The organism is Rhizobium sp. BK316 (assembly GCF_014193695.1).
Taxonomy (GTDB): Bacteria; Pseudomonadota; Alphaproteobacteria; order Rhizobiales; family Rhizobiaceae; genus Rhizobium.
Window position 1 is genome coordinate 391,935 of the sequence record NZ_JACHZR010000004.1, and the last position, 55,730, is coordinate 447,664.

57 protein-coding genes, 1 tRNA gene, 2 pseudogenes and 1 riboswitch (2 of these 61 cut by a window edge) are annotated in these 55,730 nt (G+C 60.4%); of the genes and pseudogenes, 28 read left to right on the forward strand and 32 right to left on the reverse strand.

The genetic code is table 11. The features are described 5' to 3' along the window. Together FHT87_RS20750 and FHT87_RS20755 are read left to right on the forward strand one after the other, a co-directional pair. On the forward strand, nucleotides 1-320 hold the 3' portion of the coding sequence (locus tag FHT87_RS20750) for a flavin reductase (protein WP_183734963.1). It extends 175 nt beyond the left edge of the window; the window shows 320 of its 495 coding nt (coding positions 176-495); its start codon lies off the left edge, out of view; its stop codon occupies nucleotides 318-320. Between the two features lie 10 nt (nucleotides 321-330). Continuing rightward, nucleotides 331-648, forward strand: a complete 318-nt coding sequence (locus FHT87_RS20755) for a TfoX/Sxy family protein (protein WP_132651605.1) — start codon at nucleotides 331-333, stop codon at nucleotides 646-648. Between the two features lie 2 nt (nucleotides 649-650). On the opposite strand, the gene FHT87_RS20760 is transcribed toward FHT87_RS20755, so the two are convergent. From FHT87_RS20760 to FHT87_RS20780, 5 genes are all read right to left on the reverse strand, one after another. Then, a complete protein-coding gene (locus FHT87_RS20760; protein WP_183734964.1) occupies nucleotides 651-1,073 on the reverse strand; it encodes an NUDIX domain-containing protein in 423 nt (140 codons plus the stop codon). Nucleotides 1,074-1,081: 8 nt separating this feature from the next. Next, nucleotides 1,082-2,572: a DEAD/DEAH box helicase gene (locus FHT87_RS20765; protein WP_183734965.1), complete on the reverse strand. Its 1,491-nt coding sequence runs from the start codon at nucleotides 2,570-2,572 to the stop codon at nucleotides 1,082-1,084. A gap of 155 nt (nucleotides 2,573-2,727) precedes the next feature. After that, the gene (locus tag FHT87_RS20770) at nucleotides 2,728-4,050 is read right to left on the reverse strand and encodes a M23 family metallopeptidase (RefSeq protein ID WP_183734966.1); all 1,323 of its coding nucleotides are present in this window, start codon (nucleotides 4,048-4,050) and stop codon (nucleotides 2,728-2,730) included. A 106-nt stretch (nucleotides 4,051-4,156) separates the two neighbouring features. After that, nucleotides 4,157-4,972, reverse strand: coding sequence for a ferritin-like domain-containing protein (locus FHT87_RS20775; protein WP_183734967.1), 816 nt, complete (start codon nucleotides 4,970-4,972; stop codon nucleotides 4,157-4,159). After that, nucleotides 4,972-5,445, reverse strand: a complete 474-nt coding sequence (locus tag FHT87_RS20780) for a peroxiredoxin (RefSeq protein ID WP_183734968.1) — start codon at nucleotides 5,443-5,445, stop codon at nucleotides 4,972-4,974. The genes FHT87_RS20775 and FHT87_RS20780 overlap by 1 nt, the downstream gene beginning before the upstream one ends. Before the next feature lie 119 nt (nucleotides 5,446-5,564). Here FHT87_RS20780 and FHT87_RS20785 point away from each other — a divergent pair, with 119 nt between their 5' ends. After that, complete coding sequence (locus tag FHT87_RS20785) at nucleotides 5,565-8,957, forward strand: AsmA-like C-terminal region-containing protein (RefSeq protein ID WP_183804695.1); 3,393 nt, start codon at nucleotides 5,565-5,567, stop codon at nucleotides 8,955-8,957. Nucleotides 8,958-9,065: 108 nt separating this feature from the next. Here FHT87_RS20785 and tyrS read toward each other — a convergent pair whose 3' ends face one another. Then, nucleotides 9,066-10,322 (reverse strand): tyrosine--tRNA ligase, encoded by a 1,257-nt coding sequence (gene tyrS / locus FHT87_RS20790; protein ID WP_183734970.1) that lies wholly within the window; start codon nucleotides 10,320-10,322, stop codon nucleotides 9,066-9,068. A 121-nt stretch (nucleotides 10,323-10,443) separates the two neighbouring features. Here tyrS and FHT87_RS20795 point away from each other — a divergent pair, with 121 nt between their 5' ends. Both FHT87_RS20795 and FHT87_RS20800 read left to right on the forward strand, forming a co-directional pair. After that, complete coding sequence (locus FHT87_RS20795) at nucleotides 10,444-11,568, forward strand: anhydro-N-acetylmuramic acid kinase (RefSeq protein WP_183804697.1); 1,125 nt, start codon at nucleotides 10,444-10,446, stop codon at nucleotides 11,566-11,568. Continuing rightward, nucleotides 11,565-12,092, forward strand: a complete 528-nt coding sequence (locus FHT87_RS20800; RefSeq protein WP_183734972.1) for a GNAT family N-acetyltransferase — start codon at nucleotides 11,565-11,567, stop codon at nucleotides 12,090-12,092. Before FHT87_RS20795 ends, FHT87_RS20800 begins: the two co-directional genes overlap by 4 nt. On the opposite strand, the gene FHT87_RS20805 is transcribed toward FHT87_RS20800, so the two are convergent. Continuing rightward, nucleotides 12,085-12,762, reverse strand: coding sequence for an alpha/beta hydrolase (locus FHT87_RS20805; protein ID WP_025668882.1), 678 nt, complete (start codon nucleotides 12,760-12,762; stop codon nucleotides 12,085-12,087). The two genes, FHT87_RS20800 and FHT87_RS20805, sit on opposite strands and share 8 nt — an antisense overlap. A gap of 216 nt (nucleotides 12,763-12,978) precedes the next feature. On the opposite strand from FHT87_RS20805, the gene FHT87_RS20810 reads away from it, so the two are divergent. The 9 genes from FHT87_RS20810 (at nucleotide 12,979) to FHT87_RS20850 (ending at nucleotide 20,986) form a co-directional block, all read left to right on the forward strand. Beyond that, the gene (locus tag FHT87_RS20810; RefSeq protein WP_183734973.1) at nucleotides 12,979-14,145 is read left to right on the forward strand and encodes a cysteine desulfurase family protein; all 1,167 of its coding nucleotides are present in this window, start codon (nucleotides 12,979-12,981) and stop codon (nucleotides 14,143-14,145) included. 144 nt (nucleotides 14,146-14,289) lie between these two features. Further along, nucleotides 14,290-15,759 (forward strand): Fe-S cluster assembly protein SufB, encoded by a 1,470-nt coding sequence (gene sufB, locus FHT87_RS20815; protein WP_183734974.1) that lies wholly within the window; start codon nucleotides 14,290-14,292, stop codon nucleotides 15,757-15,759. A gap of 1 nt (nucleotide 15,760) precedes the next feature. Next, nucleotides 15,761-16,003: a hypothetical protein gene (locus FHT87_RS20820; protein WP_183734975.1), complete on the forward strand. Its 243-nt coding sequence runs from the start codon at nucleotides 15,761-15,763 to the stop codon at nucleotides 16,001-16,003. Nucleotides 16,004-16,082: 79 nt separating this feature from the next. Then, a complete protein-coding gene (gene sufC / locus FHT87_RS20825; RefSeq protein ID WP_183734976.1) occupies nucleotides 16,083-16,838 on the forward strand; it encodes a Fe-S cluster assembly ATPase SufC in 756 nt (251 codons plus the stop codon). 23 nt (nucleotides 16,839-16,861) lie between these two features. After that, entirely contained in the window at nucleotides 16,862-18,136 is a 1,275-nt protein-coding gene (gene sufD / locus FHT87_RS20830; protein ID WP_183734977.1) for a Fe-S cluster assembly protein SufD, read from the forward strand. 12 nt (nucleotides 18,137-18,148) lie between these two features. Then, nucleotides 18,149-19,390 (forward strand): cysteine desulfurase, encoded by a 1,242-nt coding sequence (locus FHT87_RS20835; protein ID WP_183804699.1) that lies wholly within the window; start codon nucleotides 18,149-18,151, stop codon nucleotides 19,388-19,390. A 10-nt stretch (nucleotides 19,391-19,400) separates the two neighbouring features. Beyond that, entirely contained in the window at nucleotides 19,401-19,775 is a 375-nt protein-coding gene (locus tag FHT87_RS20840) for an SUF system Fe-S cluster assembly protein (protein ID WP_183734979.1), read from the forward strand. 91 nt (nucleotides 19,776-19,866) lie between these two features. Then, nucleotides 19,867-20,262 carry a Fe-S cluster assembly scaffold SufA gene (gene sufA, locus FHT87_RS20845; protein WP_183804701.1) on the forward strand — a complete coding sequence of 132 codons (396 nt, stop codon included), beginning with the start codon at nucleotides 19,867-19,869 and terminating at the stop codon, nucleotides 20,260-20,262. A gap of 103 nt (nucleotides 20,263-20,365) precedes the next feature. After that, the gene (locus tag FHT87_RS20850) at nucleotides 20,366-20,986 is read left to right on the forward strand and encodes a LysE family transporter (RefSeq protein WP_183804703.1); all 621 of its coding nucleotides are present in this window, start codon (nucleotides 20,366-20,368) and stop codon (nucleotides 20,984-20,986) included. Between the two features lie 33 nt (nucleotides 20,987-21,019). Here the strand turns inward: FHT87_RS20850 and FHT87_RS20855 are convergent, their stop codons facing one another. From FHT87_RS20855 to gcvT, 6 genes and pseudogenes are all read right to left on the reverse strand, one after another. Next, nucleotides 21,020-21,325 (reverse strand): flagellar basal body protein, encoded by a 306-nt coding sequence (locus FHT87_RS20855; RefSeq protein WP_183804705.1) that lies wholly within the window; start codon nucleotides 21,323-21,325, stop codon nucleotides 21,020-21,022. A gap of 124 nt (nucleotides 21,326-21,449) precedes the next feature. Next, nucleotides 21,450-21,599, reverse strand: a pseudogene (locus FHT87_RS31555) (TetR family transcriptional regulator); the annotation flags it as partial. A 215-nt stretch (nucleotides 21,600-21,814) separates the two neighbouring features. After that, nucleotides 21,815-22,060, reverse strand: coding sequence for a DUF982 domain-containing protein (locus FHT87_RS20865; RefSeq protein WP_183735105.1), 246 nt, complete (start codon nucleotides 22,058-22,060; stop codon nucleotides 21,815-21,817). A gap of 141 nt (nucleotides 22,061-22,201) precedes the next feature. After that, entirely contained in the window at nucleotides 22,202-25,066 is a 2,865-nt protein-coding gene (gene gcvP / locus FHT87_RS20870; RefSeq protein ID WP_183804707.1) for an aminomethyl-transferring glycine dehydrogenase, read from the reverse strand. Next, nucleotides 25,066-25,428 carry a glycine cleavage system protein GcvH gene (gene gcvH, locus FHT87_RS20875; protein ID WP_183734983.1) on the reverse strand — a complete coding sequence of 121 codons (363 nt, stop codon included), beginning with the start codon at nucleotides 25,426-25,428 and terminating at the stop codon, nucleotides 25,066-25,068. Before gcvH ends, gcvP begins: the two co-directional genes overlap by 1 nt. A 24-nt stretch (nucleotides 25,429-25,452) precedes the next feature. Next, nucleotides 25,453-26,589, reverse strand: coding sequence for a glycine cleavage system aminomethyltransferase GcvT (gcvT, locus tag FHT87_RS20880; protein ID WP_183734984.1), 1,137 nt, complete (start codon nucleotides 26,587-26,589; stop codon nucleotides 25,453-25,455). 155 nt (nucleotides 26,590-26,744) lie between these two features. Next, nucleotides 26,745-26,836, reverse strand: a riboswitch (glycine riboswitch). Between the two features lie 231 nt (nucleotides 26,837-27,067). Here gcvT and FHT87_RS20885 point away from each other — a divergent pair. Next, nucleotides 27,068-27,523, forward strand: a pseudogene (locus tag FHT87_RS20885) (copper chaperone PCu(A)C); the annotation flags it as partial. A gap of 65 nt (nucleotides 27,524-27,588) precedes the next feature. Here the strand turns inward: FHT87_RS20885 and FHT87_RS20890 are convergent. After that, nucleotides 27,589-27,852, reverse strand: coding sequence for a hypothetical protein (locus FHT87_RS20890; protein WP_183734986.1), 264 nt, complete (start codon nucleotides 27,850-27,852; stop codon nucleotides 27,589-27,591). A 310-nt stretch (nucleotides 27,853-28,162) separates the two neighbouring features. On the opposite strand from FHT87_RS20890, the gene FHT87_RS20895 reads away from it, so the two are divergent. From FHT87_RS20895 to FHT87_RS20920, 6 genes are all read left to right on the forward strand, one after another. After that, nucleotides 28,163-29,155, forward strand: a complete 993-nt coding sequence (locus FHT87_RS20895) for an RluA family pseudouridine synthase (protein ID WP_183734987.1) — start codon at nucleotides 28,163-28,165, stop codon at nucleotides 29,153-29,155. Further along, a complete protein-coding gene (locus tag FHT87_RS20900) occupies nucleotides 29,152-29,805 on the forward strand; it encodes an HAD-IA family hydrolase (protein WP_183734988.1) in 654 nt (217 codons plus the stop codon). Before FHT87_RS20895 ends, FHT87_RS20900 begins: the two co-directional genes overlap by 4 nt. Nucleotides 29,806-29,814: 9 nt before the next feature. Continuing rightward, nucleotides 29,815-30,600: an ATP12 family chaperone protein gene (locus FHT87_RS20905; RefSeq protein ID WP_183734989.1), complete on the forward strand. Its 786-nt coding sequence runs from the start codon at nucleotides 29,815-29,817 to the stop codon at nucleotides 30,598-30,600. Nucleotides 30,601-30,669: 69 nt separating this feature from the next. Then, on the forward strand, nucleotides 30,670-31,122 hold the full coding sequence (locus FHT87_RS20910; protein ID WP_183734990.1) for a hypothetical protein: 453 nt from the start codon (nucleotides 30,670-30,672) through the stop codon (nucleotides 31,120-31,122). A gap of 93 nt (nucleotides 31,123-31,215) precedes the next feature. After that, nucleotides 31,216-32,748, forward strand: a complete 1,533-nt coding sequence (locus FHT87_RS20915; RefSeq protein ID WP_183804709.1) for an acyl-CoA carboxylase subunit beta — start codon at nucleotides 31,216-31,218, stop codon at nucleotides 32,746-32,748. A gap of 128 nt (nucleotides 32,749-32,876) precedes the next feature. Next, nucleotides 32,877-33,272 (forward strand): DoxX family protein, encoded by a 396-nt coding sequence (locus FHT87_RS20920; RefSeq protein WP_183734992.1) that lies wholly within the window; start codon nucleotides 32,877-32,879, stop codon nucleotides 33,270-33,272. Between the two features lie 111 nt (nucleotides 33,273-33,383). Here FHT87_RS20920 and sugE read toward each other — a convergent pair whose 3' ends face one another. From sugE to FHT87_RS20955, 7 genes are all read right to left on the reverse strand, one after another. Continuing rightward, a complete protein-coding gene (gene sugE, locus FHT87_RS20925) occupies nucleotides 33,384-33,698 on the reverse strand; it encodes a quaternary ammonium compound efflux SMR transporter SugE (RefSeq protein ID WP_183735106.1) in 315 nt (104 codons plus the stop codon). 162 nt (nucleotides 33,699-33,860) lie between these two features. Continuing rightward, entirely contained in the window at nucleotides 33,861-34,304 is a 444-nt protein-coding gene (locus FHT87_RS20930) for a YaiI/YqxD family protein (RefSeq protein ID WP_183804710.1), read from the reverse strand. A gap of 10 nt (nucleotides 34,305-34,314) precedes the next feature. Then, on the reverse strand, nucleotides 34,315-34,788 hold the full coding sequence (locus FHT87_RS20935; RefSeq protein ID WP_183734994.1) for a GNAT family N-acetyltransferase: 474 nt from the start codon (nucleotides 34,786-34,788) through the stop codon (nucleotides 34,315-34,317). Then, nucleotides 34,788-35,915, reverse strand: coding sequence for an S-(hydroxymethyl)glutathione dehydrogenase/class III alcohol dehydrogenase (locus FHT87_RS20940; protein WP_183734995.1), 1,128 nt, complete (start codon nucleotides 35,913-35,915; stop codon nucleotides 34,788-34,790). Before FHT87_RS20940 ends, FHT87_RS20935 begins: the two co-directional genes overlap by 1 nt. A 128-nt stretch (nucleotides 35,916-36,043) precedes the next feature. After that, on the reverse strand, nucleotides 36,044-38,053 hold the full coding sequence (locus FHT87_RS20945) for an acetyl/propionyl/methylcrotonyl-CoA carboxylase subunit alpha (protein ID WP_183734996.1): 2,010 nt from the start codon (nucleotides 38,051-38,053) through the stop codon (nucleotides 36,044-36,046). An 81-nt stretch (nucleotides 38,054-38,134) separates the two neighbouring features. Continuing rightward, nucleotides 38,135-38,839, reverse strand: a complete 705-nt coding sequence (locus FHT87_RS20950; protein WP_183734997.1) for a hypothetical protein — start codon at nucleotides 38,837-38,839, stop codon at nucleotides 38,135-38,137. 97 nt (nucleotides 38,840-38,936) lie between these two features. Then, nucleotides 38,937-39,863 (reverse strand): DMT family transporter, encoded by a 927-nt coding sequence (locus FHT87_RS20955; RefSeq protein ID WP_183734998.1) that lies wholly within the window; start codon nucleotides 39,861-39,863, stop codon nucleotides 38,937-38,939. A gap of 150 nt (nucleotides 39,864-40,013) precedes the next feature. Between FHT87_RS20955 and FHT87_RS20960 the strand changes: the two genes are divergently transcribed. Together FHT87_RS20960 and FHT87_RS20965 are read left to right on the forward strand one after the other, a co-directional pair. After that, nucleotides 40,014-40,301, forward strand: a complete 288-nt coding sequence (locus FHT87_RS20960; protein ID WP_183804712.1) for a transposase family protein — start codon at nucleotides 40,014-40,016, stop codon at nucleotides 40,299-40,301. Nucleotides 40,302-40,322: 21 nt separating this feature from the next. Continuing rightward, complete coding sequence (locus FHT87_RS20965) at nucleotides 40,323-40,853, forward strand: ISAs1 family transposase (RefSeq protein ID WP_183735000.1); 531 nt, start codon at nucleotides 40,323-40,325, stop codon at nucleotides 40,851-40,853. Between the two features lie 77 nt (nucleotides 40,854-40,930). Here the strand turns inward: FHT87_RS20965 and FHT87_RS20970 are convergent, their stop codons facing one another. The 3 genes from FHT87_RS20970 to FHT87_RS20980 form a co-directional block, all read right to left on the reverse strand. Further along, the gene (locus FHT87_RS20970) at nucleotides 40,931-41,302 is read right to left on the reverse strand and encodes a response regulator (protein WP_183735001.1); all 372 of its coding nucleotides are present in this window, start codon (nucleotides 41,300-41,302) and stop codon (nucleotides 40,931-40,933) included. Between the two features lie 81 nt (nucleotides 41,303-41,383). Beyond that, nucleotides 41,384-42,028 carry a response regulator transcription factor gene (locus FHT87_RS20975; protein WP_183735002.1) on the reverse strand — a complete coding sequence of 215 codons (645 nt, stop codon included), beginning with the start codon at nucleotides 42,026-42,028 and terminating at the stop codon, nucleotides 41,384-41,386. Continuing rightward, on the reverse strand, nucleotides 42,025-43,917 hold the full coding sequence (locus FHT87_RS20980; protein WP_183804714.1) for a sensor histidine kinase: 1,893 nt from the start codon (nucleotides 43,915-43,917) through the stop codon (nucleotides 42,025-42,027). The genes FHT87_RS20975 and FHT87_RS20980 overlap by 4 nt, the downstream gene beginning before the upstream one ends. Before the next feature lie 199 nt (nucleotides 43,918-44,116). Between FHT87_RS20980 and FHT87_RS20985 the strand changes: the two genes are divergently transcribed. The 3 genes from FHT87_RS20985 (at nucleotide 44,117) to FHT87_RS20995 (ending at nucleotide 47,088) form a co-directional block, all read left to right on the forward strand. Continuing rightward, nucleotides 44,117-45,127, forward strand: coding sequence for an HAD family hydrolase (locus FHT87_RS20985; RefSeq protein ID WP_183735004.1), 1,011 nt, complete (start codon nucleotides 44,117-44,119; stop codon nucleotides 45,125-45,127). Nucleotides 45,128-45,229: 102 nt separating this feature from the next. Continuing rightward, nucleotides 45,230-46,072 (forward strand): hypothetical protein, encoded by an 843-nt coding sequence (locus tag FHT87_RS20990; RefSeq protein ID WP_183804715.1) that lies wholly within the window; start codon nucleotides 45,230-45,232, stop codon nucleotides 46,070-46,072. Between the two features lie 227 nt (nucleotides 46,073-46,299). Then, entirely contained in the window at nucleotides 46,300-47,088 is a 789-nt protein-coding gene (locus tag FHT87_RS20995; RefSeq protein ID WP_183735006.1) for a hypothetical protein, read from the forward strand. Nucleotides 47,089-47,121: 33 nt separating this feature from the next. Here FHT87_RS20995 and FHT87_RS21000 read toward each other — a convergent pair whose 3' ends face one another. The 8 genes from FHT87_RS21000 to FHT87_RS21035 all read right to left on the reverse strand — a co-directional run bounded on the left by FHT87_RS21000 (nucleotide 47,122) and on the right by FHT87_RS21035 (nucleotide 53,588). Then, nucleotides 47,122-47,550 (reverse strand): DUF2721 domain-containing protein, encoded by a 429-nt coding sequence (locus tag FHT87_RS21000; protein ID WP_183735007.1) that lies wholly within the window; start codon nucleotides 47,548-47,550, stop codon nucleotides 47,122-47,124. Nucleotides 47,551-47,605: 55 nt separating this feature from the next. Continuing rightward, a complete protein-coding gene (locus FHT87_RS21005; RefSeq protein ID WP_183735008.1) occupies nucleotides 47,606-48,265 on the reverse strand; it encodes a hypothetical protein in 660 nt (219 codons plus the stop codon). 100 nt (nucleotides 48,266-48,365) lie between these two features. Next, a complete protein-coding gene (locus FHT87_RS21010) occupies nucleotides 48,366-50,039 on the reverse strand; it encodes an arylsulfatase (protein ID WP_183805078.1) in 1,674 nt (557 codons plus the stop codon). Nucleotides 50,040-50,555: 516 nt separating this feature from the next. Further along, complete coding sequence (gene lipB, locus FHT87_RS21015; protein WP_183735009.1) at nucleotides 50,556-51,293, reverse strand: lipoyl(octanoyl) transferase LipB; 738 nt, start codon at nucleotides 51,291-51,293, stop codon at nucleotides 50,556-50,558. 263 nt (nucleotides 51,294-51,556) lie between these two features. Next, a tRNA-Leu gene (locus FHT87_RS21020) sits at nucleotides 51,557-51,641 on the reverse strand. Nucleotides 51,642-51,814: 173 nt separating this feature from the next. Next, complete coding sequence (locus FHT87_RS21025; RefSeq protein ID WP_183735010.1) at nucleotides 51,815-52,186, reverse strand: hypothetical protein; 372 nt, start codon at nucleotides 52,184-52,186, stop codon at nucleotides 51,815-51,817. A gap of 330 nt (nucleotides 52,187-52,516) precedes the next feature. Further along, a complete protein-coding gene (locus tag FHT87_RS21030) occupies nucleotides 52,517-53,014 on the reverse strand; it encodes a BON domain-containing protein (protein WP_183735011.1) in 498 nt (165 codons plus the stop codon). 79 nt (nucleotides 53,015-53,093) lie between these two features. Continuing rightward, complete coding sequence (locus FHT87_RS21035) at nucleotides 53,094-53,588, reverse strand: peptide deformylase (RefSeq protein ID WP_183735012.1); 495 nt, start codon at nucleotides 53,586-53,588, stop codon at nucleotides 53,094-53,096. 443 nt (nucleotides 53,589-54,031) lie between these two features. On the opposite strand from FHT87_RS21035, the gene mgtE reads away from it, so the two are divergent. Further along, a complete protein-coding gene (gene mgtE, locus FHT87_RS21040; protein ID WP_183735013.1) occupies nucleotides 54,032-55,447 on the forward strand; it encodes a magnesium transporter in 1,416 nt (471 codons plus the stop codon). Nucleotides 55,448-55,507: 60 nt separating this feature from the next. Then, nucleotides 55,508-55,730, forward strand: partial view of a MerR family DNA-binding transcriptional regulator gene (locus FHT87_RS21045; protein WP_183735014.1) — the 5' portion only. Its footprint extends 170 nt past the window's final position; 223 of the gene's 393 nt are visible here — the first part of the coding sequence; the start codon lies at nucleotides 55,508-55,510; its stop codon lies beyond the right edge, outside the window.

The window sequence follows — 55,730 nt, forward strand, 5'->3', positions numbered from 1 at the left end:
CCAATGAGAAGAACGAGATCTTCTGGCGCAGCGGCATCTTTGCGCTGAACTCGCTCGGCGCGCACCATCAGGGTGTTGCCGATGCTTTTTCAGGCCGCACGCATCTGGAAAACGGGGATCGTTTCTTGAGCGCCCGCTTCGAAACGCTGGCAACGGGCGCGCCGGTCCTTGCCGATGCACTCGCGGTCTTCGACTGCCGGGTGACCGATATCAAGGAAATGCCGACCCATAACGTCATCTTCGGTGAGGTCGCTGCCGTTCGTTTCACCGAAATGCATCCGGCGCTTCTCTATTTTAACCGCGGCTACCATACGATATAGGCTCAGCAGCATGGACAATGCAGGCATCGAGGAAATGTTTCAGTCGCTTGGACCCGTCACCATCAAACGCATGTTCGGCGGTAAGGGCATCTATCATCTCGGCCGCATCCTGGCACTCGAAGTGCGCGACGAAATTCTGCTGAAGGCCGATGAAAAAAGCGCACCGGAATTTGCCGCAGCAGGTGCCAGCCAATGGTTCTATGAGGGCAAGAAGGGCGCTCCGGTGAAGATGCCTTACTGGAGCATCCCCGAAGAGGCCTATGACGACCCCGATATCATGGCGCGCTGGGTGCGGCTTGCCTATGAGGCAGCGTTGCGCGCGGAATGAGATCAGCGCAATTGCCCGGCCGGAAGAGCTGATATCGCGACCCTGGTGAAAGCCGACAGCGGCTCGGGCAGGTCGGCAAGGCCGAACCAGCCGAAATCCGAGAGCTTGTCCGGTTCCGTGAGTTGTGGCTCGCCCGTCACTTCACGGGCGATATAGAGAAGGGAAATCCAGTGCTGGCGGTCGGCTTCGATGATCTGTTCGGTAGAGCCGATCTGCTCGATGCGACCGATTGTCAGTCCCGTTTCTTCTTCGGCCTCGCGGCGCGCGGCTTGCTCAGCTGGCTCCATATGGTCGACCTTGCCGCCGACGATATTCCAGTAGCCGGCTTCAGGCGGGCGCATGCGCTTGTAGAGAAGGATTTTGCCGTCGCGTAAAATCACCAGGCCCACTCCGAGGCCTGGGAAATCAATGCCGGGCTTGCCCACCGAGGGTCTCAGATCTTGGCGTTTGCAGCGATCAGCATGAAGGCAGGGATGTCGTCGCCGAATCCGACCGGTGTCGGGCCATCGTCGTGATCACGGTGACGGCGACGTTCGCGATTGTCGTCGTTTGCCGGATAGGGCCGATTGCCGCGCGCATTGTTCTGCGGCTTCTGTTCTGCTTTGCGCTCGTTCTTCACGCTGTCGGCCTTTGCTGCTGCTTCCACGACTTCGCCGCCATTATCTTCGGCGTTGATATCAGATTTATGACTCGAAGACCGGCGGTCGCGGCCACGATCCTTGTCCCGCTCACGACCCTTGCCGCGGCGGGGAGAACGCTCGCTGTCGCGGCTTTCTTCGGCCGGCGGCAGGGCGGAGAGATCGCCGTTCAGCCATTCGACCTTCTCGCCGATCAGCTTTTCGATCGCGTCGGCATATTTCTGATCGTGACGGGTGACGATGGTGAAGGAAGCGCCGGAACGACCGGCACGGCCGGTGCGGCCGATGCGGTGGACATAGTCTTCCGAATGGATCGGCACGTCAAAATTGAAGACGTGGCTGACATCGGGAATATCGAGGCCGCGGGCAGCGACATCGGAGGCAACGAGCAGCTTGATGTTGCCGTCCTTGAAATTGGCAAGCATGGTCATGCGCGAACGCTGGTCCATGTCGCCGTGCAGGGCGCCGACGGAGAAACCGTGACGGTCCAGCGAACGGAAGAGTTCAGCGACGTCCTTCTTGCGGTTGCAGAAGATGATCGCGTTCTTGAGATCTTCCTGGGCGCGGATGAGGTCGCGCAGGACCGCGCGCTTCTCGTAATCCTTGCCATGCGAGGCGACGAAACGCTGCGTGATGGTCTTGGAAGCCGATGCGGGCTTGGCAACCTCGATGCGCTCCGGGTTCTGCAGGAAGCGATCCGCGAGCTTCTGGATTTCCGGCGGCATGGTGGCCGAGAAGAACAGCGTCTGGCGGGTGAAGGGGATCAACTTGGCAATGCGCTCGATATCGGGAATGAAGCCCATGTCGAGCATGCGGTCGGCTTCGTCGATAACGAGGATCTCGACACCGCTCATCAGGAGCTTGCCGCGCTCGAAATGGTCGAGAAGGCGGCCGGGGGTGCAGATCAGTACGTCCGCGCCGCGCTCCAGCTTGCGATCCTGATCTTCAAAGGAAACGCCGCCAATGAGGAGGGCGACGTTGAGCCGGTGGTTCTTGCCGTATTTTTCGAAATTTTCGGCAACCTGGGCGGCCAGTTCGCGGGTCGGCTCCAGGATCAGCGTGCGGGGCATGCGGGCGCGGGCGCGGCCCTTTTCCAGAAGCGACAGCATGGGAAGAACGAAGGATGCCGTCTTGCCGGTGCCGGTCTGCGCGATGCCGCAGATGTCACGGCGTTCAAGCGCGAAGGGGATTGCCCCGGCCTGAATGGGAGTGGGGATCGTGTAGCCCGCATCGGTCACAGCGGAGAGCACTTTGGGGCTCAAACCAAGTTCAGCAAATGTCGTCAAAGGGAAAACTGTTTCCGTTTCGTTCGGCCGGTCTCTGGCGAGTCGGCAGGATTGCATGCCGCAATGCTGGGCGACATAATCCGAAACGGCCGGCAAGTCAAGGAAGAGCGCCTCCACCTCAGGTAGCGGGGTGAAGCATTCGTTACCGCGACCGGCTATTTTATATAAGTGGCAAGTTTAAGGCCGGCATTCATAAAATAGATCGGGTCGACGGCATGTCCATCCTGACGCACCTCATAATGCAGGTGCGTGCCGGTAGAGCGGCCCGTGCTGCCGGCCAGGCCGATGACATCATTGCGGTCGACCGTGTCGCCGACCTTGACCAGAATTTCCGACATATGGCCGTAGCGCGTCGAAATCCCATTGCCGTGATCGACCTCGACCATGTTGCCGTAGCCGCCGGTCCAGCCGGCCGCGATCACCTTACCGGGCGCGGTGGGTCGGATCCTTTCGCCGGGCGAGAAGCGGAAATCGATGCCGGAATGAAGAGCAAGCCGGCCGAGGAAGGGATCGCGCCGGTTACCGAAGGGGCTGGTGACTTCCTTGCCGATGGCCGGATTGCGGAAGGGCAGGGCTTCGGCGGTGCTGCGCACGGCCTCCAGACGCGTCAGCGCGCCGTCGAGCTGGATCAGCGAATTGTTGAAGTCGTCGTTGCCTTCAGGCTCCACATAAGGACCGCCGACGGCGTCGTCCTCATCTTCCTTGGCGGCAACAGCCTCAGCCGGGACCGTAATATGGAAGCGGTCGAGTACGCCTTGGATCGTATCGGCGGCATTGCCGGCGTCGCTCGTCAGCAGCTCGATACGGCTCTTCTGATCCTGCTCGACGCTCTTCAGCGAAAGCGTGACCTTGGAAAAGATGCGGTCAGCGCGGTCGCCAACGGTTTCCTGTGATGGAACATAGGCGAGGGTGGAATTATCGGGCGTTTCGGCGTCGGCCGGCTTGCTATCGCCTGCCAGCATATTTTCAATCGCCTGCGCACCGCCGGTCAGCGAAGCGCGCTTGTCCTTGATGTCGGGCGCGTAGGATTGCGCCGAACCATTCGCGGCAGGCGCATCCTTGCCCGTCAGGCCAGAGCTTTGGGCGCGGTCGAGCAGGTTATCGAGCTTGCCGTGGCGCGAGGTCAACGCCATCTGCTGCTCCATCAGCTTGTCGACCTTGTCCTCGACGACCTGCTGATCGAGAAGCTGGCGGGAGGTGATGCGGTCGACCTGGGCGCGCAGTGCCGCGATGCGATCCTCATAGTCATGCTGCATACGGGCCTGGCGGGCCATGGTCGCACCGATCAGATCGTCGCGCAGCACGAGGTAAGAGGTGGCGAGCAGATAGCCGATGGAAAAGACGCCGACGAAGCAGAAGGCCAGCGCCGCCATCCAGGGCTTCACCGTCATGTGACGCACCTTGTCGCCACTGGCGAGGATGAGGACATGTTCCTGTACCCTCTTGCCGAATACCCGACTGTGATGTCCGTTCGTCACGGAGGGTCTCCCAAAGATTCGCCGTTTCAGCGCCGCCTCATTGGGAAATGATTACATACTTTTATGGTTAATAGTCGGTTTACGTCAGCAAGCCGGAGCTTACCAATCAGCTCTGGCTGGTCGAGGTCAGTGCCCTGTAGAAGGAGGGCGTCAGCCCGGCTTCGGCGCGGGCCACATCGTTGAACGGTGCCTTCAGCGGACCGCGGAAATTGGCCCGCACCAATTCCTGAAATGTCCTTGCAGGATCACGCTTTTCGCGTGCGCAGAGGAAGCGGAACCATTTAGCGCCGACGGCGACATGGCCCTTCTCGTCATTGTAGATGACGTCGAGAACCGCGGCACTTTCGAGGTCACCGGTCTCGCGCATCTTGGCCTGCAGCGCAGGTGTAACATCGAGACCGCGCGCTTCGAGAATGAGCGGCACGACGGCTAGGCGCGCCGTCAGGTCGTTGCGGGTCGAATGCGCCGCCTGCCAGAGGCCATCATGGGCGGGCAAATCACCATAGTCGGCGCCGAGATCGTTGAGCCGCTTGCGCACCATGCGGAAGTGCTTGGCCTCTTCGAAGGCAACCTGCATCCAGCCGTCGAAGAAGGAGTTCGGCACATGAGCGGAAGCGAATCGCGCCACGATATCGAGCGCCAGGTCGACGGCATTGAGCTCGATATGGGCAATAGCATGCAACAGGGCGATGCGGCCAGGCACGGTATGCAGTGAGCGCTTCTCAACCTGGGTCGGCGGCACCAGCAGCGGCTTTTCCGGCCGGCCGGGACGCTCCGGCAGGGGCGCGTCCAGCGGCGAGCGCAGCGAGATGCGCCGCGCAAACCATCTTGTGGCACTTTCCTGCGCGAGTTCCGTCTTGCGGTCGAGATCGGCGGAACGGATCGCATCGATCGCGCCGCCGCGCAGCGAGGTGATGCTCATCACGCAGCAAGGTTCCTGACGGCTGCCAGTACCGTTTCGGCATGGCCTGCGACCTTTACCTTCTGCCAGATGGTGGCAATGGTACCGTCCTGGCGGATCAGGAAGGTGGTGCGCTCGACGCCCATGAAGGTGCGGCCATACATCTTTTTTTCCTTCCACACGCCATAGGCCTGCAGCACCGTCTTCTCTTCGTCGGAGGCAAGCGCCACCGTCAGCTTGTGTTTCTTGATGAAACGATCGTGGCAGGTCGCCGAATCGGGCGACATGCCGACGACGGCGGCCCCGGCGGCTGCGAACTCACCAGCAAGTGCCGTGAAATCCAGCGATTCGGTCGTGCAGCCCGTCGTGTCATCCTTGGGATAGAAGAACAGAACCACTGGCTTTCCATGGAAATCCGAGAGTGAAATGCGCCCGCCGCCATCGCGCGGGAGGCTGAAATCGGGAGCAAGAGAGCCGATACCGGGTGCGGACATTCTCAAAACTTTCTTTTGCCGGGTTTAGGAGGGATACTATATCAGACGGGTTATATAGTGGATGAGACGGCGTCCCGCCCAGAGCCGTTCAAATCAGATTCAGGAGTTTCCCAAGGCGCATGTCAGCCATCCGCGGCGAAAAAGTCACGTTTCGCAAGAAGGATATCGTCGCGTTGCACAACCTGCCTTCCGCGCAAGTGGAAGATCCCCTCATTGTGCATTGCCCGCCACCACGCTCGCGCATGCGCGGCACCGCAAAGGCCACCGGCGGCTTCTGCGCGGTCATCCTGTTCATCCTGGCGGCGATCGTCTTCACCATCGAAAGCGGGATTATCGACGCACCGTTGTCGCAGCAGGCGCAATCGGCACTGAACAGTGCACTCGGACCACGCTACCGGGCCGAAGTCGGGTCCACCGTCATCCGTTTCACGTCCGGCCTGGGGCTGGCGCTCGAAGCGCGCGACGTCAACATGATCGACCAGCAGAGCGGCCAGCATCTTTCTACCACATCATCGATGCGCATGGCGCTCGATCCGCTGCAGCTCTTCCGCGGCCGCATTGCCGTGACGTCGGTCGAAGCTGACGATATCGCCCTCGACACGTCGCTGCTTCCGTCAGGCGCTCCCGTCAAGCTTGACGATCTACGCGTCGATGCCATTCCGGCGGCAATGGAGACGATCTTCTCGCATCTCGATCTGTTCGAAAACTTCGTCGAACGCGGCGCTACCGACTCCGTGCGCATCTCCGGCATCGACATCAAGCTTGCGGATACGGCAAACGGGCCGCTTTCGCTCGTCGTCGACAATCTCGCCTTCGAGCATGCCGGGCCGAACTCGCTGCAACTGAGCGGCCAGATTTCCATCAACGGCGAAGCGGCTGATCTCAATGTGATCACCGAGCAGACGGGCGGGCGGGCATCCCAGCTCGTCGCCACATTGTCGCACGCCGACCTGACGCCCTTTGCGCTGAAGCGCAACGAACAGGGGGAAATCCGCCAGGGCCTCAACACATTCGGCAATCTAACCCTATCTGCAGTCCGGGCTGCAGATGGCGTCAAGCCGGCGCTCAATGCAGCGCTCAATCTCGATCCCGGCATGATTTATGTCGATGGGGATTCGCAGGAGCTGACGGACGGGCAGCTCAATCTTGCCTATGATTTCGACAAGCAGACGCTGGAAATCGCCAAGTCGCAACTGCATCTCGGATCGACCGTGCTGCCGATCAGCGGCGCTGTGATCGACCTCGACAAGCTCGATCCGAATGCGGGCAAGGGGTTCGGCATCGACGCGCTGATCAGCGGCGGCACAGCCGCGCCCAATTCCGGCGAGCAGCCACTATCCTTCGATCTGCAGGCAACCGGGCGCTATCTCGTTGCCGGCCGCGAATTTCAGTTCACCAATATGGTGGCTTCCTCGCCGCTCGGCTCGCTCTACGGGGCTCTTCACATCCGACTGAATGAGGAATCACCGGAGATCAGTTTTGCCGGTCAGTCGCAGCAGATGCAGACGACGGCGGTCAAGCAGCTCTGGCCCTTCTGGATGGCGTCCAAGGCACGGGTCTGGGTGCTTGCAAACCTGTTCGGCGGCACGGTGAGCAATGCTTCCATTTCCGTCTTCATTCCGGCAGGCCGGCTGGACCAGGCGGCGGGAGGACGCGGCCTGCGGCTCGATGAGAACCAGCTCCGCATCGCCTTCGACATCGCCGGTACGCGCCTGAATGTCGCCGGCGAGATCCCACCGGTGCGCGATACCGCGGCGCATTTCGACCTGACGGGCGGAAAGGCGACGATCTCGCTCAAGAGCGGCACCTCCTATTTCCCATCCGGGCGTTCAGTGACGGTGCAGCCGGGCACCTTCGTGATGCCGTCAGTCTATGACAAGCCGCTGATGGCAGATGCCGACATTTCCGTTTCGGGCGCAGCCGATGCGGTGGGCGAGCTTCTGACCTACAAGCCGATCAAGGTGCTGCAGCGCGCAGGCTTTGTGCCCGACGACCTCAAGGGCACTATCGACGCGCATGTGCAGGCGCATTTCGGACTTCTGTCCTCGCAGAACCCGCCGCCACCCGAATGGGAGGCGCAGATGAAGCTTACCGATGTCGCGCTTGCCAAGCCGTTCTCCGGGCGCGTCATCACCAATCTCGACGGCATGCTCGATGCCGATCCACAGCAGGTGAAGGTCAAGGGCAAGGCCGACATCGACGGCGTATCCGCCGATATCGATATGCTGGAACCCGTCGACAAATCTTCCGGCATCGAGCCGCAGCGCGTAATCACGGCAACACTGAACGGCGACCAGCGTGACAGGTTGCTGCCTGGCCTTTCCGGCATCCTCGGCGGGAGTATCAAGCTGGTACTGACACGCCTCGACGACGACCGGCAGGACGTGCAGCTCGATCTCGGCAAGGCGTCGCTCGATCTGCCCTGGATCGGCTGGTCGAAGGGCAGCGGCATTCCCGCCAATGCCGAATTCGAGGTTTCCGGCCCGCCTGACAATACGCAGGTCAGGAATTTCCGCCTGAAGGGCGATGGCTTTGGTGCGACGGGTGCGCTCGTCATCGGCAAAAGCGGCCTTATATCGGCTGATTTCGATAGCGTGAAACTGTCTTCGGCCGATGATTTCGGGTTGTCGCTGAAACGCAGCAAAGGCGGCTTCGATATTTCCGTATCCGGCGCCAGCGCCGACGCGCGACCGATCATCGCCCGGCTGAAATCGGATTCGGACAGCGATGGCGACGGCAGCGACAGCAGCAGCGTGACCGTGCGGGCGAAACTGCAGAACATCATCGGCTTCAATGACGAGAAGATCGGCAATTTCCAGGCACAGATCGCCATGAGCGGCAGCCGGCTGCAATCGCTGAATTTCTCCGGCATCACCGATAGCGGCGAGGCGGTCGTCAGCCAGATGCAGGGCGGCGGCGTCATCAATATCACCAGCGGCGATGCCGGCTCCGTCTCACGTTTCGCCGATCTTTACCAGCATATGCAGGGCGGGCTTCTCAACCTGTCGATCCGCCTCAATGCGGGCAACGGCTGGGACGGCTCGCTCGACGTGCGTCGCTTCTCGATCGTCAACGAGCAACGCCTGCGCTCGATCGTTTCCACACCTGTCGGTTCGGACCAGCGCACGCTGAACGAAGCCGTCAAACGCGATATCGATACCTCCTCGCAGCGCTTCCAGCGCGGCTTTGCCCGTATCGTTTCGCGCGGCGGGGCAATCTCCATCGAAAACGGCGTGCTGCGCGGCGACCAGATCGGCGCCACCTTTCAGGGCGTGGTGCGCAATGCGAAGGGCAACATGGACATGACCGGCACCTTCATGCCGGCCTATGGCCTCAACCGGCTGTTTGCCGAACTGCCGCTGATCGGCGTCATCCTCGGCAATGGTTCGGACCGGGGTTTGATCGGCATTACCTTCAAGCTCACCGGCAAGTTCGACCAGCCGAACCTGCAGATCAATCCGCTCTCGGTGATCGCGCCCGGCGTCTTCCGCCAGATCTTCGAGTTTCAGTGATCGCCAGATTCGAAGCGCTACTGGCTTCAATCCTGAGCTTCACTTTACCGCAGACAAACAAAAGCCGGCGCAAGGGCCGGCTTTTGTCTTGGTTATCTGCGGCGCTGCTTACGCTGCGCGGCGGATCAGGATGTGCTTCTTCTTGCCGAGCGACAGCTTGATGACGCCATCGGCGGTGATTTCGCCACTGCCGATCATCTTGCGCTCGTCGCTGACGGCCTGGTCATTGATGCGCACGGCGCCGCCTTGGACGTGACGGCGGGCTTCGCCATTCGAGGCGGCAAGACCGGCGCGGACGATCAGCGACAGGAGGCCGATGCCTGCGTCGAGTTCGGAGGCCGGGACCTCGACCGACGGCAGGTTCTCTGACAGGCCGCCTTCCTCGAAGGTCTTGCGCGCCGTCTCCGCTGCCTGTTCGGCGGGCTCGCGGCCGTGCAGGATCGCGGTGACTTCGGTTGCGAGGATCTTCTTGACTTCGTTGATCTCGGAACCGGCAAGTGCCGAAAGGCGGGCGATCTCGTCCATCGGCAGCGTCGTGTAGAGCTTCAGAAAGCGCGAGACATCGGCGTCTTCCGTATTGCGCCAGTACTGCCAGAAGTCATAGGCCGAGAGCATGTCGGCATTCAGCCACACCGCACCGGTCGCCGACTTGCCCATCTTGGCGCCGGAAGATGTGGTCAAGAGCGGCGAGGTCAGCGCGTAGAGCTGCTTCGTCCCCATGCGGTGACCGAGGTCGATGCCGTTGACGATATTGCCCCACTGGTCCGAACCACCCATCTGCAGGCGGCAGTCGTAGCGCTTGGCAAGCTCGACGAAATCGTAAGCCTGGAGGATCATGTAGTTGAATTCCAGGAAGGACAGCGACTGCTCGCGATCAAGGCGCGTCTTGACGCTGTCGAAGGACAGCATGCGGTTGACCGAGAAATGCTTGCCGACGTCGCGCAGGAACTCGAGATAGTTCAGCGAGCGCAGCCATTCGGCATTGTTGATCATCAGCGCGTCCTTCGGGCCGTCGCCGTAGTTCAGGTAGTTGGAGAAGACGCGCTTGATGGAGGCAATGTTGCCTTCGATCGTATCGACGGTCATCAGCTGGCGGGCCTCCTCCTTGAAGGAGGGGTCGCCGACCATGCCGGTGCCGCCGCCCATCAGCGAGATGGCGCGATGGCCGGTCTTCTGCATCCAGTGCAGCATCATGATCTGGATGAGCGATCCGGCGTGCAGGCTGGGTGCGGTCGGATCGAAGCCGATATAGGCCGTCACGGTTTCCTTGGCGAAGAGATCGTCGAGGCCGCTTTCATCGGAAATCTGATGAATGAAGCCGCGCTCTTGCAGCGTGCGGAGGAAATCGGACTTGAACTCAGGCATGGGCTTCGTCTCTTGAACGTCGAACGTGAATTGGGATTGACGCTTGTTGAACCGTCGCGGCGCGTTTAGCACTGTTTTTCCAAAAGTGCATCCGGGAATCGCATGAAAGGCTCGCGGCGCAATGGATATTGTCAGGACTGCGATCGGCTTGATGAGCGGCACCTCGATGGATGGCATCGATGTGGCGTTGCTGCGAACAGACGGGCGAGGCTTCATCGAACGCGGCCCGTTTCTGGGCGTTGCCTATGCCGGCGGTTTCCGCGAGCGGCTGAAGCGGGCGCTCGATCTGGCCCGGCCTCTGACCGATCGCAATGCACGACCGGACGAATTGCGCGAAATCGAGATTGAACTCACTGAACGTCATGCAGATGCCGTTACGGCATTTCTCGATAAATTCGGCCTGAGCAGGGACGAAATCGACGTGCTCGGCTTTCACGGCCAGACCGTGCTGCACCGACCGGACGATGCGTTGACGATCCAGATCGGTGACGGGCAGCTTCTGGCCGAACGCACAGGCATTCCCGTGGTCTATGATATGCGCGCCAACGACATGGTGCATGGCGGGCAGGGTGCGCCGCTGGTACCTGCATACCATGCTGCCCTTGCCAGCCGGTTCAAGACGGACGGGCAAAGTGTCTGCTTCGTCAATATCGGCGGCATTTCGAACCTCACCTATATCGGCGCGGAAGGCCGCATCACCGCCTTCGACAGCGGCCCCGGCAATACGCTGATCGACCAGTGGGTGGAAATGCAGACCGGCAAGACCTATGATCCGGGCGGCGAGATCGCCGGGCGCGGGCAGGTGGTGCCTGATATTGCCGCCCGCTACCTCGGCAGCCCGTTCTTCCAAGGCAATATCCGCCGCTCGCTCGACCGCGGCGATTTCAAGCCGCTGGCGAATGGTGAAGCGAGCCTTGAGGATGGCGCGCGCACGCTTGCGCATGTCGCTGCGGCCTCGATCATCAAATCGGCCGGCTATCTGCCCGAGAGCCCCTCAGTCTACATCGTCTGCGGTGGCGGGCGGCTGAACGGGGCGATCATGGCGGAGTTTGCCGATATGGCCGGCAAGAGCGCTTCCAGCGTGATGAGTGCCGAACAGGCGGGCTTCGATGGCGATGCGATGGAGGCGGAGGCCTGGGCTTATCTCGCCGTACGTTCGCTGGAGGGACTGCCGCTCACCTATCCCGGCACGACGGGCGTCAGTCAGCCGGTAAGCGGTGGTGTACTGGCGGAGCCGGCCATATGAGCGGGGAAATCATTTTCGAAACGCCGCGCCTTGTCGCTCGGATGTGGGAAGACGGCGATGCCGACCTGATCCAGGACCTGCATTCGACGATCGAGACGACACGCTACATGTCTGGCGGAGCGCCCTGGCCACGCGAAAAGTGCGAGGAGCGGCTGCGAACATATCTTGCCGAGCAGGCGCGCGACGGCACGACGAAATACAAGATCGTTGGCCGCGAGGACGGCCGATTCATCGGACGTGCCGGAATCTCGATCTACCACACCGGCGAGTATGAGATGGGCTATGCTTTCTACGCCCGGGAATGGGGCAAAGGCTATGCAACGGAAATCGCGGCAAGCCTTGCCGACTGGTTCTTCGCGAGAAGCCTTGCGCCGCATTTCATCGCCTTCACGCACCCGGACAATCTTGCCTCTCAGCACATACTAAAAAAGATCGGCATGCAGGAGCGCGGGCCGATCTTTATCGAAAATGTTCAGGGTGTGGAATTCGAGATGACGGCCGCCATGCGGCGGGCCGTTACCTGATGCGCTTTGCCGCCGGTTCCGGCACGAGTTCGCCATTCAGGCGGCGGTCGAGATAATCCTCGCACTCGGCCATCAGTGTGTCGACCTGGCCGTTGAAGAAGTGGTTGGCGCCCGGCACCGTGCGATGGGTGATGAGGATGCCCTTCTGGGTCTTCAGCTTCTCGACGAGGCCGTTGACGTCCTTTTCAGGTGCCACCTTATCCGCCTCGCCATTGATGATCAGGCCGGAGGAGGGGCAGGGCGCCAGGAACGAGAAGTCATAGGTGTTCGGCTGCGGGGCAATCGACATGAAACCTTCTATTTCCGGGCGGCGCATCAGAAGCTGCATGCCGATCCAGGAGCCGAAGGAGTAACCGGCGACCCAACAGGTCTTCGAATCGGGATGCAGGCTCTGCACCCAGTCGAGCGCGGAGGCGGCATCCGAAAGCTCGCCCGCACCATGGTCGAATTCGCCCTGGCTGCGACCGATGCCCCGGAAATTGAAGCGCAGTGTCGTAAAACCGCGCTTCTGGAACATGTAGAAGAGCTGGTAGACGATCTGGTTGTTCATCGTGCCACCAAACTGCGGATGCGGGTGCAGAATGACAGCGATCGGTGCGCTTTTTTCCTTGGAGGGCTGGTAGCGGCCTTCAAGACGGCCGGCTGGGCCGTTGAAAATGACTTCGGGCATCGGTACTCCGGGTTTTATTTCGCGTTCACGCCACGTTTGGCGACAACATGACTTGACGACGGTTGTCAGCTTTTCTAAAACGCAGTTTAGAACAATTCGAAACTTGCATGGCAATCCACGCAGCGTGGAACGTGTCATAAGGCAAGCCCGGCGGAAATTTCAAGAAAAATGCGCCGCCACGCCAAAGCAAGCTCGTCAAGCGCAGGACCGAAGACAATGGCGCCGCCACGCCTTTATCTCGATTGGAACGCAACCTCGCCGATGCACCCTGCAGCGCGTGACGCGGTCATGCGCGCCGTGGATGTCTTCGGCAATCCCAATTCCGTGCACGGCGAGGGCCGTGCTGCCCGGGCCGCCATCGAGGGTGCGCGCCGCAAGGTCGCGTTGCTGACGGGTACCGACCCGGCCAATGTGATCTTTACGAGCGGTGCGACCGAAGCGGCCAATATGGTGCTGACGCCTGATTTCAGCATGGGCCGCACGCCGCTGAAACTCGGCCGTCTCTATCATTCCGCCGTCGAGCATCTGGCAGTTCGCGAGGGCGGCCGTTTCCTGAAGGACAAGACGACCGAAATCCCGGTGACCGAGGCCGGTATTGTCGACCTGACCGCGCTCGCAGCACTTCTCGACACCCATGACAAGTCGACGGGCCTGCCGATGGTGGCGATCATGTTCGTCAACAACGAGACCGGCATCGTCCAGCCGGTCGAAGAGGCGGGCAGGATCGTGCGTGCTCATGGCGGGCTCTTCGTGGTCGATGCCGTGCAGGCGGCCGGCCGGCTGCCGATCGAGATCGGGCGGATCGGTGCCGATTTCATGATCATTTCCTCCCACAAGATCGGTGGACCGAAAGGAGCGGGCGCGTTGATCGCCCGAGGTGAGGCTTTGATGCCGAAAGCGCTGATCCGCGGTGGCGGGCAGGAGAAGGGTCACCGCTCGGGGACGCAGAATTCGCTGGCGCTGATCGGCTTCGGGGCAGCTGCGGAAGCCGTGCTGCAGAACCTTGAGGAGCGCAATGCTGCGATTGCGGTCCTGCGCGACCGGCTGGAAGCCGGCATGCGCGCTGCGGCACCCGATGTCATCATCCACGGTGCCGACGGCCCGCGCGTCGCCAACACCATCTTCTTCACGCTTCCCTGCCTGAAGGCGGAGACCGGGCAGATCGCCTTCGATCTCGAAGGCGTGGCCCTTTCGGCGGGTTCGGCCTGCTCCTCCGGCAGGGTCGGCGAAAGCCATGTACTGACTGCGATGGGTCGCGATCCGAAGCTCGGGGCGCTACGCATGTCGATCGGCTTTTCGACGACGGAAGAAGACGTGGATCGGGCGATTGCCGCCTTTACGAAAATCGCCGCCCGGCGAAAGCCGGCGGGCGAGGCGGCCTGAACGCTTCACAAACTTGCGGAAACGCAAATTTCCACTTGCCATCAGGGCTGAAAAGTCCCTTTTGGCCACTTATATCAAGGGCAAAAGAAAATCGCCCGCACGACAAGCTGCCGGACCTTTTCTCCGGCGAGATTGGAGAACGACATGGCTGCAGTCCAGGAAACAGTCGATCGCGTCCGTCAGATCGACGTGGACCAGTATAAATACGGTTTCGAAACCGTCATCGAAATGGACAAGGCACCCAAAGGCCTTTCCGAAGACATCATCCGCCTGATCTCTGCCAAGAAGCAGGAGCCGGAATGGATGCTCGAATGGCGCCTGGAAGCCTACAAGCGCTGGCTGACGTTGGAAGAGCCCACATGGGCGCGCGTCGACTATCCGAAGATCGATTTCAACGCGATCCACTATTACGCGGCGCCGAAGAGCACGCCGGGTCCGAAGTCGCTTGATGAGGTCGACCCTGAAATCCTCAAGGTCTATGAGAAGCTCGGCATTCCGCTGAAAGAACAGGAAATCCTGGCCGGCGTCGAGAAGCCGAAGATCGCCGTCGATGCGGTGTTCGATTCGGTTTCCGTCGTGACGACCTTCAAGGAAGAGCTGAAGAGGGCCGGCGTGATTTTCATGTCGATCTCGGAAGCTATCCGCGAACATCCTGAACTGGTACGCAAGTACCTCGGCTCCGTCGTTCCGACGACCGACAACTATTATGCGACGCTGAACTCGGCCGTCTTCACCGACGGCTCCTTCGTCTTCGTGCCGAAGGGCGTGCGGTGCCCGATGGAGCTTTCCACCTATTTCCGCATCAACGAGAAGAATACCGGTCAGTTCGAGCGCACGCTGATCATCGCCGAGGAAGGCGCTTACGTCTCCTATCTCGAAGGCTGCACCGCGCCGCAGCGCGATGAAAACCAGCTGCACGCGGCCGTGGTCGAGCTGATCGCGCTCGACGATGCCGAGATCAAGTATTCGACGGTCCAGAACTGGTATCCGGGCGACAAGGACGGCAAGGGCGGCATCTACAACTTCGTCACCAAGCGTGGCGATTGCCGTGGTGATCGCTCGAAGATCTCCTGGACGCAGGTCGAGACCGGTTCGGCCATCACCTGGAAGTATCCGTCCTGCATCCTGCGCGGCGATGACTCCAGAGGCGAGTTCTACTCGATCGCTGTTTCCAACGGCCATCAGCAGATCGACAGCGGCACCAAGATGATCCATCTCGGCAAGAACACGTCGAGCCGCATCGTTTCCAAGGGTATTGCTGCCGGCGTTTCGCAGAATACCTATCGCGGCCAGGTTTCAGCCCACCGCAAGGCTTCGAACGCCCGCAACTTTACCCAGTGCGACTCGCTCTTGATCGGCGACAAGTGCGGCGCCCATACGGTGCCCTACATCGAGGCAAAGAACTCGACGGCGCAGTTCGAGCACGAGGCAACCACCTCGAAGATCTCCGAAGACCAGCTGTTCTACTGCCTGCAGCGCGGCATTCCGACCGAGGCAGCGATCGCGCTGATCGTCAACGGCTTCGTCAAGGAAGTTCTGCAGGAACTGCCGATGGAATTCGCCGTCGAGGCGCAGAAGCTGATCAGCATCTCGCTGGAAGGCTCGGTCGGCTGATATGAGCGAGGCGGACAAGAAGCGAATTCTTGAACGTCTGGCCGATATGCGCGGGGAGGTATTGGCGAAAATTCGCCCCCGCGAACAGGAATACAAGACAGAAAAGCCGCCGGAGCAGCCCTATGTGTTTCTCCGGCAGCGCGTGGAAAAACCGGGAGAGGCCGTTTTGGCAATCCCGGCATATGTCGAATGCCTTCGGCTCGCAGCGAGCGCGGTTTTCGCCGCAATCTGCTTCTGGCGATAGCGCCGAGCGCCACAGGTAACGCCCTTACGAATTACGCGAGGCTCTGAGTGAGCTGCGCAGACAAACGCAGGAACCAAAGATGCTTGAAATCAAAAACCTTCATGCCCGCATCGCCGAGGATGGCACCGAGATCATCCGTGGCCTGAACCTGACCGTCAAGGCCGGCGAAGTGGCCGCCATCATGGGTCCGAACGGCTCCGGCAAGTCGACGCTCTCCTATGTGCTGTCCGGTCGTGAAGACTATGAAGTGACCGAGGGCGACATCCTTTACAATGGCGAGAGCATTCTCGAGCTCGATCCGGCCGAGCGCGCCGCCAAGGGGGTCTTCCTCGCTTTCCAATATCCGGTCGAAATCCCGGGTGTCGCCACCATGCAGTTCCTGAAGGTGGCGATGAACGAGCAGCGCAAGGCGCGCGGCGAGGACGAGCTGACGACGCCGGATTTCATGCGCCGCGTCAAGGATGCTGCCGCCAAGCTGCAGATCAATACCGAGATGCTGAAGCGCCCGTTGAACGTCGGTTTCTCCGGTGGTGAGAAGAAGCGCGCCGAGATCCTGCAGATGGCGCTGCTCGAGCCGAAACTTTGCGTGCTCGACGAAACCGACTCCGGCCTCGACATCGATGCGCTGAAGGTCGTTGCCGACGGCGTCAACGCGCTGCGTTCGCCTGACCGTGCCGTCATCGTCATCACTCACTACCAGCGCCTGCTCGATTACATCGTGCCGGACACCGTCCACGTTCTCTACAAGGGTCAGGTGATCAAGTCCGGCGACAAGACGCTGGCCCATGAGCTGGAAGCCAACGGTTACGCCGACATTATCGGCGCCGCAGCCTGAGCGTGGCGGAAAGGACGACGTCCATGAACATGCAAACGACGAGCCGCCTGACTGCGGCCGAATCGGCGCTGATCGAAGCCTTCAACGAGAAGATCGGCGAACTGCCGGGCAATGGTGCGGTCACAGCGCTGCGCGACCGGCTGCTCGACGACCTGAAGAAGGAAGGCCTGCCGACGCGCCGCATCGAGGCCTGGCACTATACGGACCTCAAGAACCTGCTGCGCAGCGTTCCGGCTCAGGCAGGCGATGCCGGCTCTGAAGCGCTGGAGCCGCTGGTCGAGGATTCTCCGGTTCTGTCCGTGATCCAGGGCAAGGCCGCCGGTAAGTCTTCGGCCGGTGACCTCTCTGTTACTCTTTATTCCGAAAAGCTGACCGATGGTTCGGCTGTCGAAGGCCTCGACGCGCTTGGCCGTGACGATGCAGTCGGCCGCATCAATGGCAGCTTCGTCAAGGACGGCTATGTGATCGACGTGCCGGATGGTACCGAGCTCGAAGAGCCGCTGGAAATCCAGTTCGTGCATGCCGGCGGCGACATTCATACCCGCCTGCCGGTCAGCTTCGGCGCAAACGTGAAGGGCGTCGTGATCGAGCGTCACCGCTCGGTGACCGGCGATGCCGCACTCGTGTCGCATGTCAGCGACATCACGGTCGGACAGGGCACGGAGCTGACCTGGATCATCGTGCAGCAGCAGGGCGCAGAGGATACGCATCTCGGCCAGATCCGCGTCGATCTTGGCGCTGACGCTAAACTGAAGCTCTTCGTCATCAATGCCGGCGGCAAGCTGGTGCGCCAGGAGCTGAATATCAAAGTGACGGGCGAGGGCGCCTATCTGACGCTGCGTGGCATCAATCTGCTCGGCGCCGACACGCACACCGACGTGACGATGGTACTCGGCCACGACGTACCGAGCACCGGCTCGACGGAAGTGATCCGCAATGTCGTCTTCGATCGCGCCAAGGGCGTCTTCCAGGGCATGATCCGGGTCGCGCCCGATGCCCAGAAGACCGATGCCAAGATGGCCTGCAACACGCTGCTGATGTCCGACGATGCCGAGTTCTCGGTGAAGCCCGAGCTCGAAATCTTTGCCGACGACGTACAGTGCGGCCATGGCGCGACGGTTGCCGATATCGACCACAACCATCTCTACTACATGATGGCTCGCGGTATTCCGGAGAACAAGGCACGCGCCATGCTCGTCAACGCCTTCGTTGCCGAGATCGTCGAGGAACTGGAAGACGAATCCCTGGTCGAGGCGCTGGAAGGCGTCATCTCGGCCTGGCTGGAAAAGCACGCCTGATCGGAAAGCGCCATGGACAAGATCGTACCGGCAACCGCCTATGATGTCGAAGCCATCCGCAGGGATTTCCCGATCCTTGCGGAGAAGGTGCATGGCAAGCCGCTGGTCTATCTGGACAACGGCGCTTCCGCCCAGAAGCCGCAGGCGGTGATTGATGCGATTTCGCATGCCTACAGCCACGAATATGCCAATGTGCATCGCGGCCTTCACTATCTCTCCAATGCCGCGACGGAAGCCTATGAGGCCTCGCGCGAAAAGGTTCGCCGCTTCCTGAACGCACCTTCGGTCGACGATATCGTCTTCACCAAAAACTCCACCGAAGCGATCAACACCGTCGCCTACGGCTGGGGCATGCCTAAGATCGGCGAGGGCGATGAGATCGTGCTGACGATCATGGAGCACCACTCCAACATCGTGCCATGGCATTTCATTCGGGAGAGGCAGGGCGCCAAGCTCGTCTGGGTGCCTGTCGATGATGAAGGCGCTTTCCATATCGAGGATTTCGAAAAGAGCCTGACCGACAAGACCAAGCTCGTCGCGATCACCCATATGTCGAATGCGCTCGGTACCATCGTTCCGGTCAAGGAAGTCTGCCGCATTGCCCATGAGCGTGGCATTCCGGTCCTGATCGACGGTTCGCAGGGTGCGGTGCATCTGCCGGTCGACGTGCAGGATATCGATTGCGACTGGTACGTGATGACCGGCCACAAGCTCTATGGCCCTTCGGGCATCGGCATACTCTACGGCAAGAAGGACCGGCTGAAGGAGATGCGGCCGTTCCAGGGCGGCGGCGAGATGATCTTCGAGGTGAGTGAGGACATCGTCACCTACAACGATCCGCCGCACCGTTTCGAGGCCGGTACGCCGCCGATCGTGCAGGCGATCGGGCTCGGCTATGCGCTCGACTATATGGAGAAGATCGGCCGCGAGAAAATCGCAGCCCATGAGGCCGATCTGACGGCCTATGCCGAAGAGCGGCTCAAGGCGGTCAATTCGCTGCGCGTGTTCGGCAATGCGCCGGGCAAGGGTGCCATCTTCTCCTTCGAGCTTGCGGGCATTCACGCCCACGACGTCTCGATGGTGATCGACCGCCAGGGTGTCGCCGTTCGCGCCGGCACGCATTGCGCCATGCCGCTCTTGAAACGCTTCGGCGTGACCTCCACATGCCGGGCATCCTTCGGCATGTATAATACCCGCGCCGAGGTGGATGCGCTGGCCGATGCGCTCGACTATGCGCGCAAGTTCTTTGCTTGAGGAAGAAGCCATGAGCCTGGATGAAGAGAAGATCGACGTGCGCGAGGGCATCGTGCATTCCAGCATTCCCGAAGCGGAGCTGGCGCGTCTCAGCGAAGACGTGATCGGCGCTCTCAAGACCGTCTACGACCCGGAAATTCCGGCTGATATCTTCGAGCTCGGTCTCGTTTACAAGATCGACATCGAAGACGACCGCATGGTCAAGATCGTCATGACGCTGACCGCACCCGGCTGCCCGGTTGCCGGCGAGATGCCGGGCTGGGTGGAAAACGCCGTCGGCGCCGTCGAAGGCGTTTCGGGCGTTGAGGTTTCCATGACCTTCGATCCGCCGTGGACGCCGGACCGCATGTCGGAAGAGGCGCAGGTCGCGGTTGGTTGGTACTGACCGGCTGGTATTGATCCATTAAGGTGATCGCCTTACATTTGAATCACGAAGCACCGGATCTTGACCCCGGTTGCGGAAGGAGAAGGAGCCCATGGGCTTTGCTGTGATGAGCATGACGACAGCCGCCGCGGACCGCGTGAAGGCGATCGTCGAAAATGGCGGACCGGATGCCAAGGGCATTCGCGTCGGCATCAAGAAGGGCGGCTGCGCCGGGATGGAATATACCATCGACATGGTAACCGAGCCCAATGCCAAGGACGACCTGATCGAGCGCGATGGCGCAAAGGTCTGGATCGAGCCGTCGGCCGTTCTCTATCTGCTCGGCACCGAACTCGGCTTTGAAACCACCACATTGCGCTCTGGTTTTACCTTCACCAATCCGAACCAGACATCGGCCTGCGGCTGCGGCGAATCCGTCGAACTGAAGCCTGCCGATCTCGCAGCTCTTGCCGCGCGCGGCGATGCAGTCGTTCCTGCACAGCATTAAGCATTTTTTCGTTGAATTTGCCTGATGGCCGCCATAATTGGCGGCCTTTTGATTTTGACGAGCCTGTCCGAGACCGACAAGCGACCAAGAAGAAAAGCGGACAATGCTCTTTCTGTTCCTGAAAGGCGCCCTGCTGGGCGTCATCATCACCGCGCCGCTCGGGCCGATCGGAACGCTCTGCATCAACAGAAGCATCGAGAAGGGGTTCTGGTACGGCTTTTCCGGCGGGCTCGGGACTGCCCTCGGTGACGCGAGTTACGCGCTGGTCGCCGTCGCCGGGCTTGCCGTCTTCTCCGAGACCATGTCGATGGCCACTATTCCGCTGGCGCTCGGCGGCGGGCTGATGCTGCTCTGGCTCGGCTTTCGGGGACTGGAGAACAGAGGGAAGGTAAAGGCGGCGAAGATCGACGCAGCCGACTTCCTGCACACGACGATTTCGACCTTCCTGCTGACCATTTCCAATCCGGCGACGATCCTTTCCTTCGGCGCGCTGTTTGCTGGCCTGGGCCTGACCGAGGAGACACGCCGCTTCAGTTCGGCTGCCATCGTCTCGGGCGTCTTCCTGGGATCGCTATTGTGGTGGTTCTGCCTCAGCGGTGCCGTCAGCCTTGCAAGGGACCGGCTTTCGGCCGATTTCACGGCCAAGGTCGGCCGCGCGACGAGCTACATGCTGCTCGCCTTCGGTGCCGTAGCGCTGGGTTCGGTGGCTTATTCGATCGTTTAAAGAATTGTCTGCCTGAAAAGGGGCAAGTGCGCTTTAGTCGCGCTTTATGCTCATCAGCACGTCCCAGAGATCGGCACCGGTTTCGAAGACCGCAGCATTCGCCTTGTAGCTCTGTTCAGTCTCGATGAGATCGGTGAGCTCGGTCGCAAAATCCACGCCCTGATCCGTCTCGGTAACGCTTGCCGTAACGCCCGAAGGTTCGACGGACTGGAAACTGGTGTTCAGCCGCCCATAACCCGGTGTGCTCGCATTGGCGACGTTGTTGGCGATTGCGCCTGCGCGCGTCGTCTGTGCCAGCATTCCCGAAAGAGCCGTATGCGTGATTGCAGAAATGCTCATTGACCGTTTCCCTGTTTCCGGACAACAAGCGTTTTACCGGCAAGGGTTTAGGGAATACTGAACGGCTTCGGTTAGCGAAAGGCGAGGGAATCTGAGACGACTGTACCGAAATGGCACGTAGGCCTCAGCGACCGGCTCTCATATCCGTAATCAGGATACCGATGAGCTGCCGTGCCGCAACCCGCCAGGCGGGGCCGCGGCTGATGCTCGCGCCGCCGGCAAGCGCCCGCAAAAGGTCGAGCGGGTCCATCGTCAGGCGGATCTCGCCGGCTACCGTGGTGATAGAGGAGAAGGGCGCCCGGTACAGGGGCAGGCAACCCTTCTCCCTGCTGGTTTTGCAATATCCAGCAACGATAATTACGCAGAAAACCGAAAATGGTTCATCGATCCCAATGAAAATCCAGAAAAAGTCTGCCGACGTTCTTTCGTCGTCAGGAATGCATAGCCGCGCATCATCCATCCATGCGGTTCTTTGCCGACAGCCGCCATTCAACTCTTGATATCGAGACCCGCTTCGACTGCGGCGGCGATGAATGCCTTGCGCGCGTCCTCACCGGTGCGCTTGCCTTTGATGACGTCGGCGCAGATCAGCAGCGCCTGGTCGAGTGCGGCGCCATCCTCCGTCGGCCAGTCCTCGATCATCGCCCAGGAGGCTGCCTGGGTATTATCGATGGTCACGTATTGGCCGGGCTCTTCGAGGGCGATGAGCACAGGCTTCGACCAGGGCGCCTGCATTCTGGCTTCGCTTTGATCCTGGGGCATTTGGTGTGACCTTTCTTCGCGTATTCTCTATCAGAATTAGGAAAGCCCCTCCCTGATGGAAGGGGCTTGGATTACTCAGCCTTTTGCTTGCGCTTCTGGCGTCTGGCCCGGCTGCTATTCCGCAGCTTCTGCGTAGGCCTCGACCGGCGGGCAGGTGCAGATCAGGTTGCGGTCGCCATAGACGTTGTCGACGCGGTTGACCGGCGACCAGTACTTGTCGACGCGGAAAGCGCCGGGCGGGAAGCAGGCCTGTTCGCGCGAATAGGGGCGGTCCCATTCGCCGACGAGGTCTTCGACCGTGTGCGGGGCGTTCTTCAGCGGGTTGTTCAGCTTGTCCGAACGGCCTTCCTCGATATCGCGGGCTTCCTGCCGGATCGCCAGCATCGCTTCGCAGAAGCGGTCGAGTTCGGCCTTGGTTTCGGACTCGGTCGGCTCGATCATCAGCGTGCCGGCAACCGGCCAGCTCATGGTCGGAGCATGGAAGCCGCAGTCGATGAGGCGTTTGGCAACATCGTCGACGGTGACGCCGGCGCTGTCGACCAGCGGACGGGTGTCGATGATGCATTCATGCGCCACACGGCCAGCCTGCGACTTGTAGAGCACGTCGTAAGCGCCCTTGAGGCGGGCAGCGATGTAGTTGGCGTTGAGGATTGCCACCTTCGTTGCCTGCGTCAGGCCTTCGCCGCCCATCATCAGGCAGTAGCTCCAGGAGATCGGCAGAATGGAGGCCGAACCGAAAGCTGCTGCCGAAACCGCGCCCGAACGACCGTCGGCTTCGGGATGGCCGGGCAGGTGCGGCGCCAGGTGCGCCTTGACGCCGATCGGACCCATGCCCGGACCGCCGCCGCCATGCGGGATGCAGAAGGTCTTGTGCAGGTTGAGATGCGAGACATCAGAGCCGATGTCACCGGGGCGAGACAGGCCGACCATGGCGTTCATGTTGGCGCCGTCGAGATAGACCTGGCCGCCATTGATATGCACGAGGTCGCAGATTTCCTTGACGGTTTCCTCAAAGACGCCGTGCGTCGACGGATAGGTGATCATGCAGCAGGAGAGGTTTGCCGCATGTTCTTCCGCCTTGGCGCGGAAATCGTCGAGGTCGATATCGCCGTTTTCACGGACCTTGACGACGACGACCTTCATGCCGGCCATCTGGGCGGATGCCGGGTTGGTGCCATGCGCCGAGGTCGGGATGAGGCAGACGTCGCGGTGACCCTGGCCATTGGCAATGTGATAGTTGCGGATGGTCAGGAGGCCTGCATATTCGCCCTGCGCGCCGGAATTCGGCTGCATGGAGAAAGCGTCATAGCCGGTGACGGCGCAGAGCTTTTCCGTGAGGTCATCGATCATTTCGCGGTAGCCAAGCGCCTGGTCTGCCGGCACGAAAGGATGGATGTCGGAAAATTCCGGCCAGGTGATCGGCAGCATTTCCGCCGTCGCGTTCAGCTTCATCGTGCAGGAGCCGAGCGGGATCATCGAGCGGTCCAGCGCCAGATCGCGGTCGGAGAGCCGGCGGATGTAGCGGGTCATTTCGCTTTCGGCGCGGTTCATGTGGAAGATCGGATGCGTCAGGTATTCGCTGGTGCGCAGCAGATCTTTCGGCAGGCGATAGGACGGTTCGAAATCGGCAACCTGGAAATTGCCCCCGAAGGCACGCCAGACGGCTTCGAGCGTCGCCGGACGCGTACGCTCGTCGAGCGACATGCCGATCTTCGTCTCGCCAACCTTGCGCAGGTTCACGCCTTCGGCGACGGCTGCGCGCAGGATCAGACCCTGCATGTGGCCGACGTCGACGGTGATCGTGTCGAAGAAAGTGTCCGGCTCGACCTTGTAGCCGAGCTTTTCCAAGCCCTTGGCCATCAGCACTGCCTTCTGGTGGACCTGCTGGGCGATCGCCTTGATGCCCTTGGGACCATGGAAGACGGCGTACATGGAGGCCATGACGGCGAGCAGAACCTGCGCGGTACAGATGTTCGACGTCGCCTTTTCGCGGCGGATATGCTGTTCACGCGTCTGCAGCGCCAGGCGGTAGGCGCGGTTGCCGCGGGCATCGACGGAAACGCCGACGAGACGGCCGGGCATTGAGCGCTTGATGGCATCCTTGACCGACATGTAGGCCGCATGCGGACCACCGTAACCGACAGGAACGCCAAAACGCTGCGAGGAACCGATGGCGATATCGGCACCCATTTCACCCGGCGACTTCAGAAGCGTGAGCGACAGGATATCGGCGGCGACGACGGCGATGGCGCCCGTCTGGTGCAGGCGGGAAATCAGTCCGGTATAGTCATGTACATGGCCGTGCGTACCCGGATACTGGAAGATCGCGCCGAAGACATCAACCGGATCGAGATCGCTGAAGGGGTTGCCGACGATAACAGTCCAGCCGAGCGGTTCGGCGCGGGTGCGGATGAGAGCGATGGTCTGCGGATGGCAATCGGCATCGACGAAGAAGGACTTGGCCTTCGACTTGGCGACGCGTTCGGCCATGGCCATGGCTTCGGCAGCAGCCGTCGCCTCATCGAGCAGCGACGCGTTGGCGACATCGAGGCCGGTCAGGTCGCAGATCATCGTCTGATAATTCAGCAGCGCTTCGAGGCGGCCCTGCGAAATTTCCGGCTGGTAGGGCGTATAGGCCGTGTACCAGGCAGGGTTTTCCAGGATGTTGCGCTGGATGACCGGCGGCGTGATCGTGCCGTAATAGCCCTGGCCGATCAGCGAGGTCAGAACCTTGTTCTTGTTGGCGGTTTCGCGCAGCTTGTCGAGCGCTTCGCGCTCCGTCATCGGCGCACCCCAGAGGAGCGGCGCCTTCTGGCGGATGGCGGGCGGCACGGTCGCGTCGATCAGCGCATCCAGGCTCTTGTAGCCGATAACACCGAGCATATCCGACATTTCAGACGGCGAGGGGCCAATATGACGACGATTGGCGAAGTCATAGGGCTGATAGTCGGTGAACTGGAATTCGGTAGGCGTCGTCATTACGCAGTCAGCTCCTTATAGGCCGCTTCATCGAGCAGGCCGTCGACATCGGAGAGGCTCTTCAGCTTGAGCTTGAAGAACCAGCCGGCGCCTTGAGGATCCGAATTGACGAGCGAGGGATCGGCAACGATCGCCGGATTGACCTCGACGATTTCGCCATCGAGCGGGCAGTAGACTTCGGACGCTGCCTTGACGGATTCGACGGTCGCCGCATCGTCGTTCTTGGAGAAGGTGGCGCCGACTTCAGGCAGTTCCACGAAGACGAGGTCACCGAGCTGCTCGACAGCATAGGTGGTGATGCCGACGGTCGCGACATCGCCTTCGAGTTTCAGCCATTCATGTTCCTGGGTAAATTTCAGCATGGAAAAATCCTCTCGCAATAGGGGTCAGCGTTTGTAGGTCGGCTTAATGAAGGGAAGGGCAGAGACGGTCACCGGCAGGTACTTGCCGCGCACTTCGGCATAGACCTGTGTGCCTACTCCCGCATGGGAGACCGGCACGTAGCCCATGGCGACGGGGCCTTCGACGGAGGGGCCGAAACCACCCGAGGTGACTTCGCCGATCTCGGTCTTGCCTTCCGCATCGGCATAGAGCTTGGCATGGCCGCGCACCGGCGCCTTGCCTTCGGGCTTCAGGCCGACGCGCTTGCGGGAAACGCCGTTATCCAGTTCGCCAAGAATGCGCGCGGCACCCGGGAAACCGCCGGCGCGAGCGCCACCGGTGCGGCGGGCCTTCTGCATGCCCCATTCGATGGCGGCTTCGACCGGCGAGGTCGTCGTGTCGATATCGTTGCCATAGAGGCAGAGACCGGCTTCGAGACGCAGCGAGTCGCGGGCGCCGAGGCCGATCGGCTCGACATCGGGATGCTCGAGCAACCGGTTGGTGACGTCAACGGCCTTCTCGGCGGGAATGGAGATTTCGAAACCGTCTTCGCCGGAATAGCCCGAACGCGAGACGAGACAGGAAACATCGTGCAGGCGGCAGTGGCGCACGTCCATGAATTTCATTGCGGCGACATCGGCCCAGAGTTCGGCGAGCGCTTCCACGGCACGCGGGCCTTGAAGAGCGATCAAGGCGCGGTCGAGGAGGGTTATGTCGCAAGTATCGGAGAGATGCCTCTGCAAGTGCGCGAGATCTTGCTCCTTGCAAGCGGCGTTGACGACGACGAAAAGATGGTCGTCGAGATGGGTGATCATCAGGTCGTCGAGAATACCGCCATTCTCATCCGTGAAGAAGCCGTAGCGCTGGCGGCCCTCGGCAAGGCCGAGGATATCGACAGGTACGAGGCTTTCCAGCGCTAGAGCCACATCCTCATACTTGCCGGACTTCGCCTTAATGATGACCTGGCCCATATGGGAGACATCGAACAGGCCGGCGGCGGCACGGGTCTGAAGGTGCTCCTTCATGACGCCGGCCGGATATTGCACCGGCATGTCATAACCTGCGAAGGGCACCATGCGAGCGCCGAGCGACAGATGCAGCGCGTGAAGCGGGGTTTTCTTGAGGGCAGCAGTATCGTCCAAACGACGCCTCCGGGGTTTGCGCCGGATAGTCCGGGCGCGGGCTCAAAACTGAAGGCGCGGTTGCGCCTTGTCTCCTTGAGCCCCCTCTGTCCCTGTGCCTGAGATTGTTATCCCTTCGGCGGACGTTTCGAGAACGCCTCTCTCCAGAGTTCCGTCTGCCCCTTGTGGTCCTTTTGCCTGAGAGTTTCCGGGGCGGTTGCTCCTTCGGCACCGGTATCGCGTACCGGCTTCTCCCAACAAGGTTGCGGCAATTATCCGGGGGCGGCGGGCCTTGGCAAGCGAAATGTCGGTGACGCACAAATTTTTGTCGCGCCTCAAAGAAGCCGGTTGCGATGCGTGGCAAATGGGCTTTTGCATTTGCGGGCGAAATTGGCTAACGCGACGCAAAGCGAGGAGATAATCGATGAACATTGTCAGGACGTTTGGTTTTACAGCCCTCCTTTGTGCCTGCGGCTTTGCCGGATCAGCACTCGCCCAGGACCATCAGCACATGCAGGGCATGGACATGAGCGGCATGGGCTCCATGAACATGGCCGTCGGCGGTGAGGTGGTGAAGGCCGGCGATCTCGAAATTTCCGGCGGATTCGCCAAGGCGATGCTGCCCGGCCAGCCCGTGGGCAGCGGCTTCTTCACCGTCAGGAACACTGGTTCAGCCGACGACCGCTTGGTTTCGGTCACGTCGCCGACATCGGGCGAAGTGCAGATCCACGAAATGGCCATGCAGGGCAACGTCATGAAGATGCGTCAGCTCAAGGACGGGATCGCCATTCCCGCCGGCCAGACCGTCGAGCTTGCGCCCGGCAATCTGCATCTGATGTTCCAGAAGGTGAAGACGCCGTTCAAGCAGGGGGACAAGGTGCCGGTCACGCTGACCTTCGAAAAGGCCGGCAAGATCGATCTGGTGCTGAATGTTCTGTCGGCACAGGGCAAATAAGCGCTGAAAAACAAAAAGCCCGCGACAATGCGCGGGCTTTGCTCCTCCCAGCAAAAACCTGGATCTCAGACATCCTCGTAAGACTGCAGGGCCTGCTTCAAGCCGGCCTGCGGCTGGCGAAAGCCCTTGGTCATGAGATCAAGCGCGACTTCCGTATTCTGGATGATGTTGGTGGTTTCTTCCGGATCTTCGCCGCTCGGATTGAGCTGACGTTCCACAATCTTGCGGGCCTCGCGTATGGCCGTGCCGGTCGCCACGCGCTGAGGAATGCGCAGGGTGTCGAAGGCAAGAGCAGCGGTGTTCGCGGATATGGAAACAAGCTGAGTCATGCGCCCGTCATACCGGTACGACCTTCGCATTCGGCTTAAGAAAATCATTCGCATTTTACCGGATGGTAAGAATTCCACAGAGGCGATTGGCATCAGGCTGGAATCGCAACACACCGGACGCATGGTCCAGGTTGTCCTCGGCGCTGTCGGCGGCGCAATCGGTCCGCTTCCGGGATATTATGGCGGCCTCGGCCCGATGCGCGTGCTGCTCTGATTTCGATTCCGATTTCCGTTTTCTGAAAAATGCTCTAAAGGCAGCGGCAAGAGAGGCGCCGGCTTCGATCGCGCCCGTATTTTCCGAAAGAATTCCATGGCAGGCATAGAACACATCAAGGTGGAGCCCGATGAAGCGGGCATGCGGCTCGACCGCTGGTTCAAGATCCACTATCCGGGGCTCGGCTTCGGTCCGCTGCAGAAGCTGCTGCGATCCGGCCAGGTGCGTGTCGATGGCGGCCGCGTCAAGTCGGATGCTCGTATACAGCCCGGCCAGATGGTGCGTGTGCCGCCGCTCGACGTGGATGCCAAGGTGAAGTCCGGGCCGATCGCCGGCAAGGATCTCAAGCATTCGACCGATTTCGAGCTTCTCTCACGCATGGTGCTGCATCAGGACGAGAAGGTCATCGTCCTCAACAAGCCGCCCGGACTCGCGGTGCAGGGCGGCTCCGGCGTCGCCAGGCATATCGACCAGATGCTCGAAGCATGGACCAGCCCGAAGGGCGAGAAGCCGCGCCTCGTGCACCGCCTCGACCGCGATACGTCGGGCGTGCTCGTCATCGCCCGCACGCGTGGTGCCGCCCAGAAGCTGACGGCCGCCTTCCGCGAGCGCGACACCAAGAAGACCTATTGGGCGCTGGTCAAAGGCGTGCCGCGCAAGCATGAGGACAAGATCTCGACCTGGCTCGTCAAGGAGCCGACGGCCGATGGTGATCGCATGCGCATCGCCAAACACGGCGAGGATGGCGCCGATCATGCGATTTCCTACTATCGCGTGCTGGAGACGGCGGCGCAGAATCTCGCATGGCTGGAGATGGAGCCCTATACCGGGCGTACCCACCAGCTGCGCGTCCATGCGCTGCATATCGGCCACCCGATCATCGGCGATCCCAAATATTTCGACGAGGATCCGAATTGGGATTTTCCCGGCGGCATCCAGAAGCGGCTGCATCTGCACGCGCGCCATATCGATATCCCGCACCCCTCGGGCGGGCGCCTGCGCGTCAGCGCACCACTGCCGCCGCATATGGTGCAAACCTGGAACCTTCTCGGTCTCGACCTTGCCGGCGCTGAAAGGGACAGCGAATGAAACTCGCGCTTTTTGATTGCGACGGCACGCTGGTCGACAGCGCCGGGCTGATCCACGAAACGATGCGCCGCACCTTCGATAAGTTCGGCAAGCCGGAGCCTCGATTCGAAGACACCAAGGCCATCATCGGCCTGACCCTCGATATCGCCATCGCGCGCATGCAGGGCAAGCCGCATGTCGAGCAGGAAGATATCGACATGACTGCGCATTACAAATCGCTGTTTACGGTCGTGCGACAGGATCTCGATTACCGGGAGCCGCTGTTTGCCGGCATTCGTGAGATGATCGATGCGCTCAGCGGGCGCGAGGATCTGCTGATCGGCGCGGTGACGGGCAAATCCAGGCGCGGGCTGAAGCTCGTCATGGAGACGCACGGCTTCGACAAACATTTCGTCGTCGCACGTACCGCCGACGACTGCCCCTCCAAGCCGCATCCGGCTATGGTGAGCGAGTGCTGCGACGAAACCGGCATGAATGCGGCCGATGCCATTGTCATTGGTGATGCGATCTACGATATGCAGATGGCAAAGGCTGCCGGCGCCAAGGCGATCGGCGTTGCCTGGGGCTATGCCAGCGTGGATGAGCTGATCGCCAACGGCGCCGATGCGATCGCCTATCATCCGAACGAGATATTGCGCCATTTTTCCTGAGGTGAGCCCATGCGCGATCTGCTGAACGACCTTTCCGAAGGCCTGAGCCATCCCGATCCCATCCGCCGCGCGCAGATCCAGATGAAGAAGCCTCTGCCGAAGCGCTTCTACCAGACGGTTTCCGTCGAGCCGATTGAAGATGGCTTCGCCATTACGCTCGATGGCAAGGCCGTGCGGACGCCGGCCCGGCAAGTGCTGGCGCTGCCGAATGAGGTGCTGGCAAGGCTTGTCGCCGCCGAATGGGACGCGCAGACCGAGGTGATCGATCCGTCGCGGATGCCGGTGACGCGCCTCGTCAACACGGCGATCGACGGCGTCGCCACCGACACGCAGGCTGTCTTCGAAGACATCCTGCGGTTCTCCTCCAGCGACCTGCTGTGCTACCGCGCCGATGATCCGGAAAAGCTGGTCGAGCGACAGAGAGAGCGCTGGGACCCGGTACTCGACTGGGCGGCTGCCGATCTCGGCGCGCGCTTCATTCTCATCGAGGGCGTGATGCATCACGAACAGCCGCGCGAGGCGATCGCCGCCTTCGGTTCGGCGCTGCGCCGGCATGACAGTGCACTGGAGCTGGCAACTCTCCATACGGTGACGACGCTGACCGGTTCGGCGCTCCTGGCGCTTGCCATCGCCGAAGACCAGATCACGCCCGATGAAGCCTGGTCGCTCGCCCATCTCGACGAAGACTGGACCATCGAACACTGGGGGAGCGACGAGGAAGCCGAACAGCGCCGCGCCAAGCGTTTTGAGGATTTCAAGGCAGCGACCGATGTTTTTTTCGCGCTAAGGGCCTGAATCATATTGCCTTCATGGCCTTTATGACGAAATCTGCGACTCTGGACGGGGTTTTTGCGGGAATTTGGAATGAACTGGCTGAGGTCGAGATTTTGCCTGATAGCGCTTGTTTGCGTGGCGCTGACGGCCTGTGCCAGCCTCATGCCGAAGAAGCAGGAAAAGCCTGTCTATGACGTGCGCAGTGCCGTCGTGCTGTCAGGCACGACCATGTCGGGGGAACTGCTCTCCGGCATCAGTGATCGCGTCAACGCCGCCATTCGCGCGACGGTCCGCACAACGGAATTGCCGCGCGTGGTGCTGACGATCCGCATCGTTTCCGTCACGAAGGGTCTCGGCTTCCAGAAAGACCGCAACGTCGCAAAGGTCAGCGTCGATGCCGCCTCCGTGGAGGATGGATCGGTCATCGCCGTCACCTCCTTCGAAGTCACAAGCATGACCGCCGACCCGAAGCTCGCCGACGACATTCTGGCGGAAGATATCGCAGCGCGCGTACGCTCCGCCTTTGCACTCAGCGGGCGATAGTTCTGACGCAATTCCGAACGGAAAACCGTTTCACGGTTTTGCTGGAATTGTCCTAACTGCCATACAAACCGCGGCAAGCGGCGAGGGGAGATCATGAAGGATATTCTGGAAGAGCTCGAACGCCGCCGTGGCATCGCCCGTCTCGGCGGCGGACAGATGCGCATCGACGCGCAGCACCGGCGCGGCAAGCTGACGGCGCGCGAACGCATCGACCTCTTCCTCGACGAAGGCTCCTTCGAGGAGTTCGACATGTTCGTCGAGCACCGCTCCACCGATTTCGGCATGGACAAGAGCCGCATTGCCGGCGACGGCGTGGTGACCGGCTGGGGCACGGTCAACGGCCGTACCGTCTTCGTCTTCGCCAAGGATTTCACCGTCTTTGGCGGTTCGCTCTCGGAAGCTCATGCCGAGAAGATCATCAAGGTGCAGGATATGGCGCTGAAGAACCGCGCGCCTATTATCGGCATCTACGATGCGGGCGGCGCTCGTATTCAGGAGGGTGTTGCGGCACTCGGCGGTTATGCCGAGGTCTTCCAGCGCAATGTGCTGGCCTCAGGCGTCATTCCGCAGATCTCGGTCATCATGGGGCCATGCGCCGGCGGCGACGTCTATTCACCCGCCATGACCGATTTCATCTTCATGGTGCGCGATACGTCCTACATGTTCGTGACTGGTCCCGACGTCGTGAAGACCGTCACCAACGAGACCGTGACGGCGGAAGAGCTCGGCGGCGCGAGCGTGCATACGACGCGCTCGTCGATTGCCGACGGCGCCTATGACAATGATGTCGATACGCTCAGCCAAGTGCGCCGGCTCATCGATTTCCTGCCGCAGTCGAACACATCGCCGGTGCCTGAGATCGAATGTTACCAATCGGTGACCGATACCGACAATTCGCTGGACACGCTGATCCCAGCGAATGCCAACAAGCCCTACGACATCAAGGAATTGATCCAGAAGGTGGCGGACGAGGGGGATTTCTTCGAGATCCAGGCGAGCTTTGCCAAGAACATCGTCTGCGCATTCGGGCGCATCGAGGGCTCGACGGTGGGTTTCGTCGCCAACCAGCCGATGGTACTGGCCGGCGTGCTTGACAGCGATGCCTCACGCAAGGCGGCGCGTTTCGTGCGCTTCTGCGACTGCTTCAACATTCCGATCGTCACCTTCGTCGATGTGCCGGGTTTCCTGCCGGGCACGGCGCAGGAGTATGGCGGGCTCATCAAGCATGGCGCCAAGCTGCTCTTTGCCTATGCCGAGGCGACGGTGCCGAAGCTGACCGTCATTACCCGCAAGGCCTTCGGCGGCGCCTATGACGTGATGGCATCGAAACATCTGCGCGGCGATCTCAACTATGCCTGGCCGACGGCGCAGATCGCCGTCATGGGCGCCAAGGGGGCGGTGGAGATCATCTTCCGCAAGGACATCGCCGATCCCGAAAAGATTGCCGCGCATACGAAGATGTACGAGGACCGCTTCCTGTCGCCGTTCGTCGCAGCCGAGCGCGGCTATATTGATGAGGTGATCATGCCGCATTCGACGCGGCGGCGGCTGGCGCGAGGCCTGAGGATGCTGAAGAACAAGGATCTCAGCAATCCCTGGAAGAAGCACGACAACATCCCGCTGTGATCGAATAAAAGAGGCCCGTCAGGTGTTTATCCACTGTCGAAGTTGTGAACGCCCGTCAGCAATCCGTGTCTTCAATCCCTGTTAGAGACGCGGTAACGCTCGGCGGCACACCCTTAAGGAGAGTCTTTATGTCAACTTTCGAGCGTCTGTCTGCCTACCGCCCCTATGGTCTGGCCGCTCTCAGAATCATGACCGCGCTTCTGTTCATCGAGCACGGCACGATGAAGCTTTTCGGCTTCCCGGCCGCGCAGGGCGATGGCCCGCTTTCGACGCTGTCCCTGATTGCGGCACTGCTGGAAACCTTCGGCGGCATTCTCATCCTCATCGGCTTTGCGACGCGGCCGGTGGCCTTCCTGCTGGCGGGTGAAATGGCGATCGCCTATTTCATGGCGCATATGCCGCACAGCTTCTTCCCGGCTCTCAACCAGGGCGACGCCGCGATCCTGTTCTGCTTCATCTTCCTCTACCTGTTCTTTGCCGGTGCCGGCGCATGGTCCGTCGACAACAGAAACGCGACTGCGTAGATTCAGAGAGGTAGAGCGTCCTTTGTGCGTCCGAATGAACGCACGGCGCTCTAACAAAAAGGCTGCGGGTTTATCGCCCGCAGCCTCTTCTTCATTTGAGATATTTCTATTTCAGGCCGTCAGCTTGAGGCCGGCAATGCCGGCGACGATCAGCGTAATGCAGATCAGGCGCGAGGCGCTTGCCGCATCGCCCAGAAGCCAGACGCCGAGCAGCACAGTGCCGACCGTGCCGATACCGGTCCAGATCGCATAAGCCGTGCCGATCGGCAGGCTTTTGACGGCAAGACCGAGCAGGATGACACTCACCACCATGGAAATGACCGTAAGGATCGTCGGCATCGGGCGGGTGAAGCCATCGGTATATTTCAGACCAATTGCCCAGCCGCATTCAAAAAGGCCAGCGAGAAAAAGCAGAAACCAGGCCATCATACTCTCCTTGTCAAGAGCGAGGCCGTCCCCGCGACTTTTGCGACCGGGCAAACCCGAGCGCCGCAGTCGTCTGCGTCACATTCGATATGGACGAGGGAACGGCTGACTTCAAGTTAGGAATTGGCATAGCTGCCATGCCACCCGATTCCGGAGCGGCAATCAGGCGTTCTTCGCGCGGCGGCAGAGACGATCGAAGGTTTCGAGGAAACGCGAACGATCCTTGGGGCTGAAAGCCGCATTGTAGCCCTTGCTCTCGCCGGTCTCGCGCAGATGGGCGCCGAGATCGCGCATGGCGCTTGCCATGCCGATATTGGTTTCATCGAAGACGCGACCGGTCGGGCCAGTGACAAAGGAGCCCTTGGCGACGCAACGGACCGCAAGCGGCACGTCGGCAGTGACGACGACATCCGTTGGGCCGGTATTGTCGGCAATCCAATTGTCGGCAGCGTCGAAGGCGTTGGAGACGATGACGTTGCGCACCATCGGATCGCGGGACGGGCGAAGGCCCGAATTGGCGACGAAGGTCACTTCCATGCCGAGGCGTTCGGCCACTTTCAGGATTTCAGGTTTGACGGGGCAGGCATCCGCATCGACATAGATCATGGCGATATCCTCACGCCGGCTGGGTGGCCGGCTGGCGGACCATGTCGATATGGGGAATGCCGTCTTCCAGATATTCCTCCGAGGTTTTCACGAAACCGAAGGATTCGTAGAAGCGGCGCAGATGCGCCTGCGCCGACAAGGCAATGGGATTTTCCGGATAAAGCCGCTCGCAGACGACGATCGATTCCGTCATCAGCGCATCGCCTAGCCGCTTGCCCCGGTGGGTGGGCGAGACGACGACGCGGCCGATCTTTACCGGATCCTGCGCGCTGTATGGCTTCAGGACCCGCGTCGAGCCGAGTAGTTCGCCGTCATCCAGCAGCCGCAGATGCAGGGCGTCGATGTCCTTGCCGTCCAGTTCAGGGTAGGGGCAGTTCTGCTCGACGACGAAGACGTCGACACGCATCCTCAGGAGATCGTAGAGCTCCCGCGCGGAGAGCTCGTCGAGACCCTTGAGGTCGACCTTGTAAGCAATTGCGCCCATCAATAGACCACGACGCCGCGGATGCTTTCACCCTTATGCATGAGATCGAAGCCCTTGTTGATGTCTTCGAGCGGCATGGTGTGGGTGATCATCGGGTCGATCTGGATCTTGCCCTCCATGTACCAGTCGACGATCTTCGGTACGTCGGTGCGGCCACGAGCGCCGCCGAAGGCCGTGCCCATCCAGTTACGGCCGGTGACCAGCTGGAAGGGACGCGTCGAAATCTCCTGGCCGGCGCCGGCAACGCCGATGATGATGGACTTGCCCCAGCCGCGGTGGCTGGATTCCAGCGCCTGGCGCATGACCTTGGTGTTGCCGGTGCAGTCGAAGGTGTAATCGGCGCCGCCGATCAGGTCGCCATGGCGCTTCGTCATGTTGACGAGGTAAGGCACGATGTCGTCGCCGACCTCCTTCGGATTGACGAAATGCGTCATGCCGAACTTCTCGCCCCATGCCTTGCGGTCGGTGTTGATATCGACACCGATGATCATGTCGGCACCGGCAAGGCGCAGGCCCTGCAGAACATTGAGACCGATGCCGCCGAGACCGAAGACGATGGCGGTCGAGCCGATCTCGACCTTGGCGGTATTGATGACGGCGCCGATGCCGGTCGTGACGCCGCAGCCGATGTAGCAGACCTTGTCGAAGGGGGCGTCGGGATTGATCTTGGCCAGCGCGATTTCCGGCAGAACGGTGAAGTTCGCGAAGGTCGAGCAGCCCATGTAATGGTGGATCTTGTCCTTGCCGATCGAGAAGCGCGAGGTGCCATCGGGCATCACGCCCTGGCCTTGGGTCGCGCGGATCGAGGTGCAGAGATTGGTCTTGCGCGAGGTGCAGGAATAGCACTCGCGGCATTCCGGCGTGTAGAGCGGAATGACGTGGTCACCCTTCTTCACCGAGGTGACGCCGGGGCCGACGTCGACGACGATGCCGGCGCCTTCATGGCCGAGGATCGCCGGGAAGAGGCCTTCCGGATCGGCACCGGAGAGGGTGAAGTCATCGGTGTGGCAGATGCCCGTCGCCTTGACCTCGATCAGCACTTCGCCGGCCTTGGGGCCTTCCAGCTGAACGGTCATGACCTCAAGGGGTTTTCCTGCCTGAACGGCAACGGCGGCGCGAACATCCATCTTCCATCTCCTCGTGATTTGCGAGCGCGACTCTTGCACGCCCGACAAGGGTGGCTCAAGCGGAAAAAGACCTTGAGCGCTTTCTGAAAATCGGCTTTGCCTAGCGCCTTCTGAACATCGGCTTCGCCTCAGGCGAATTCCATAATGACGGCATCGACCGCGAGGCTTTCGCCGGGAGCGGCCTTGATCTTGCCGACGACGAGGTCACGCTCGGCGCGCAGCACGTTTTCCATCTTCATGGCTTCGACGACGGCAAGCGTTTCGCCCGCCTTGACCTCCTGGCCCTCAGATACGGCAATCGAGACGACGAGACCGGGCATGGGGCAGAGCAGCAGCTTGGACGTATCAGGCGGCAGCTTGACGGGCATCAGGCGGTCAAGCTCGGCATGGCGGGGCGTAAAGACGCGCGCCTTGACCGACAGACCCTGCCAATCGATGCGCAGGCCATTCAGGATCGGGCGGATCTGCGCCGTCACCGGACGGCTGGCGATCCTGCCGCGCCAGACCGGATCGCCCGGTCTCCAATCGGTGACAATTGTTTCCGTTCGGCCGCCGACTTCCATTTCCATTTCAAAGGGAATGGTGACGAGGCCATCGATAAGTTTAACCGGCACATAGCTGCTACCGAGCTTGACGACCCATTCTTCGCGCAGCGGGCCGGTCGGATGGCGCAGGCGATCGGCGAAGCCTTCGCGCCTGATGGTATCGATCAGGGAAGCAGATAGGGCGATCGCGGCGAGGGCTGCCTCTTCCGAGGCGTCGGGTGCCATTGGTGCGAAACCGTCTGGATATTCCTCCGATATGAAGCCGGTGGAGAGACGGCCTTCGCGCCAGCGCGGATGTTTCATCAGCGCCGACAGGAAGGGAACATTATGCTCGATGCCATCGACGACGAAAGCGTCGAGCGCCTGTCCCATGGCCTCCACCGCCTGCAGCCGGCTCGGCGCCCAGGTGCAGAGCTTGGCGATCATCGGGTCGTAGTACATGGAGATTTCGGCACCTTCGAAGACGCCGGTATCATTGCGGATGATCACATCGCCGTTGCGGCCTTCCGCCGGCGGGCGGTAGCGCGTCAGGCGGCCGATCGAGGGCAGGAAGTTGCGGTAGGGATCTTCGGCATAGAGGCGGCTTTCGACCGCCCAGCCGTTCAGCTTGATGTCCTTCTGGGCGAAGGGCAGCTTTTCGCCGGCGGCGACACGGATCATCTGCTCGACGAGGTCGATGCCGGTCACGAGTTCCGTTACAGGATGCTCTACCTGCAGGCGGGTGTTCATTTCGAGGAAATAGAAATTGCGATCACGGTCGACGATGAACTCCACCGTGCCGGCGCTCTGATAGTCGACGGCCTTTGCCAACGCCACCGACTGTTCGCCCATGGCGGCCCGAGTCTTCTCGTCGAGGAAAGGCGAGGGTGCCTCTTCGGCAACCTTTTGGTTCCGGCGCTGGATCGAGCATTCGCGCTCGCCGAGATAGACGACATTGCCGTGGGCGTCCGCCAGCACCTGGATTTCGATATGACGCGGATCGACCACATATTTTTCGATAAACACGCGGTCGTCACCGAAGGAGCTTTTGGCTTCCGAGCGGGCGCGGTCGAAACCGTCGCGCACTTCCGCTTGCGTCCAGGCAATGCGCATGCCCTTGCCGCCACCGCCGGCCGATGCCTTGATCATCACGGGATAGCCGATCTCGGCTGCGATCTTTTCGGCATGTGCGGCATCTTCGATCACACCAAGATAGCCGGGTACCGTCGAAACCTTGGCAGCGTTGGCGAATTTCTTCGATTCGATCTTGTCGCCCATTGCCATGATGGCCTTGGGCTTCGGGCCGATGAAGATAATGCCTTGCTCTTCCAGCGCCTCGCAGAAGGAGGCGCGTTCCGACAGGAAGCCATAGCCGGGGTGCACGGCTTCAGCACCGGTCTCCTTGCAGGCAGCAATGATCTTCTCGGCGACGAGATAGCTTTCGGCTGCCGGAGCAGGGCCGACATGGACGGCCTCATCGGCCATTTCGACATGCAGGGCATCCCGATCGGCATCCGAATAGACCGCAACGGTGGAAATGCCCATACGGCGCGCGGTTTTGATCACGCGGCAGGCAATCTCGCCGCGATTCGCGATCAGGATTTTCTTGAACATCGAGACTCCACCCAGGAAATGCGTTCCTGAGTTTTACGCATAAAAAGCCGGAACGCACAATCGGGCTGAGGAATCGGCAGATCAGGCAACGGCAGCTTCGACGACCGGCTCTTCATCGATGATGCGCAGCCAACGGCTCCGTCTGGGTTCGGCAAAGTCCCTGAGTTCGACGGCAGCCATGATCTCGCCCCAGCGCTGGTGATTGGCGCCGGGCTGGGTTGCTGCCTCGATACGCTGCAGGACTCCGTATTCCACCGGAGAAACGCCGATGATACCGCCTTCGCTGACGCCTCTCAGAATCCGCATGACATAGTCGACGTCCTGGCGCGTGATGCTTCCACGGGCGGTGGCGCGGGTCAGCTTGTAGCCACCAATATCCTCTGACAGCGCCAGGCGGAGCTGGTCGAGCGCCAGAGCCCGCAGCTCATCGGGAACATAGGCGCTGAGTTCCATGACATGCAGGATGAGCTCGAGCTCGAGCGCGGAATTGACGACGCCGTCGGTCGTGAACATGCGCATGATCCAAGCGACATTGATCTCGTCCAGCGATGCCTGCGGATAGGTATAATCGACGATGAAGCCTGCCAGCTGTTCAACGAAGAACGTGTTCCATTCGGCGCATTTTTCGGGGCAGGAACTATTGAGCGCCAACATCACCACGACATGATCGGATGTCCGGATTCCCTCCGGAAAGGTATGTTTGCGCAGCAGGACAATGTCTTCGGCCGTCAGCCGATGCTTCCCGGCGACGACGCACGCCGGAAAAGCGAGACGGAACTCACTCATGTTTTATCTCCAGACTTCATCATGAAGTCGGAAATGGTTTTATCGATGCCGAATTGAAGATCCCTCAAGAAGGACGGTTAACCCCCGATGCGGCATTTCATGCGGATTTTAATGATCGCACCTGCAAGCGCTCGCGCCAGATGATGAAAAGCCCCGATGCGACGATGATGGCGATGCCGATCCATTTGGAAACATTCGGAAAATCGCCGAAGAGGGCATAGCCGAGCACGGTCGCCGAAATGATCTCGAAATATTGGAACGGCGCCAGCAGCGACAGCGGCGCCAGGCGAAAAGCCTTAACAACCAGCATGTGCGCATAGCCTGAGATCGTGCCGAGGATCAGCAGCAGGACGAGGCCAAGCCAGGAGGCGGGCAGGGAGGGCGTGAAGTCGGCACTGCCGAGGCTGCTTCCGACAAACATTGCGCCCGCCATGAAGATCGTGCCGCCGATGCCGGACATGGTCTGCATCGTCAGCGGCGAATCCGCCTCGCCGATGGCGCGATTAAGGAAAAGATAAAGTGAGAAGAGGAAGGCGCAGAAGACCGGCAGTAGCGCCTTCAGGCCGAAGATCTCGTAGCTCGGCTGAATGACGATCATGGCACCGCCAAAACCAACGACGATCGCCATCCAACGACGCCAGCCGACCTTGTCTCCCAGGAACAGCGCCGAAAGCGCCGTCAGCATGAAGGGCTCGACGAAATAGATGGCGAAGACGTCGGCGAGCGGCATGTATTTGACCGCGACGAAGAAGAGCAGGCTGGCCGCACCATGCAGCGCGCCGCGCAACAGGTTCATCCATGGGCGCTTGGCCGACAGCGCCTGTAAGCCGAACATGGCAAAGAGGATCGGCAGGGTGCAGACGAGCTGGAAGAAGAAGCGGTAGAATGTTACCTGTCCGGGCGACATGCTCTCGAAGGTCGCCATATATTTGGCGATCGCATCCATCGTCGGCAGGATGGCCATGGCACCGGCCATGATGGCCATGCCCTGGAGGGGATTCTGGGTGGAGGGAGATTCGGACATGACGGCTGCTTCTTGCGGATGACGTCATCAACCACAGGAAAGCCAGCGGATCAAGGACAGTGCCCAGGGCAATCGGGTGAGTTAACGGCAGACAATGGGTGAAAACTTTGAATCCGTGAGAGGCCTCTGATTCGTATAGGAGGTGTGGTGATGGATTTGCAGCCTACGATTTCGGAAGGGATAGTTTTTCTTTTGTATTTCTCTGAGCTTCCGGACAAGAGGCAAGCTCTGAAGGTGCGCTATCCTCTTGAAGAGGTTCTGCTTCTTTGCCTTGTCGGGATGATCTGCGACTGCAATTACATAAACGAGATTGCCTGGTTTGGCGAAAAACGGCTGGCGTTTCTTCGCCGCTTCAGCCGCTTTGCCTATGGAACGCCGTGTGAGGATCAACTGGGTGTCATTCTCGCAAGCCTTGATGTGGCGGCGTTCCAGAGCTGATTTGCCCGATGAGTAGCGGAGGTGACCGGCCAGCCAGCCGAGGTCATCGCCATTGATGGCAAGACCTCGCGTCGCTCCGGCACGAAGGGCAACAAGGATGCGCTTCATACGCTCAGTGCGTTCTCGGCGCGGCAGAAACTGGTCCTGGGACGGGTGACGGTCTCGGAGAAATCCAATGAAATCACAGCCATCCCCAAACTGATCGACATGCTTTCGATCCAGGGCGCGGTGGTGACGATCGACGCCATGGGATGCCAGAGAGAGGTCGCCTGCAAAATCATCGACAAGCAAGCCGACTACATTTTGGCGCTGAAGGGCAATCAAGGCACGCTGCATGATGACGTCAAACTGTTTGGAGCCGAACAGATCGAGCGATGCTTCGCCGATTGCCTCCATGACATGCATCGAACCGTGGATGGCGATCACGATCGGATCGAGACGCGCAACGTCCATGTGCTGAGCGATATTGGCTCAGGCTCGCTCCCGGCAAAGATTCCATCAATCTCAAGCGCAAAACCGCAAACTGGGACGACAAATACATCGAGGCCGTAATCCGCGTAAATTAATGCTTCGCTCTCCTTTGGCGTCGAATTTACGAACAACGGGGTCCGTTTCTCTCGATGCGGAACTCACAATCCCACCGACTTTTTGACTGCTTCGATGAGGACGGATCCTGCGAAGGGCTTACGCAAGTATGCGATGCTGCCTGCCTGCTCTGCCTCGGTTTTCAGGCGGTCGTCTTCGAGGGCGGTGATGAAGATCACTGGCAACTTCAATCCAGCCTCTTTCAGCCTGCGCTGCAATTCGATGCCGGACATGCCGCCCAGATCGATATCCAGCACGAGACAGTCGATCGAGGCCTCTGGGTCGCGGCGGAGAAAGGCTTCCGCCGATGCATACTCGATGGCCGGAAAGCCGTAGGCGTTGAGAAGCCGCCTGACGCTTCGACGTAGGCTCGCATCATCATCGACCACGGCGACAGTGCGGCGCAGCTTTCCCACCTCATGCCCCCATGCGTGACAGTACGCGAGATCCGCAGTTGTCGGTTATCGTAGGCGTGTCAGCGGTTGTTTGATATTGCCCTAAGGGGAGGGTCGATCATCCGAGGCCATACCGCGTCCGAGGTCAAGACCGATGTAGGCGGCCATTGAGACAGCCTCCGCCAGCGATCCTACTCCGAGCTTCTCCATGACCTGATGGCGGTGCACCTTCACCGTCCGCTCCGATATGCCAAGGGCGTAGGCGATCTGCTTGTTGAGCTTGCCACGGATGATCAGCTCGAAGACTTCCGCTTCGCGCGCGCTCAAGCTCGCCACCAATGTCCTCAGTTCCTGAACACGCTCGTGCTCGGCCCGCCGCCTCTCATATTGAGCCAACGCGCGCTCGATCGTTTCCATCAGGACCGCCACCGAACTCGGCTTCTCCAAGAAGTCCTGTGCGCCCGCTTTCATTGCGTCGACGCCGGCTTTTATGTCTCCTTCGCCGGTGAGGAAAACGATTGGCAGTAGCGGCGCCAGTTCGCATAACTGGCGCTGTATTTGCAGACCAGATTGACCTGGCATCTGTAGGTCAAGAAGAACGCAGCCCGGCTCGCAGCTTGGAAGGGAGGCGAGAAACTGATCTCCGGATTCATAGGCCGCGACCTTCAGACCATATGCGCAGAGCAGCCGTGCAGTTGCCGTTCGGTAGGATTCGTCGTCGTCTACGAGATGAACGACTGGTTTCATGCGCCTCGCGCCTCCCGTCGGGCGAGAGGCAGGACGACCCGGAAGATGGCGCCGCCTTCAGGCCGGTTGTACGCAGAGATCGTGCCGCCATAGGTCTCGACGATGGCGCGCGATATGGAAAGACCCAACCCCGTCCCTGCGTTCTTGGTCGTATAGAACGGCTCGAAGATGCTGGACAGGCGCTCTTCAGGAATGCCGTTGCCTGTGTCGACAACACAGAGCTCGACCCTCTGCTTCTCAATTCCTGTCGCGAATGTCAGGATCCTTTTGGCGGAATCGGCGTCCATCATGGCGTCCATCGCATTGGTCGCCAGATTGAGGATGACCTGTTGCACATGGACCTTGTCTGCCCGCACCGGCAGCTCGCTCGCCGGCCGATTTGTATTGAGTGTAATGCCTCTGCGCTCGGCATCGCCATGAATGATTCGGATAGCGCTCGACGCGACGTCGTTCAGGTCGAACACCTGCCAATCGATCTCACGTCTCTTTTTGAGCAATCCTCGCATCCGGCCAATGATGTCGCCCGCACGCTGATCGTCGGCCTGGATGTCGAGAAGGATTTGCTGGATCAACTCCCGATCGGGGTTGCCACTTCGAAGGAGCTCGGACGCCGCCTCGGCATTGTTTCGAATTGCCGACAGAGGCTGGTTCAGTTCGTGGGCAATCGACGAAGACAAGGCACCGGCAGTCGCCGACTGGTTGAGGTGAACGGCTTCCAGCAGGTGAAGGCGAGACCGGCTCTCCGCATCCTGGCGACGACGTCGTTCGAGCAACAATGCTACGATGATGCCCGCCTGCATCAGAACGACCCCGAGCACTCCTGTTGCCGCCAGCCAGTGTTCTTCCCACAGGCTCTTCGCTCTGTACATCTTGACAGTCCCCGGAGGAAGATTCCCCTCCGCAAGCCCCCAACGCCGGAGCTGTCGAGCATCTACGATGTTTGTCTGGGGTGCCTGGACATCCGAGACCGGGCGGCCGGCTATGACATCGATGACAAGATTTCCGACGGTCTGCCCCAAAGTATCAAATGTGACGGTATTGCCACCGACGACGCCATGGTCGATGTAGGTCTGGTAGGGGCCATAGACAGGTGCGCTGGCCGTTGCCGCGATCTGCCTGATCGCTTCGCGCGGGATGAAATTCCGCCCCGCCCGATCCTTAAAGACCGTCAACGCCAGGATGATACTGTCGGAGGGGACATGTGCTGCACGTTCGATGAATTCCTCGATCGTCAGATTTTCCAGGTACGTCGTTTCGTATGACTTGGAGAACTCGTCGAGATCTGCGCGCGCCGTCGCCAACCACCCCCGGTCGAACTCCGACGATCCACCGATGATGTAAAGGTGACGGGCATTGGGCTGCAGTCCACGGGCCATTTCGGCTGTCTTCAGAATGTCGAATGTCGTGAACGCCCCGATCACGTCATCCGAAAGATCGATGTTCTCCGCGGTGGAGTTGCCGAAGCCTGCCGCGACTATCTTCGCATTGGGAGCGATCCTTCCGCGGTTTGTCGATATGAAGCTGGCAGACTCCTTCCCGAGGGCGACGATCACATCCGGGCGACGAGCGGCATACTTCTCTGTCAGGTATCGTCCCATGCGTGCGGCATGGTCGGCTTCCGGAAACCTCGCCAGATCAAGAAACTCTGAAAACAGATCGATCTTGCCGTCTGTCGCTTCCAGCAGGCGGCTGCGCAACGCTTCTCCGGCAGCCGTCGTTGCCGCGATCCTCTCATCATAAGGATAAAGTATGAGAACGCGCGGCGGCCGATTGAGGAGTGCGGGCGATGTATCGGGAGTGGTGGCATAGCAGTTCGAAGCCATCAGAAAGAGCGACACCAGCAAGGCGCCAGCGCATCGCAATCGTCCTGCCCCGCTGCCCAAGGCCATTGGTCCACCCCCCAAAGCTTTGCGACGATAACACCTTCTTGGTGTGGTGTCATCCGTTCCAAACACCACTGTTGATTGCCATGGGATCCCGACGATTCCCCAAAGTGCAATATCGGAGGGCGATCACATTCGCTAGAGTTGGGCGGCGCCGGGACGGAGTGCAATTCACCAGGCGCGCGCTCACGTGAGGGTACACTCGATGTTCGTTATCCGCCACCTCATCAAATCGGCACGCGATGTGATTCCGGTTATCATCGCAACACTTTTCCTTGCTGCGCCCGCCTACGCACAGAGCGAGCCCCTTCCGTCCTGGAACGATACCGCGCCCAAGGCGGCTATCGTCGCCTTTATCGAGAAGGTGACCAAGCAGGGCTCGCCCGACTTCGTCCCGGAACCCGAACGCATTGCGGTGTTTGACAATGACGGGACCCTTTGGGTCGAACATCCCATGTACACCCAGCTTGCTTTCGCCTTGGACCGGGTCAAGACGCTCGCTCCGCAACATCCGGAATGGAAGAACGTGCAACCGTTCAAGGCGGTACTCGAAGGTGATATGAAGACGCTTGCCGCTTCGGGTGAAAAAGGCCTCCTGGACCTCATCATGGTCACGCATGCGGGAATGACAAACGACGATTTCCAGAAGATTGTCACCGACTGGCTTTCGACGGCACGCGACCCAAAGTTCAATCGGCCCTACACCGAGCTCGTCTACCAGCCGATGGTCGAACTGCTGTCCTACCTGCGCGCTAACGGTTTCAAGACATTTATCGTGTCGGGTGGCGGCGTGGAGTTCATGCGGCCGTGGACGGAGAAGGTCTACGGCGTCCCGCCGGAGCAGGTCATCGGTTCCTCGATCAAGACCGAGTTCAAGATGCAGGACGACACGCCGACCTTGCACCGTCTGCCGGAAGTCAACTTCATCGATGACAAGGCGGGCAAGCCGGTCGGGATCAACGAGCAGATCGGCCGCCGGCCGATAGCAGCTTTCGGCAACTCCGACGGCGATCTCGAAATGCTGCAGTGGACGACGATGGCCGGCGCGCCGGCGCGGCTTGGGATGCTTGTTCATCACACCGATGCGGAGCGAGAATACGCCTACGATCGCAACACCGAATTCGGCCGCCTCGACAAGGCGCTCGACGCGGCGGCGATCACCGGCTGGACCGTGATCGACATGAAATCCGACTGGAAACAGATCTTCAGGGACTAGAACCGCGCGCCCCTCAGCCGGCGGCGCTTACGACATCAGACTTTAACAACGTTCACCAAAGGTGACGGGCTTTCTGCCCATCCCAACTGGGAGGATACCGCCATGAAAGTCGACCGTCTTACTATGCTCATCTTCGCCGGAAGTTTTGCGCTGGCCTCCGCCGTCTCTGCGCAGGACGCCCCGAAGAAGCCGCATGTACCGCTCGAAAAAGCAATTGGCCAAGTCACGCCAACAGGTCCGGTGCCGTCATTGGCCGTGATCAATTCGGCTGGCGCCAAAATCGAAAACGGAAAGCTCGTTCTGACCGGCGTTTCGGCCAACTCGATCGTTTTTGCCGACCGGCCGGTGCGGGCGGCTGGCCATGTGACGACCGAACAATTCATCATGCAATGGGACGACGGCAAGGACAACTTCGCTGTCGATCCTCCCAATGCGACTGTGTCGGTGCTGGGCGGCGATGGATCGGACGTCAGCGATGCCGTCGTCACGCTGAAGACTCCGAAACTTGACGGCACGACACTGACCTTCGACATCGCCGTTTTGGAGGGAAGCCTAAGCGGGGCGACCGGGCCGGCGGCCGTCTTCATCGATCACTTCGGTGGTAGTTTCGGCGGAGGTGGTTTCGGTGGCTTCCATGGAGGCGGTTTCGGCGGCGGCAGCTTCGCCGGAGGCGGTTTCCGTGGCGGAGACTTCGCGGGAGGTGATTTCCGCGGCGGCTACCGCGGAGACGACATCCATATCGGCGACACGAACATCAACCGTGTCGGCGGCACTTACTGGCATGCGCCCGTCTACCACGGGGCCTGGTATCGCGGCGCTCCCGTCGCGGCGGGCGTGGTGGCCGGCACAGCCATTGGAGCGGCAGCAGCCCGCCCCTATTACTACAATTCCTATTACAACAACAATCAGCAATGCGGCTACTACCCCTTCCCGCCTTGCTATTGATCATCCACCTGCCTCACGCCGCCCAGGCGGCGTGACCTTTCCCTCGACATCGGAGGAACACGTAGGACTGAGGCCGGCGGGCCACAGATCTCGGCCATTCCGCCTGATAATCAACCCAAAATAGCGATTTCAGCTTGCCAGGATCCACTTCCTCTTGCACGAATCCGTGCTCGGACGCTGCGGCGGCAGAAGCACCGCTGGGTGGCAAACGAGATCGGGGGATTCTCATGAAAGCCAATTACTTGCATGCGATTGTCTTGCTAGCCGGCGTCGCAGCCGCATCATTCGGCAATGCCGCCGATCTCACACCGCTCGCGCCGGAGGCGAAGACGGTCGAGACCCGGAGCGGCTGGGAATTCACGGTCGCGCCATACTTCTGGGCTGCCGGAATTTCCGGGGACTTACGGCAATTCGGGCTTCCCGAAGTCAACATCGACGCCGATTTCGGCGACATTCTCGACAATCTCGACTTCGCCTTCATGGCTACGGCCGAAGCAAGGTATGACCGCTACAGCGTCGTCGGCGACGTGATCTACGTCAAGCTGGGTGCCGATGCGCACACGCCCCGCGGCATCTTCGCCGACAGCGTCGGCGTGACGTCGGAGACCTTTGCCGGACTTCTCGGCGTGGGTTACGCCGTACTCGAGGATCAGAATGGCCACCTTGACGTGTTCGGCGGCATGAAAGTCTGGTCGGTCGAGACGGACATCTCCTTCAACGGCGGACTTCTGGCCGGTGTGGAGCGGGAAGACAGCGCAACGTGGGTGGACGCGGTCGTCGGCCTGCGCGGGAACTACTTCTTCACCCCGGAAATCTATGTCACGGGATGGGGGCTGGTGGGCGGCGGCGGCGCCGACGTCGACTGGGACGTGGGCCTCGGCCTCGGCTACAAGTTCAACGACACCATCTCGGCAGTGGCCGGATACCGCGCACTGGGCGTCAACTACGAGAACGACGGGTTTGTCTTCGATGTCGTCCAGCAGGGTCCGATCATCGGGGTTTCGTTCCACTTCTAATGACGGCGAGAGTCGCCTTGAACGGTTCGGCGATCATCGCAACTGACGGTCGTCGTGCTCACTTTGTGACAGCCGGATGTCCTGCAGGAGTCGGAAGAGCGACGCCGCCAGGAAGCAGAGTGACGCAATGAACAGTACGGCGGCGCCCGGTTCGTGACGGTATCCCAGAAACGCGACGACGAAGCCGAAGAGGAGCAGAAGCGTCACGCCGATTCCGGCCAGCACCGCCAGGTGTAATGCGCTGTTCAAGAGGCGTTCACGCCGCCTCAGCTCCCCGATTCCCTTCTTCAGCGGGGCTCGGACGTCACTCTCGTCGATCTCGCGGAGGTTTCTGATCCGCTCGGTGACGCCGGAAATCCGATTGACCAAAACCGCCACCATCGCCGCGACGCCATTGAGCATGAACGCCGGTGCGACCGCGTGATTGATCATCGTTGAAAGCTGATCGGCTTCCACTGACATACGGGCACCTTCGATCCCTTCGGCACGAATGGACGGCCGCGGCGCCGGCGAGGCGCTACGGAATGACGTTGACTGCACGCGCGGCCACGAGGACGAGTGTCAGGAGCGAGATGGTGCTTTCGAGCATCATCAGCCCCTTCGCACGTCGGGTGAGTGGCAGCACGTCCGTCGGACTGAAAGCGGTCGCTGTGTTGAATGCCAGTGATAGATAATCGACGTAGAGCGGCCGCCAGTCTGGCGACGCGACTTCGGGAGTCGACGCCTGCGGAAACAGCCAGTCGGGTCTTCCCGCCATCCCACGCGCGATGCGCGAGGGGCCGCCCGCGTCGATCTGCCAATAGAGCAGCGAGAAGGTGAGAACGTTGGTGATCCAGATGGTAAATGACGACGTCAACAGCGACACTGATCGCGTCTCGGGCGGGTGGATGGTAATGATCCCGACCATATCTCCGAGTTCCGCTGCCGTATTGCCTGCGTAGACACTGGCAAGCAGCATGATGGCGATGTGCTCGATTCGTAGCCACACAGCGTTGTCAGCGGACACCGTTACCATGATCATTGGAACGATAGCTGCCACTACGACCGCGTATGAAACCCATCGCGGCATGGCATAGATGTGGTGTGGCAGCACCTCCAATAGGGCGAACACCGCCAGGATCGCCACCACCGGAGGCCAGCGTGGTTCGTCACGACCTGCTTGGATGACATCGCTCATCGTTCCGCCCTCAGTCGGCACCAAGGATCATGTCAGGTGAAGCATTGTGGCGGACGCCGCGAAGGGCGTCCGCTCCGACGTCGTTACGCTACTGTGCGCGTCAATCGTGACCTGTCTTCATTTCCCGGACCTGCTGCATCACCTGCTCCAGATTGTAGCTTGCAGGGTCCTGAAGCGGCGGGAAGGGGATATAGGTCTCGAGATGCTTCAGCCACAACTGCTGGCCGATGGGCAGGATATTCCAGTCATAGACATAGGCGGTGGACGGCGAGGCGATCGCGCCGGCCGTCCCGAAGAGTGTCTTGAGCTGCTGACCGACCGAGGTCTCGAACGGATCGCGCTTGATGTTGACGACCTGCGTCCAAGCGTACGGCATCACCCCGGTAATGAAGCCCGTCGGATCGTCTGACACCATGGCGAAGTACATCTTCCAGTTCTTGTAGCGGACCGCCGACGGCTCCTTGCCGGAATAGTACAAGAACGAGTCGCGCGCGGATGGCGCCTTGCCTTCCAGGAAGTCGCGCTGATCGATCCCATCGAGCGTGGTCTTGACGACATTCGGATACTTGCCAGCCTCGATCTCTTTCTTCAGCCCGTCGCCCTTGGGGCCGCCGGCGATATTCACGAGTGTCGGCAGCCAATCGAGCGAAGAGAACATGTCGTTCTTGACCGTGCCGGGCTCGATGTGCCCCGGCCAGCGCACGACCAGCGGGGCACGCATGCCGCCTTCCCAGGTGCTGAGCTTGCCACCCTTGAAAGGTGTCACGCCACCGTCCGGAAAGGTGAGCGTCTCGGCGCCGTTGTCGGTGGTGAAGACGACGATGGTGTTGTCGAGTTCGCCCATCTCCTCGAGCTTCTTCAAGACGTAGCCGATGTTGTCGTCCATCTGCTTCATGCCGGCTTCGTTGACGCCCCAGTCCTTGCCGCCGGGCTCACCGACCATGTTCAGGTACTTGTCCGGTAGCACGGTGGTGATGTGCATACGGGCCGGGTTGTACCAGACGAAGAACGGCTTCTTGGTCTTTTCCGGATCGTTGCGGTCGAGGAAGTCGATGACCTTCCCGGAAATCTCCTCGTCGATCGTCTTGGAGCGCTCGATCGTCAGCGGACCCTCGTCCTTGCAGGATTGATTTGCCGGCGACCCGTCGGAGGACGTGCAGGCGAGCACCGGGCGCGGCGGCGTCAGGCAGGTCGTGGCCTTCGGGTCCACGGCCGCCGGGTTTTCCGTCAAACCGGGGATCGGCGTGTTTCTGCAAGGTGGCGCGATCCCCTGCTCGGTCGGGGTCTTGTTGATGTCGGGGAAACTCACTCCCTGCATGGCGTCGAGATGATAGAGATAGCCCCAGAACTCCTGGAAGCCATGTGCCGTCGGCAGGGATTCGGTGGTATCGCCGAGATGGTTCTTGCCGAACTCGCCCGTCGAGTAGCCGAGATCATTCAGGAATCTGGCGAGATGAGGCGTGCCGGCCCACAGGTAGGACGGGCTTCCGGGAATTTCCGGCAGGACCATGCCGACACGCACCGGCTGCATGCCGGTGATAAAAGCAGTACGTCCCGCCGTGCAGCTCTGCTCGGCATAGTAGGTCATGAATTTCGCACCCTCATGGCCGATGCGATCGATGTTCGGCGTTTCGCCGACCATCAGGCCCTGATGGTAGATGCTGGGCTGCATCCAGCCGATGTCGTCACCCATGATGAACAGGATGTTGGGCTTCCCGGTCTCCTGCGCGTGGATTGTCGCCGTGCTCGCCAACAGGCTGCCGGCGACTGCCATTGCTGCTGTTATGAACTTTGTAGTCCGTCTCATTCGTAGTGCCTCCCTCAGGGGGTCGCCATATGGACGACCAAGGTTGGTTGAAAGACGAGTCAACGCAAAGGAGGGTTTGTCGGCGACGTCCAAGTTTACCGATTAGCAAAATTGGACAGATCATTTTGGTAGAGACACGGCTCCTCGGCCTGCACGGCGACCCTCGACTTGCGGAAGAGGGATTTCCACTCTTCCATCCATTTTTTACATTGTATTAGCATCACCAGATATTGCCCTTTGGGGAATCCGTCGTGACGAGTCTGCGAGTTGCCTAGCGATCGGAGCCGTCCACGACGCCTTCCATGCAACCGGATCACGACTTCCCTAAAAGGACAACAGGCAGCAACCGCGACCGCATGTCATAAGATGCGCAGAGGCACACTCTCGCTGGGCTCGCTCCCGGCAAAGATTCCATCAATCTCAAGCGCAAAACCGCAAACTGGGACGACAAATACCTCGAGGCCGTAATCCGCGCAAATTAACTCACCCGATCGACCTGGGACAGTGCACCGTATCGTTGATGGTTTCTCCGAAGATCTCTTCGAACGCGGCGCGCAGGCGGATATCGGCATCGATCATCGTCACGAGCAGGCCAAGATCGACGAGGCTGGTGACGCCATAGGCCGAGATGCCACAGGGCACGATGCCGTTGAAATGATCGAGATCGGGATCGACGTTCAGCGACAGGCCGTGGAAGGTCACCCATTTGCGCAGGCGGATGCCGAGCGCGGCAATCTTGTCTTCCGCCATGGTGCCGTCAGGCAGCAGCGGCCTTTCCGGCCGGCGGACCCAGACGCCGACGCGATCCTCGCGGCGTTCGCCGCGCACATTCATCGAATCGAGCGTGCGGATGACGACTTCTTCGAGTGCCGCGACGAAGGCGCGCACATCCTGCCTGCGGCGCTTGAGATCGAGCATGACATAGGCGACGCGTTGGCCGGGGCCGTGATAGGTATATTCGCCGCCGCGGCCGGTCGCGAAGACCGGGAAACGATCCGGCTGGACGAGATCCTTCGCATCGGCGCTGGTACCGGCCGTATAAAGCGGCGGATGCTCCAGCAGCCAGACGAGCTCGTCGCCGCCTTCGGAAATTGCTGCCACTTCCCGCTCCATCGTCTCCACCGCTTCCGCGTAGGGAACGAGCGCATCGGAGATACGCCAGCGCACGGGGCGCGAACCAAGTTTCGGGAGCATCGAGAAATCGAGATCAGTGCGTAGCATGGCAGTCCTTGGCGCTATCCGCAAAAGGAGAGGGCGGGCGCGGGCTTCTATATGGACTTGGGCGAAGAGGGATTCAATCGCTCTTTGCGGCGGGCAGCCGTCTCGCAGACGCAATCAGCCGGGCCACAGGTTTTGCTGTGATATCACAAGTGGCGGTATCGGGGGGAAGGGGCTGCCGCACGCTACGTCTTGTGGCAATGAGATGCAAACCAAAGCACTAAACCCTTGGCCAAAAAGAAAAAACCCGCCGAAGCGGGTTTCTTTGGTGCGGTCGAGAAGACTCGAACTTCCACGGGTTGCCCCACAGCGACCTCAACGCTGCGCGTCTACCAATTCCGCCACGACCGCATCGTGGTAGGGCCGATTTGCGTCGGCGAGGCAGCATGTAGCAAAAGCCTCTGACGGACACAAGCGCGATGTGACAGTTTTTTTTAAAAGCTTGCCCGAGATGTGGAATACGCCGCGTGGGGCATTGAAATTGCAAAAGAAAAGGCCGGAAACCGGCCCTTTCTCGGATCAGGTCAGTGCATCGCGCGGCATGCTTCGGTGCGGCTTGCGCCGCTATCGGCACCTTTCTGGTGCGAACCCTTCGGGCCGATCATGCTGTGGCAATCCGGAAGCGGCTTGATACTGGCGGTTGCCGTGTTGTCGACTTTCGCGGGCTTGGCCATCGCGACGGGTGCGAAACCGTCGCTGTCATTCGTATAGTCGCTGGAATAGGCCGGGGGGGTCACATGCGTCGGGTAGTGGACGGGCTTCGCCGGCGCGACCGGCGTCTGATAGAGGCCATCACCATCGTTGGAATAGTCGTCCATATATTTCGGCTGTGCAAAAGCGGCACTTGCCATGCTGACCGCAAACAGGGTGGCGGCGACGGCGAACTTCATGCGCATGGGTCTATCTCCTCAATCTGTTGTTGAATTCAACAACGTAAAACCAACCCCCGGCAAGACCGAGTCCGCTCCCCAATTCGGGCAATTTTGTGAGAAAGATGACTGCCGTCCTGCGGCGTTTTGTCCAAATAAAATCACATATTTGTCAATGCTCTTGAGGGGTGCGTTACCTTAGCCGGCGCAGTTAATCGCCTGAGAAGTCCGCGCTTTCATCAAGATGACAATCCTGCAATCTTTAATTGATTAACTATTTGTAATTTTAGAGACCCAAAAACCGGAAAGCAGGGTGCTTTCCGATTTTCAAATATGGCGATTTCGTGTCTTTCGGCCTTAATCCTCGTTCGGAATGTGGGCATCTACGCCGATCATCCGCAAGTGGTTTCTCACCCGACGGACACCATCCACGGAGAGGGCACCGAGCTCGACCTTGCGGGCGATGCCGATGGTTTCAACTGAACCTTCCAGCGTCACGGTATGGCCGTCGGCGTGAACTTCGACACTGTCGACATCCACGTCGGGGATGTTCTCCAGATTCTCGGTGACGCGGGCTTCGAGCTCGTCGCTCTCGTCGCGGTCGATCGTATCCGGTTCGAGCGAATCCTTGATCCGGTTCTCGTCGCCGTCCTCGTTCGTGCCGTCGATGCGGAAGCCGCTGTTGCGGTCGCGGTCGAAATTGGCGGAGGTTTCGCCATAGGGGCGGTTTTGACTGCCAGCAGCCTTGGCGCCGTTGCCGTCGGCATAAGGCCAGCCATCGTCCAGATTACGTGCCTCGAAATCGCGGTAATCCTCTTCGCGGGAAAGCGAGGTCTTGTCATTCTTTCCAGGCATTGCCGTCTCCTTCCGGGTTTCCTTTCTGCAGGGCAAACGCCGGAAGGTTGCTATTGGTTCGGCCGACGCCGGCGAAGCCTTAGCTTTTCATCTTTTCCCATTTCCTGATCAGCCGGTCACGCTTCAGCCGCGACAGGCGCTGCAGCCAGAAAATGCCGTCGAGCTGATCGACCTCATGCTGAATGCAGACAGCGAGGAAGTTCGATGCCTCTTCTTCGTGCTGCTGGCCTTCGAGATCCTGATAGCGGAAGCGGATCGCATTTGGACGCAGGACCTCATCCGTGGCGCCGGGCATGGACACGCTGCCCTCCATGTGAACCATCGTCTCGTCCGAGAACCAGGTAATGTCGGGATTGACGTAGATGCGCACGCTATCCGCCTTGTCGAGCTCCAGCACGGTCACGCGCTGGAAGACGCCGATATGGGCTGCGGTAATGCCGACGCCGGGTGCTGCGCGCATCGTCTGCAGCAGATCGTCGGCAAGCTCGGACAGGGCCGAATCGAACGAGGTTACCGGTGTGCAGACCGTCTTCAGGCCGGGATGCGGGTAGCGGAGAATCGGGCGGATCGGCACAGCTAAGCTTCCTTTCGATAAACGGCAGCGGAAACAGGAGCATCTCCGCTTTTCTTCGAAGCGCGAAAATGCTCCGTTTTATCGTCACGCAATGCCGGCGCAAAACCGCTACACACTTTTGCTGGCATTGCATAAAGCCGATCACAGGCATTGTCATCAGAAAGCATGTGTTTGAGCTTTACGGCAGAAATGCTTTGGGCTAGAGCGCCGTGCGTCCGTTCGGACGCGCAAAGGACGCTCTACCTTTTTGAATCTACGCATCAGGCTTTCCGAAAATCGGTTCCGATTTTCGGGCCGATGCTGTAACAGGTCGATCAAGGATTCCGGCTGCGGCAAGGCAGGGCGGAATTCGCTTATCCGCTTGTTGACAATGCATTTTCAGCCGACATTTTCGAATGCGGCTCGATAGTCTTTGAAATCAGATAGAAATGCGAGGGCGGCATATGACGACGACCGATACCGAAGACCGCATTCGCAAGCGTCCGACCGACGAAGACGTCGATATCTATAACGAAGACGGCAGTGTGCGCAGCGATTTCCTGGCGCGGCTGGGTGCAGCTATCGCCGACCGCGACACGCTGTTTCTTCGCCAGAACGTCGCGCGCCTGCACGAATCGGAAATAGGCGACCTGCTCGAATCGATCCAGCCGGATCAGCGCCTGGCGCTGGTGCGCCTGCTCGGCGACGATTTCGACATGACGGCGCTGACCGAAGTGGACGAGACGATCCGCCGCGAGATCGTCGACCAGCTGCCGAACGAACAGATCGCCGCAGCCATCGGCGAACTGGATTCGGACGACGCCGTCTACATTCTCGAAGACCTCGACAAGGAAGACCGGGAAGAAATTCTCGCGCAGCTGCCGTTCACGGAGCGCGTTCGTCTTCGCCGCGCCCTCGATTATCCCGAAAGCTCGGCTGGCCGGCGCATGCAGACGGAATTCGTCGCCGTGCCGCCATTCTGGACAGTCGGGCAGACCATCGACTACATGCGCGACGAAGAAGACCTGCCTTACTCCTTCTCGCAGATCTTCGTCATCGACCCGACCTTCAAACTGCTCGGGGCCGTCGATCTCGACCAGATCCTCCGCACCAAGCGGCAGACGAAGATCGAAGCCATCATGCGGGAAACCAACCATCCGATCCCCGCAGAGATGGACCAGGAAGAGGCCGCCCAGCTCTTCGAACAATACGACCTTCTGTCCGCTGCCGTCGTCGACGAGAACGAGCGTCTCGTGGGTGTGCTGACCATCGACGACGTCGTCGACGTGATTCATGAAGAGGCGGACGAGGATATCAAGCGACTCGGCGGTGTCGGCGACGAAGAACTGTCCGACAACGTCATTTCGACCGTGCGCTCGCGCTTCCTCTGGCTCTTGATCAATCTGGGCACCGCCATGCTGTCTGCCAGCGTCATCGGCCTGTTCGACGGCTCTATCGAGAAGATGATCGCACTCGCGGTGCTGATGCCGATCGTCGCTTCCATGGGCGGCAATGCCGGCACGCAGACCATGACCGTGACGGTGCGTGCGCTCGCGACCCGCGACCTCGATATCTACAATGCCGGCCGCATCATCCGAAGGGAGGCCGGTGTCGGCATCCTGAACGGAATGCTCTTCGCCTTGCTGCTGGGCATGATCGCCGGCACCTGGTTCCACAATTACCAGCTTGGCGCCGTCATCGGCGCGGCCATGATCATCAATCTGATCGCGGCGGCCCTTGCCGGCATCCTGCTGCCGCTGCTGCTCGACAAGATGGGGGCGGACCCGGCGATTGCGTCGTCCGTGTTCGTCACGACCGTCACCGACTGTACCGGCTTCTTCGCCTTTCTCGGCCTAGCGACATGGTGGTTCGGCATCTGAGTGCCGAAATTGACTATTACGTAAAAGTCAATATTATGTCAGATCGATGACGGGGATGAGATGCTAGTGAACAAATACTATACCATAACGGAGCTGACGCGCGAATTCGGGGTGTCGACGCGTACGCTTCGCTTCTATGAAGATGAGGGCTTGATCCATCCGGAGCGCCGCGGCCGCACCCGTCTGTTCCGTCCTGCCGACCGGCGCCTCATTCAGGAAATCCTGCGTGGCCGGCGCATCGGCTTCACCATCGCCGAAATCCGGGAAATCATTCAGGTCTACA

Excerpts from the sequence above, each read along its gene's own strand:
- FHT87_RS20755 (WP_132651605.1), top strand. The coding sequence starts at position 331 with ATGGACAATGCAGGCATCGAGGAAATGTTTCAGTCGCTTGGACCCGTC.
- FHT87_RS20775 (WP_183734967.1), bottom strand. The coding sequence starts at position 4,972 with ATGAGCATCACCTCGCTGCGCGGCGGCGCGATCGATGCGATCCGTTCC.
- FHT87_RS20780 (WP_183734968.1), bottom strand. The coding sequence starts at position 5,445 with ATGTCCGCACCCGGTATCGGCTCTCTTGCTCCCGATTTCAGCCTCCCG.
- FHT87_RS20785 (WP_183804695.1), top strand. The coding sequence starts at position 5,565 with ATGTCAGCCATCCGCGGCGAAAAAGTCACGTTTCGCAAGAAGGATATC.
- tyrS (WP_183734970.1), bottom strand. The coding sequence starts at position 10,322 with ATGCCTGAGTTCAAGTCCGATTTCCTCCGCACGCTGCAAGAGCGCGGC.
- FHT87_RS20795 (WP_183804697.1), top strand. The coding sequence starts at position 10,444 with ATGGATATTGTCAGGACTGCGATCGGCTTGATGAGCGGCACCTCGATG.
- FHT87_RS20800 (WP_183734972.1), top strand. The coding sequence starts at position 11,565 with ATGAGCGGGGAAATCATTTTCGAAACGCCGCGCCTTGTCGCTCGGATG.
- FHT87_RS20805 (WP_025668882.1), bottom strand. The coding sequence starts at position 12,762 with ATGCCCGAAGTCATTTTCAACGGCCCAGCCGGCCGTCTTGAAGGCCGC.
- FHT87_RS20810 (WP_183734973.1), top strand. The coding sequence starts at position 12,979 with ATGGCGCCGCCACGCCTTTATCTCGATTGGAACGCAACCTCGCCGATG.
- sufB (WP_183734974.1), top strand. The coding sequence starts at position 14,290 with ATGGCTGCAGTCCAGGAAACAGTCGATCGCGTCCGTCAGATCGACGTG.
- FHT87_RS20820 (WP_183734975.1), top strand. The coding sequence starts at position 15,761 with ATGAGCGAGGCGGACAAGAAGCGAATTCTTGAACGTCTGGCCGATATG.
- sufC (WP_183734976.1), top strand. The coding sequence starts at position 16,083 with ATGCTTGAAATCAAAAACCTTCATGCCCGCATCGCCGAGGATGGCACC.
- sufD (WP_183734977.1), top strand. The coding sequence starts at position 16,862 with ATGAACATGCAAACGACGAGCCGCCTGACTGCGGCCGAATCGGCGCTG.
- FHT87_RS20835 (WP_183804699.1), top strand. The coding sequence starts at position 18,149 with ATGGACAAGATCGTACCGGCAACCGCCTATGATGTCGAAGCCATCCGC.
- FHT87_RS20840 (WP_183734979.1), top strand. The coding sequence starts at position 19,401 with ATGAGCCTGGATGAAGAGAAGATCGACGTGCGCGAGGGCATCGTGCAT.
- sufA (WP_183804701.1), top strand. The coding sequence starts at position 19,867 with ATGGGCTTTGCTGTGATGAGCATGACGACAGCCGCCGCGGACCGCGTG.
- FHT87_RS20850 (WP_183804703.1), top strand. The coding sequence starts at position 20,366 with ATGCTCTTTCTGTTCCTGAAAGGCGCCCTGCTGGGCGTCATCATCACC.
- FHT87_RS20855 (WP_183804705.1), bottom strand. The coding sequence starts at position 21,325 with ATGAGCATTTCTGCAATCACGCATACGGCTCTTTCGGGAATGCTGGCA.
- FHT87_RS20865 (WP_183735105.1), bottom strand. The coding sequence starts at position 22,060 with ATGCAGGCGCCCTGGTCGAAGCCTGTGCTCATCGCCCTCGAAGAGCCC.
- gcvP (WP_183804707.1), bottom strand. The coding sequence starts at position 25,066 with ATGACGACGCCTACCGAATTCCAGTTCACCGACTATCAGCCCTATGAC.
- gcvH (WP_183734983.1), bottom strand. The coding sequence starts at position 25,428 with ATGCTGAAATTTACCCAGGAACATGAATGGCTGAAACTCGAAGGCGAT.
- FHT87_RS20890 (WP_183734986.1), bottom strand. The coding sequence starts at position 27,852 with ATGACTCAGCTTGTTTCCATATCCGCGAACACCGCTGCTCTTGCCTTC.
- FHT87_RS20895 (WP_183734987.1), top strand. The coding sequence starts at position 28,163 with ATGGCAGGCATAGAACACATCAAGGTGGAGCCCGATGAAGCGGGCATG.
- FHT87_RS20900 (WP_183734988.1), top strand. The coding sequence starts at position 29,152 with ATGAAACTCGCGCTTTTTGATTGCGACGGCACGCTGGTCGACAGCGCC.
- FHT87_RS20905 (WP_183734989.1), top strand. The coding sequence starts at position 29,815 with ATGCGCGATCTGCTGAACGACCTTTCCGAAGGCCTGAGCCATCCCGAT.
- FHT87_RS20910 (WP_183734990.1), top strand. The coding sequence starts at position 30,670 with ATGAACTGGCTGAGGTCGAGATTTTGCCTGATAGCGCTTGTTTGCGTG.
- FHT87_RS20915 (WP_183804709.1), top strand. The coding sequence starts at position 31,216 with ATGAAGGATATTCTGGAAGAGCTCGAACGCCGCCGTGGCATCGCCCGT.
- FHT87_RS20920 (WP_183734992.1), top strand. The coding sequence starts at position 32,877 with ATGTCAACTTTCGAGCGTCTGTCTGCCTACCGCCCCTATGGTCTGGCC.
- sugE (WP_183735106.1), bottom strand. The coding sequence starts at position 33,698 with ATGGCCTGGTTTCTGCTTTTTCTCGCTGGCCTTTTTGAATGCGGCTGG.
- FHT87_RS20930 (WP_183804710.1), bottom strand. The coding sequence starts at position 34,304 with ATGATCTATGTCGATGCGGATGCCTGCCCCGTCAAACCTGAAATCCTG.
- FHT87_RS20935 (WP_183734994.1), bottom strand. The coding sequence starts at position 34,788 with ATGGGCGCAATTGCTTACAAGGTCGACCTCAAGGGTCTCGACGAGCTC.
- FHT87_RS20940 (WP_183734995.1), bottom strand. The coding sequence starts at position 35,915 with ATGGATGTTCGCGCCGCCGTTGCCGTTCAGGCAGGAAAACCCCTTGAG.
- FHT87_RS20945 (WP_183734996.1), bottom strand. The coding sequence starts at position 38,053 with ATGTTCAAGAAAATCCTGATCGCGAATCGCGGCGAGATTGCCTGCCGC.
- FHT87_RS20950 (WP_183734997.1), bottom strand. The coding sequence starts at position 38,839 with ATGAGTGAGTTCCGTCTCGCTTTTCCGGCGTGCGTCGTCGCCGGGAAG.
- FHT87_RS20955 (WP_183734998.1), bottom strand. The coding sequence starts at position 39,863 with ATGTCCGAATCTCCCTCCACCCAGAATCCCCTCCAGGGCATGGCCATC.
- FHT87_RS20960 (WP_183804712.1), top strand. The coding sequence starts at position 40,014 with ATGGATTTGCAGCCTACGATTTCGGAAGGGATAGTTTTTCTTTTGTAT.
- FHT87_RS20975 (WP_183735002.1), bottom strand. The coding sequence starts at position 42,028 with ATGAAACCAGTCGTTCATCTCGTAGACGACGACGAATCCTACCGAACG.
- FHT87_RS20980 (WP_183804714.1), bottom strand. The coding sequence starts at position 43,917 with ATGGCCTTGGGCAGCGGGGCAGGACGATTGCGATGCGCTGGCGCCTTG.
- FHT87_RS20985 (WP_183735004.1), top strand. The coding sequence starts at position 44,117 with ATGTTCGTTATCCGCCACCTCATCAAATCGGCACGCGATGTGATTCCG.
- FHT87_RS20990 (WP_183804715.1), top strand. The coding sequence starts at position 45,230 with ATGAAAGTCGACCGTCTTACTATGCTCATCTTCGCCGGAAGTTTTGCG.
- FHT87_RS20995 (WP_183735006.1), top strand. The coding sequence starts at position 46,300 with ATGAAAGCCAATTACTTGCATGCGATTGTCTTGCTAGCCGGCGTCGCA.
- FHT87_RS21000 (WP_183735007.1), bottom strand. The coding sequence starts at position 47,550 with ATGTCAGTGGAAGCCGATCAGCTTTCAACGATGATCAATCACGCGGTC.
- FHT87_RS21005 (WP_183735008.1), bottom strand. The coding sequence starts at position 48,265 with ATGAGCGATGTCATCCAAGCAGGTCGTGACGAACCACGCTGGCCTCCG.
- FHT87_RS21010 (WP_183805078.1), bottom strand. The coding sequence starts at position 50,039 with ATGGCAGTCGCCGGCAGCCTGTTGGCGAGCACGGCGACAATCCACGCG.
- lipB (WP_183735009.1), bottom strand. The coding sequence starts at position 51,293 with ATGCTACGCACTGATCTCGATTTCTCGATGCTCCCGAAACTTGGTTCG.
- FHT87_RS21025 (WP_183735010.1), bottom strand. The coding sequence starts at position 52,186 with ATGCGCATGAAGTTCGCCGTCGCCGCCACCCTGTTTGCGGTCAGCATG.
- FHT87_RS21030 (WP_183735011.1), bottom strand. The coding sequence starts at position 53,014 with ATGCCTGGAAAGAATGACAAGACCTCGCTTTCCCGCGAAGAGGATTAC.
- mgtE (WP_183735013.1), top strand. The coding sequence starts at position 54,032 with ATGACGACGACCGATACCGAAGACCGCATTCGCAAGCGTCCGACCGAC.